At 39.2% G+C, this 57,671-nt stretch carries 40 protein-coding genes and 10 tRNA genes (2 of these 50 running past the window's edge); 41 read left to right on the top strand and 9 right to left on the bottom strand.

All coding sequences use genetic code 11. From position 1 onward, the window contains the following. The 8 genes from J8L73_RS09605 to ccoG form a co-directional block, all read left to right on the top strand. On the top strand, positions 1–851 hold the 3' portion of the coding sequence (locus J8L73_RS09605; protein WP_211016585.1) for an AGCS family amino acid carrier protein. Its footprint begins 778 nt before the window's first position; only the last 851 of its 1,629 coding nucleotides appear in the window; its start codon lies off the left edge, out of view; the stop codon is at positions 849–851. Positions 852–910: 59 nt separating this feature from the next. Then, on the top strand, positions 911–1,237 hold the full coding sequence (locus J8L73_RS09600) for a zinc-ribbon domain-containing protein (protein ID WP_211000433.1): 327 nt from the start codon (positions 911–913) through the stop codon (positions 1,235–1,237). A gap of 1 nt (position 1,238) precedes the next feature. After that, entirely contained in the window at positions 1,239–1,520 is a 282-nt protein-coding gene (locus tag J8L73_RS09595) for a DUF1315 family protein (protein ID WP_211016568.1), read from the top strand. Next, positions 1,510–4,191 carry a DUF349 domain-containing protein gene (locus tag J8L73_RS09590; RefSeq protein WP_211016566.1) on the top strand — a complete coding sequence of 894 codons (2,682 nt, stop codon included), beginning with the start codon at positions 1,510–1,512 and terminating at the stop codon, positions 4,189–4,191. The genes J8L73_RS09595 and J8L73_RS09590 overlap by 11 nt, the downstream gene beginning before the upstream one ends. Positions 4,192–4,287: 96 nt before the next feature. Beyond that, positions 4,288–4,845: a DUF1439 domain-containing protein gene (locus tag J8L73_RS09585; protein ID WP_211000436.1), complete on the top strand. Its 558-nt coding sequence runs from the start codon at positions 4,288–4,290 to the stop codon at positions 4,843–4,845. 60 nt (positions 4,846–4,905) lie between these two features. Then, on the top strand, positions 4,906–6,210 hold the full coding sequence (locus J8L73_RS09580) for an AarF/ABC1/UbiB kinase family protein (protein WP_211016564.1): 1,305 nt from the start codon (positions 4,906–4,908) through the stop codon (positions 6,208–6,210). Between the two features lie 72 nt (positions 6,211–6,282). Further along, entirely contained in the window at positions 6,283–7,710 is a 1,428-nt protein-coding gene (locus J8L73_RS09575) for a sigma 54-interacting transcriptional regulator (RefSeq protein WP_211016562.1), read from the top strand. Positions 7,711–8,009: 299 nt separating this feature from the next. Continuing rightward, a complete protein-coding gene (gene ccoG / locus J8L73_RS09570) occupies positions 8,010–9,392 on the top strand; it encodes a cytochrome c oxidase accessory protein CcoG (protein ID WP_211016560.1) in 1,383 nt (460 codons plus the stop codon). Positions 9,393–9,434: 42 nt separating this feature from the next. Here ccoG and J8L73_RS09565 read toward each other — a convergent pair whose 3' ends face one another. The 3 genes from J8L73_RS09565 to J8L73_RS09555 all read right to left on the bottom strand — a co-directional run bounded on the left by J8L73_RS09565 (position 9,435) and on the right by J8L73_RS09555 (position 11,683). Further along, positions 9,435–9,845, bottom strand: coding sequence for a hypothetical protein (locus J8L73_RS09565; protein WP_211000440.1), 411 nt, complete (start codon positions 9,843–9,845; stop codon positions 9,435–9,437). A gap of 73 nt (positions 9,846–9,918) precedes the next feature. Next, a complete protein-coding gene (locus J8L73_RS09560; RefSeq protein ID WP_211016558.1) occupies positions 9,919–10,833 on the bottom strand; it encodes a M14 family metallocarboxypeptidase in 915 nt (304 codons plus the stop codon). A gap of 112 nt (positions 10,834–10,945) precedes the next feature. Further along, positions 10,946–11,683: a hypothetical protein gene (locus J8L73_RS09555; RefSeq protein WP_211016557.1), complete on the bottom strand. Its 738-nt coding sequence runs from the start codon at positions 11,681–11,683 to the stop codon at positions 10,946–10,948. A gap of 260 nt (positions 11,684–11,943) precedes the next feature. Here J8L73_RS09555 and J8L73_RS09550 point away from each other — a divergent pair, with 260 nt between their 5' ends. Together J8L73_RS09550 and J8L73_RS09545 are read left to right on the top strand one after the other, a co-directional pair. Next, positions 11,944–14,499 carry a UvrD-helicase domain-containing protein gene (locus J8L73_RS09550; RefSeq protein WP_247659612.1) on the top strand — a complete coding sequence of 852 codons (2,556 nt, stop codon included), beginning with the start codon at positions 11,944–11,946 and terminating at the stop codon, positions 14,497–14,499. Between the two features lie 401 nt (positions 14,500–14,900). Next, positions 14,901–17,171, top strand: coding sequence for a GGDEF domain-containing phosphodiesterase (locus J8L73_RS09545; RefSeq protein ID WP_211016547.1), 2,271 nt, complete (start codon positions 14,901–14,903; stop codon positions 17,169–17,171). A gap of 240 nt (positions 17,172–17,411) precedes the next feature. On the opposite strand, the gene J8L73_RS09540 is transcribed toward J8L73_RS09545, so the two are convergent. Then, positions 17,412–17,813 (bottom strand): hypothetical protein, encoded by a 402-nt coding sequence (locus J8L73_RS09540; RefSeq protein WP_211016545.1) that lies wholly within the window; start codon positions 17,811–17,813, stop codon positions 17,412–17,414. A 4-nt stretch (positions 17,814–17,817) separates the two neighbouring features. Beyond that, positions 17,818–18,729, bottom strand: coding sequence for a zinc dependent phospholipase C family protein (locus J8L73_RS09535; protein WP_211016544.1), 912 nt, complete (start codon positions 18,727–18,729; stop codon positions 17,818–17,820). 331 nt (positions 18,730–19,060) lie between these two features. Here J8L73_RS09535 and J8L73_RS09530 point away from each other — a divergent pair, with 331 nt between their 5' ends. Together J8L73_RS09530 and J8L73_RS09525 are read left to right on the top strand one after the other, a co-directional pair. After that, positions 19,061–20,719 (top strand): cyanophycinase, encoded by a 1,659-nt coding sequence (locus J8L73_RS09530; protein WP_211016542.1) that lies wholly within the window; start codon positions 19,061–19,063, stop codon positions 20,717–20,719. Positions 20,720–20,838: 119 nt separating this feature from the next. Beyond that, positions 20,839–21,087 (top strand): hypothetical protein, encoded by a 249-nt coding sequence (locus J8L73_RS09525; protein WP_211000449.1) that lies wholly within the window; start codon positions 20,839–20,841, stop codon positions 21,085–21,087. Positions 21,088–21,263: 176 nt separating this feature from the next. Here the strand turns inward: J8L73_RS09525 and J8L73_RS09520 are convergent. Next, positions 21,264–21,340, bottom strand: a tRNA-Pro gene (locus J8L73_RS09520). Positions 21,341–21,451: 111 nt separating this feature from the next. Beyond that, positions 21,452–22,075 (bottom strand): arylesterase, encoded by a 624-nt coding sequence (locus J8L73_RS09515; RefSeq protein WP_211000456.1) that lies wholly within the window; start codon positions 22,073–22,075, stop codon positions 21,452–21,454. Between J8L73_RS09515 and J8L73_RS09510 the strand changes: the two genes are divergently transcribed. From J8L73_RS09510 to J8L73_RS09410, 21 genes are all read left to right on the top strand, one after another. Then, complete coding sequence (locus J8L73_RS09510) at positions 22,076–22,789, top strand: ABC transporter ATP-binding protein (protein WP_211016540.1); 714 nt, start codon at positions 22,076–22,078, stop codon at positions 22,787–22,789. Further along, a complete protein-coding gene (locus J8L73_RS09505; protein ID WP_211016538.1) occupies positions 22,779–25,280 on the top strand; it encodes an FtsX-like permease family protein in 2,502 nt (833 codons plus the stop codon). Before J8L73_RS09510 ends, J8L73_RS09505 begins: the two co-directional genes overlap by 11 nt. A 127-nt stretch (positions 25,281–25,407) precedes the next feature. Next, positions 25,408–25,932: a crossover junction endodeoxyribonuclease RuvC gene (ruvC, locus tag J8L73_RS09500; RefSeq protein WP_058549799.1), complete on the top strand. Its 525-nt coding sequence runs from the start codon at positions 25,408–25,410 to the stop codon at positions 25,930–25,932. 2 nt (positions 25,933–25,934) lie between these two features. Further along, complete coding sequence (gene ruvA / locus J8L73_RS09495) at positions 25,935–26,552, top strand: Holliday junction branch migration protein RuvA (protein ID WP_211000459.1); 618 nt, start codon at positions 25,935–25,937, stop codon at positions 26,550–26,552. Between the two features lie 7 nt (positions 26,553–26,559). After that, positions 26,560–27,567 (top strand): Holliday junction branch migration DNA helicase RuvB, encoded by a 1,008-nt coding sequence (gene ruvB / locus J8L73_RS09490; protein WP_104642877.1) that lies wholly within the window; start codon positions 26,560–26,562, stop codon positions 27,565–27,567. 955 nt (positions 27,568–28,522) lie between these two features. Beyond that, positions 28,523–29,227 (top strand): protein TolQ, encoded by a 705-nt coding sequence (tolQ, locus tag J8L73_RS09485; protein WP_058549653.1) that lies wholly within the window; start codon positions 28,523–28,525, stop codon positions 29,225–29,227. Beyond that, entirely contained in the window at positions 29,214–29,645 is a 432-nt protein-coding gene (gene tolR / locus J8L73_RS09480; protein WP_004587274.1) for a protein TolR, read from the top strand. Before tolQ ends, tolR begins: the two co-directional genes overlap by 14 nt. Before the next feature lie 4 nt (positions 29,646–29,649). Further along, entirely contained in the window at positions 29,650–30,576 is a 927-nt protein-coding gene (tolA, locus tag J8L73_RS09475; RefSeq protein WP_211016536.1) for a cell envelope integrity protein TolA, read from the top strand. Between the two features lie 9 nt (positions 30,577–30,585). Then, positions 30,586–31,944, top strand: a complete 1,359-nt coding sequence (tolB, locus tag J8L73_RS09470; RefSeq protein ID WP_211000461.1) for a Tol-Pal system beta propeller repeat protein TolB — start codon at positions 30,586–30,588, stop codon at positions 31,942–31,944. A 34-nt stretch (positions 31,945–31,978) separates the two neighbouring features. Continuing rightward, on the top strand, positions 31,979–32,521 hold the full coding sequence (gene pal / locus J8L73_RS09465; protein WP_211000462.1) for a peptidoglycan-associated lipoprotein Pal: 543 nt from the start codon (positions 31,979–31,981) through the stop codon (positions 32,519–32,521). 13 nt (positions 32,522–32,534) lie between these two features. Next, the gene (gene ybgF, locus J8L73_RS09460) at positions 32,535–33,284 is read left to right on the top strand and encodes a tol-pal system protein YbgF (protein WP_138681694.1); all 750 of its coding nucleotides are present in this window, start codon (positions 32,535–32,537) and stop codon (positions 33,282–33,284) included. A 226-nt stretch (positions 33,285–33,510) separates the two neighbouring features. After that, positions 33,511–33,586: transfer RNA gene (locus tag J8L73_RS09455), tRNA-Lys, on the top strand. A 69-nt stretch (positions 33,587–33,655) separates the two neighbouring features. After that, positions 33,656–33,731 (top strand) — tRNA-Lys (locus J8L73_RS09450). 82 nt (positions 33,732–33,813) lie between these two features. Further along, positions 33,814–33,889: transfer RNA gene (locus J8L73_RS09445), tRNA-Lys, on the top strand. A gap of 81 nt (positions 33,890–33,970) precedes the next feature. Continuing rightward, positions 33,971–34,046: transfer RNA gene (locus J8L73_RS09440), tRNA-Lys, on the top strand. A gap of 82 nt (positions 34,047–34,128) precedes the next feature. Next, positions 34,129–34,204, top strand: a tRNA-Lys gene (locus J8L73_RS09435). An 80-nt stretch (positions 34,205–34,284) separates the two neighbouring features. After that, positions 34,285–34,360: transfer RNA gene (locus tag J8L73_RS09430), tRNA-Lys, on the top strand. 81 nt (positions 34,361–34,441) lie between these two features. Then, positions 34,442–34,517: transfer RNA gene (locus J8L73_RS09425), tRNA-Lys, on the top strand. A 64-nt stretch (positions 34,518–34,581) separates the two neighbouring features. Further along, positions 34,582–34,657: transfer RNA gene (locus J8L73_RS09420), tRNA-Lys, on the top strand. A 141-nt stretch (positions 34,658–34,798) separates the two neighbouring features. Continuing rightward, entirely contained in the window at positions 34,799–35,839 is a 1,041-nt protein-coding gene (gene nadA, locus J8L73_RS09415) for a quinolinate synthase NadA (protein WP_104642874.1), read from the top strand. A 165-nt stretch (positions 35,840–36,004) separates the two neighbouring features. Continuing rightward, a tRNA-Ser gene (locus J8L73_RS09410) sits at positions 36,005–36,094 on the top strand. 65 nt (positions 36,095–36,159) lie between these two features. Here J8L73_RS09410 and J8L73_RS09405 read toward each other — a convergent pair. Beyond that, on the bottom strand, positions 36,160–38,829 hold the full coding sequence (locus tag J8L73_RS09405; RefSeq protein ID WP_211016534.1) for a CHASE domain-containing protein: 2,670 nt from the start codon (positions 38,827–38,829) through the stop codon (positions 36,160–36,162). Positions 38,830–39,235: 406 nt separating this feature from the next. On the opposite strand from J8L73_RS09405, the gene J8L73_RS09400 reads away from it, so the two are divergent. Then, the gene (locus J8L73_RS09400; protein WP_211016519.1) at positions 39,236–40,561 is read left to right on the top strand and encodes an OprD family outer membrane porin; all 1,326 of its coding nucleotides are present in this window, start codon (positions 39,236–39,238) and stop codon (positions 40,559–40,561) included. Positions 40,562–41,064: 503 nt separating this feature from the next. Here J8L73_RS09400 and J8L73_RS09395 read toward each other — a convergent pair. Further along, positions 41,065–41,454 carry a DUF2750 domain-containing protein gene (locus J8L73_RS09395; protein ID WP_058549662.1) on the bottom strand — a complete coding sequence of 130 codons (390 nt, stop codon included), beginning with the start codon at positions 41,452–41,454 and terminating at the stop codon, positions 41,065–41,067. A 227-nt stretch (positions 41,455–41,681) separates the two neighbouring features. Between J8L73_RS09395 and J8L73_RS09390 the strand changes: the two genes are divergently transcribed. The 7 genes from J8L73_RS09390 to J8L73_RS09360 form a co-directional block, all read left to right on the top strand. Then, entirely contained in the window at positions 41,682–42,725 is a 1,044-nt protein-coding gene (locus J8L73_RS09390; RefSeq protein ID WP_211016517.1) for an alkene reductase, read from the top strand. Between the two features lie 195 nt (positions 42,726–42,920). Further along, positions 42,921–45,194, top strand: a complete 2,274-nt coding sequence (locus J8L73_RS09385; protein WP_211016516.1) for a TonB-dependent receptor — start codon at positions 42,921–42,923, stop codon at positions 45,192–45,194. A 350-nt stretch (positions 45,195–45,544) separates the two neighbouring features. After that, positions 45,545–48,844: an exodeoxyribonuclease V subunit gamma gene (recC, locus tag J8L73_RS09380; protein WP_211016514.1), complete on the top strand. Its 3,300-nt coding sequence runs from the start codon at positions 45,545–45,547 to the stop codon at positions 48,842–48,844. Next, positions 48,831–52,403: an exodeoxyribonuclease V subunit beta gene (gene recB / locus J8L73_RS09375; RefSeq protein ID WP_211016512.1), complete on the top strand. Its 3,573-nt coding sequence runs from the start codon at positions 48,831–48,833 to the stop codon at positions 52,401–52,403. Before recC ends, recB begins: the two co-directional genes overlap by 14 nt. Then, positions 52,400–54,430 (top strand): exodeoxyribonuclease V subunit alpha, encoded by a 2,031-nt coding sequence (gene recD / locus J8L73_RS09370; protein WP_211016510.1) that lies wholly within the window; start codon positions 52,400–52,402, stop codon positions 54,428–54,430. The genes recB and recD overlap by 4 nt, the downstream gene beginning before the upstream one ends. A 374-nt stretch (positions 54,431–54,804) precedes the next feature. After that, positions 54,805–56,130, top strand: a complete 1,326-nt coding sequence (locus J8L73_RS09365) for a methyl-accepting chemotaxis protein (RefSeq protein ID WP_211016508.1) — start codon at positions 54,805–54,807, stop codon at positions 56,128–56,130. Between the two features lie 572 nt (positions 56,131–56,702). Then, on the top strand, positions 56,703–57,671 hold the 5' portion of the coding sequence (locus J8L73_RS09360; RefSeq protein WP_211016506.1) for a hypothetical protein. The gene runs 93 nt beyond the window's last position; 969 of the gene's 1,062 nt are visible here — the first part of the coding sequence; it begins with the start codon at positions 56,703–56,705; its stop codon lies beyond the right edge, outside the window.

Below are 57,671 nucleotides of genomic sequence, written 5' to 3'. Positions count from 1 at the left end.
GTTTGTTTTCAAATGAGGCAGGTCAGGGTTCTGCGCCAATTGCCCATGCATCAGCAAAAGCAGATGAACCGGTATCAGAAGGCATAGTATCTATACTAGAACCGTTTATTGATACCATTATTATTTGTACACTTACAGGCCTAGTTATTTTGTCTTCAGGTGTGTGGAATGAAAAATTTGAAACACACTTTGAACGCTCTTCGATGAGCATCATTAAAGGTGACTACTCTGAAACAAACGAAGCGCAGCGTGCTGAGTTATATAACTACCTAAACAATAACGATAGTAACATTGAGTTATTTACAGGTAATATTGAAGTGGTAAATGGAGTTTCAACCACAACAGGCTATACCGTTATTAACTCGCGTTCAATTGCTGAAGATGTTCGTTTTGGTTTAACAGAAAAGCATAAGTATACCGGTATAGTTGAAGTGACAAATGGTATGCCAACTGACGACAGTATTAGCTTAGTCGGTAAATCGTTAGTGCATTCAGCAGAACTTACCACTAAAGCATTTACTCGAGGCTACTTTGGCGAAAGCGGGCAATACATTGTATCTATTGGTTTGTTGTTATTTGCATTTTCGACCGCTATTGCGTGGTCGTACTACGGTGATCGTGCGATGATTTATTTACTCGGCCATCGCTCAGTAATGCCGTACCGTGTATTTTATGTTGCCGCGTTCTTTTGGGCTTCGTTTGCCGATACCACTTTAGTATGGAAATTAGCAGCTGTGGCCATTGTCGTTATGACACTCCCTAACTTATTCGGCATTATGTTGTTACGTAAAGAAATGAAACAGTCAGTAGATGACTACTGGGTAAAATTCAAAAAAGACAACGAGAAATAAAACACGTACAATAAAAGGCGCCGCAAGGCGCTTTTTTTATGCGTAGTATGGAGAGATGTATGGCGATTACTCGTTGCCCCAAATGTGCAAAATCAATTTCAGACAAACATAAGCAGTGTCCGCATTGCGGTAGTAGTATTTCAGAGCTTAACGACGAGCAAGTTTTGCAGCTGCAACGTGAGCAGCGAATTAAAAAACGCCAGATGTTTATGAATCACTCTTTTTTGGCGCTAATCTTATTTTTAGGTGGTTTTTTCTGCTTGTACTTTTTACAACCGCAAGAAGAAACTCTTGAGTGGTACGCCTACACAATTGCAATTGGAGTAGGGTGTATTTGGTATCTTATCAATCGAATTATTTTAGTATCTCTAAAAAAGAAAAAGTGACATGAATATCGACAATCTAGTACAAAACATTACTCCCGAATTATTTGAACGCTTACAGTACGGTGCTGCAACAGGAAGATGGCCTGATGGCACTGTTTTATCACAAGAGCAAAAGCAGCAAACTGTGCAGTTAGTTATGTTGTACCAAGCGAAAGTGGCTAAATCAAACGAGCAATTTACTATTGGCGCAAATGGCGAAATGATCCAAAAAACAAAAGCACAACTACAAAAAGAATTTAAATCAGACAACGAAATAGCTAGGTTTAGTGAACATGATCTTTAAGCACCTTTTTACACCGAAATGGAAACACCCAAAGCAGCAAGTTCGTCTTGATGCAATTGAAAACCTAGATGTGCAGCGCGATGCTACAATTTTAAATACATTAGCCCTTGAAGATAATTCGGCCGAAATTCGTCGTAAAGCGCTTCAAAAAATGAACGATTTAGCACTGTGGTGGAAAGCATATAAACAAGATCAAGCGTTAAAAGATGTTGCAGAACAACAAATATCAAATGCAGTACTAAGCGACGAAAGCGCACTTTCGTCACATATTAAAAGTGAATACATTGAGCGTTTTGCGCCGGTTAAAACACTTGAAAAACTAGCATTTGCTGAAAAAGAGCTTCAAGTACGGGTTAAACTTTTAAAGCGTTTGGCTAACCCTAAACTTATCGAAAAAGCATTCAAAGAAGGCAGTGAAGAGTTACAAGTTCATTTAGTCGAGCTTGTTATAACGCATCAGCTTACTAAGCCTTTATTAAAACACGCTAAAGGTAGTGCTAAGCAAAGCTTAGAAACACATATAGAAAATGAACGTTTGGCAATAGAAATGCCAGCGCAAGTAGAGGCTTCTACACGTGTAATTTTAGCGAAGTTAAATGCACTTCGTGATAAAACAGACTATGCAATAGTGAATCCTCAAGCGAGTGATTTAATGGCGCAGTGGCAAGCTTTAGAGCTTAAATGGTTAAGTGCAGATCACGTCAAAACACTTGATGCTAAGTACATCAGTATTACCGACAAGCTTGATGCACATATTGCAGTACTAAAAGAGCAACATGATAAAGAGCAAGAAAAACTAGCTTTACAACAACGTCAGTTACTCGCGCTTGCAACGCTTGAAGCAATAAGTGAAGAAATAGAAAATGCATTACAGTTAGGGCTAGAAACGCCAGAGCAAATTCAACAAGATTGGTTAGATGCAAAAGTAGCTCAAGCTAAGCAATCGCTAAGCGATTCACAACTTGCTAATGATGCGCAGTCTAAACAAGTAATTAATAAGCTAGAAAAATTATTTACTCAAGTTGCTAAGTTACCAGAGCTTACAAATGCAATTAAAGAGTATAAATTAGCCTATGCGGTACTGTGTGACATACAGCCGGCTGAGCAATTAAGTGATTACGATGACTCTTTAAATGCCTTTAATAATGCGTTTAAAGCTGCACGTAATCATTTAAATGCACTTGATGGTTCACTTGCACAAAGCTTTAAAACACAGCTAAATGCAAATAAAAAGCAATTTTTAGCTGCTATGAGTGAATTAACTAAGCCACTTGAAAAAAATCAAAGCCAAGCTAAACGTAAAGCACGTGATGTAAAACGCCTAATTGAAGAAGGCCGTTTTAATGTCGCTTTTGGTGTGTTTAAAGGCTTTGAAGAGCTATTTAATACACTCACTGCGCATTATCAACAGCCATTAGTAAATATTAAAGCAGAACTTGAAGCGCAACTTGCAGATGCTAAAGACTGGCAAAAATACGCAGCAGCGCCAAAGCGTGAAGCGCTACTTGAAGAAGTAACGGCTTTAGTTGGTGAAGAGTGTACCGATCCGCAGCAACGCGCAGATTTAGTAAAAACACTGCGTAAACGTTGGAATGAGTTAGGACGCCTTGATACTGAGCAAGAAAAGCAACAAGGCGAGCAGTTTGATGAAAAAATTGAGCAGCTATTTGCACCGTGTCGTAGCTACTTTGCAGAGCAAGAAGTAGCAAGAGAAGCCGCTAAAACTCAGCGTAAAACTATAATCGCTGATATGAGCGCTTTACTGGCTGCGCCTTCGGCTGACGATGGCTTTGACTGGAAGCAATATGAGAGCCAATACAATCGCTTAAACAAAGCATGGCGCAGTGTAGGTAAAGTTGACCCTAAAACATACCGCGTATTAAACGAACGTTACAAAAAAGAGCAACAGCAAGTACTTGCAACACTTAATGCATTTCATAAAGCAAATGCAGATCAAAAAAATGAACTCGTTGAAAAAGCGCAGCAACTATCACAAAGCGATGACCTTGCAAGTGCATGCCAAGAACTAAAACAGCTTCAACAGCAATGGCAAACAATAGGCTTTGCAGGTTTAAAAGCTGAAAACGCATTGTGGCAAAAGTTTCGCCAATTTAATGATGAAACCTTTACTAAACGTAGCAGCGAATTTGAAGAGCAAAAACTTGCTCAAAGCGAAAGCGATAAACAAGCTGCAGTTGAACTGACCGAACTTGAAGATGCACTTGATAATGTGAATCAAAAAGCGCAATTGCATGATCTAGAAACTAAAGTGAAAGGTTACGCTCAATACAAATCACTCACAGGTAAAGTAAACAGCCTACTTGAAGCGATAGAGCACAAGTTAGCATTGCTTCATAGCCAAGCAGAACAAGCTAATTTAGATGCACTATTTAGCGCCATTGAAAATAACGATGTATTGCCAAGCCAATACCAAACATCGTTAATAACATCACTGAGCCGTGAGCAATTACTTACTAGAATGGAAATTTTAGCCAACGTGAGCTCAGAAAATACATCGCTTAGAATGGCTGAACAAGTTGCAATGCTAGATGATAAACACCGTGGTGAACATGCTGATTTAAACTATTATTTAAAGCAGTTGTTAGCGCTCAGTAAGGGTTCAGTTGAGCCTGAGACACTAGCTAAAATTAAAACAATTTTTACAGCATAATAATGTAATACACCTGTACTAAATACAGGTAATGCATTGTAAAAGCCGCTGTTAAAGCGGCTTTTTTATAATTAAAATTTTATATAAGGGATCCTCATGAGAGTATTACTACTGATTGCAACAACACTATTTTTAACGGCATGTAACACAACCCAAGGTGTATCTGTTTACTCGTTTACTAACTCAGAAGTTGAAACCGTATTAGGTAAGCAATTACCAAAGCTAAGCGAAAAAGTGAGCTTGATGGGATTGCCTGTTCAGTTTGACGTAAACGATTTAAGTGTCAACATTGGCCCAGACAACCGCGATGTAGTTGTACTAGGTGCTGACTCAAGCGCTGAAATTAACGCTTTTGCGCTTAAATACCCGGTACGTTTACAGCTGCAAATAGAAGGTAGCCCGTTTTACGATAGTGAGAAAAAAGCGGTTTTTTTACGTAATGTAAAGCTACTTGATTCAAGCGTAGACGCCGGTGGCTTTAAAGGTAATTTAGCTGCGCTTGACAGCCAAGCTATGGAAGTAATTAACGCTTTTTTAGCGGTTAACCCTGTTTATACGTTAAATATGGACGACCCTAAAATAATGCTACTTAGTAAACTACCCCTTGATATGAAAGTGGCTGAGGGTGCAATTAAATTAGTACCTCGCCTTTAAGTAGATCTAGCGCGGCGGCATTTACGTATTTATAAAACTTATTTTATTAGGTTTTAAATTATGGCCGCACCGCGCAGCATTCCTACCTCACGACTCTCTCGATTTACAAAGCTAGGTTCTTTAGCCAGTGGCGTTGCTGCCAATATGCTAATAGAGGGTACTAAAAGTGCTTTAAGTGGCAATGGCTGGGATAATAAAAGCTTACTGCTACAGCCTAAAAATATTGAAAAACTAGCCACCCAGCTTGCACATCTTAGAGGGGCGGCAATGAAGCTTGGCCAATTACTCTCAATGGATGCTGGTGAGCTACTAAGCCCTGAACTTACAAAGCTATTAGCACTACTTCGATCAGATGCTAACCCTATGCCTCATAAACAGTTAATTGCAGTGTTAAAACAGCAGTGGGGAGATCATTGGCTTGAGAGATTTTCACATATTGAGTTAAGGCCTTTTGCTGCAGCCTCTATTGGGCAGGTGCATTTAGCTTATCAAGAAAATGGCGAAAAACTGGCAATCAAAATTCAGTACCCAGGTATCGGCAAAAGTGTAGAAAGTGACGTTGATAACGTTATATCGCTTTTAAATATAGCTCGCCTAATTCCTAAAGATTTGGATATAAAGCCGTTGGTAAGTGAGGCTAAAGCACAATTACTCGCTGAGGCTGATTATGCTTTAGAGGCACATTTTATTACAAAGTATCACTATCTTTTAGCTGAAGACAAACGCTTTATCGTTCCTAAAGCATACACCGAGCACAATACTAAACAAATTTTGGCAATGCAGTATGTAAAAGCCTCACCTATCGAAACACTCAATGACTTAGCACAAAATGAGCAAAATCAGGTGGCTGCGGCACTTATTGATTTATTTTTTAAAGAAATGTTTGAGTTTAAGCTTATTCAAACTGATCCAAACTTTGCCAATTTTCATTATCAACGCGAGAGTAAAAAAATAGTGCTATTTGATTTTGGCGCCACGCGAGAAATATCCATGCAATTGAGTCAAGCTTACCTATCTTTGTTTAAAGCAGGGAGTGAAAACAACAGAGCAGGGGTGTTAGCCGCTGCAACTCAAATAGGTTACTTTAAAGATGATATTGTAGATAGTTATAAAAATCATGTAATTGACTTATTTTTAATGGCGTGTGAGCCGTTAAGAGTCGATGGTGATTTTGCCTTTAAAAACAGCACGTTGGCTAACAGTATTAAAAATGCAGGGCTTGAGCTGAGCGCTCAATCGCAGCAATGGCACACCCCACCTGTCGATGCGCTTTTTATTCATCGTAAATTAGCTGGGCTTTATTTAATTGCAGCAAAGCTAAATGCAAAAATAAATATTAAAGCGTTATTTAAGCCTTATATTTAATTGCTTGTTATTCAACTGAACAATAGACTGGTTTATGGCATAATGCTCGCGATATTTCGCGAGGTGATTGCAATGATAAAACAATTTTTAAACGACCCTAAACTATTACTTAATGCGGTAGGTGAGGGGATTTATGGTTTTGACTTATCCGGCAATGCTGTATTTGTAAACCCTGCAGCTGAGCGCATGACCGGTTGGAAAGCCGATGAATTGCTTGGTAAAAAAATACACCAATACCATCACCATAGCCACGCAGACGGCACACCTTATCCTGCAGACGAGTGCCAAATATATTGCACTATGTTTGATGGCAAACGTCGCGAGATCAAAAATGAAGTATTTTGGCGAAAAGACGGCAGTTCATTTGCTGTAGAGTACACGTCAACGCCTGTTTATCGCAATGATGAGCTGATAGGTGCTGTAGCGGTATTTCGCGATATATCAGCGCAGCAGCGTACACAAAACGAGTTACATAATGCACTTGCACAAGTTAAACATTTAAGCGAGCAGCTTAAAGATGAAAACAGTTATTTAATAGCTGAGCTTAATGAAGACTGGCAAGACTCTGGTTTAGTTGGGCAAAGCCATATTTTTCAAACCATGCTTGAGCAAATAAAGCTAGTAAGCGAGACCGACAGTACCGTATTAATACTTGGCGAAAATGGCACAGGCAAAGAACTAGTCGCACGTAACTTGCACCGTTTAAGTAAGCGTAACAATCAAGCTTTTATAAAAGTAAATTGTGCTGCGTTTACGCCTAGCTTATTAGAGTCAGAGCTATTTGGGCACGAAAAGGGGGCTTTTACAGGCGCTAGTGAGCGGCGCAAAGGCCGCTTTGAACTAGCTGATAAAGGCACATTATTTTTAGACGAAATTGCAGAGCTGCCATTAGAAGCGCAGAGTAAATTGTTAAGAGTGTTACAAGAGCAAGAGTTTGAGCGCGTTGGCGGCAGCACAACACTTAAAGTAAACATTAGGGTAATAGCGGCAACTAACCGTGATTTATGGCAAATGGTGCAAAAGGGCAGTTTTAGAATCGATTTATATTACCGGCTCAATGTATTTCCTATTACAGTACCTGCGCTTAAAGACCGAAAAGAAGACATTCCATATTTGTGCACCAATTTAATTACTCAGCTGAATAAGCGTCTTGGAAAACAATTAAGTGGTTTGAGCAAAAAGGCAATTAGCCAATTACAAGCATATGACTGGCCAGGTAATATTCGCGAGTTACAAAATGTACTTGAACGCGAAGCTATTTTATCTAAACACCAGGTACTTAAGTTAACTCAGCCGTTAACGCTAAAAGATCAGCACCCAATCAATCCCGCCCTTACCCTCGATGAGGCACAAAAACAACATATTATAAGTGTACTTGATCTATCGCATTGGCAAATATCGGGCGATAAAGGCGCTGCTGCTAAGCTGGGCTTGCCAGAGAGCACCCTAAGATCAAAAATGCGTAAGCTAGGAATTATACCAATCCGCAATAATACTTAATCATTTTTAGGGGCTAAAAGTGTTGCTATCTGCGTTAAAAAATTCTCATTTAGAACAACTAAATAGCGAATTTTTTGCCTAGCTATCAACACGTTTATCTGTCCTCAAAATAGATCACTTAATTAAGTGGATTGGTATTAATAATAATTCGTGATATATCACGATTTACGTTTTATTTCGCGAAAGTGTGTTTTTATTAATCTTTAATAATTGTTTAATATCAATGGTTTAATTTAACATTCAGGGTGGTCTGAAAGTTGCAAAAGCTTACTTAATACCGTCACTATTAAGTAAGTACTATGAAGTTTGATATTAAAGAAGAAGACATGATCATCAAGCCCTATAAAACAGAAGGGCCTATTTATATTCGTCAGCAAAAAGGTTTTTTTCAGCGAATACGCCGTAACCTAGGTTGGTTGCTTATGCTCACATTTGTAGCTATTCCTTGGTTGCAATATAAAGGTCAGCAAGCTGTTTTGCTTGATGTAGCAACTCAAAAATTTACAATCTTTGGCTTAACCTTACTTCCGCAAGACTTTATGATTTTAGCCCTGCTATTTATGGTGGGCGCCTTTGCGTTGTTTTTTGTAACTAACTGGTTGGGGCGAGTTTGGTGTGGTTATACTTGTCCGCAAACTATTTGGATGCTGATATTTTCTTGGGTTGAGCAGCGTATAGAGGGCACTCGCAATCAACGTATCAAGCTAGATAAATCAAAATGGACATTGAGCACTTGGCGTAAAAAAATCACTAAGCACAGTGCATGGATTGTAATATCGGTGCTAACGGCCACTTCATTTATGGCTTATTTTATACCTGCGAAAAGTTTATACATGGAAATGTTCACTTTTGAGTGGTCAGGCATTACCAGCTTTTGGATATTTTTATTTGCATTGTGTACTTACGGAAATGCCGGATTTTTACGTGAAAAAATGTGCACCGTTGCTTGCCCGTATTCTCGTTTTCAATCGGTTATGTTCGATAAAGACACTTTAGTGGTTACTTACGATAGCGCACGAGGCGAAAACCGGGGGCCGCGTAAACGCAAAGCCGATCCTAAAGCGCTTAATTTAGGTGATTGTGTAGACTGTAATTTATGTGTAGAGGTGTGCCCTGCAGGTATAGATATACGCAATGGTTTACAGTATGAGTGCATAAACTGTGGTTTATGTATTGATGCCTGCGACGACACAATGGATAAGTTTGGCTATCAAAAAGGATTAATTAAATACGCTAGCGAAAAGCAAATGGAAGGCAAAAAAACCAATCCATTCAGATTAAAGCTACTTGGCTATGGTGCATTAACTGCTTTATTGGTTATCACCATGTTTGCATGGATGTTACAGCGTACGCCTATTGAGGCGTCAGTACTTCGCGACAGAAACGCGCTTTACAGAGTGAACTACGAAGGCTTGGTAGAAAACCCTTATACGCTAACTATTATTAATAAAACGCAGCAGCCTATGCATTACAGCATTGCTATTGAAGGATTGGCAGGCGCGACACTTACAAGCCCTAAGTCAACACTTGTACAACCAGGTGTAATGAAGAGCGTACCGGTTACCGTTACCGCCGATAGCTACGACATTGAGCGAAAAGTAACTAAACTTAAATTTATAGTAACAGCGCAAGAAGATGCCAGCATCACTATAACCAAAGATAGCCAATTTTATAAAAATTAGTACAGTATAAGAGCAGCATATAAACAGTGACTTGAGCCTTACTTAGCTCAAGTCATGGTTTAATTCATTTAAGATAAATTGCTTTGCCGACTCTAGATTATCAAAAAGACAATCTTTAAACGAAACATCTCTTTTGGCGTTTTGCATTATTCGTTGCATTTGGCTTATAGCAATAGGTGATGTAAGCACAAACGCGCTAATTAAACAGTTGTTTTGCTGCATGCTATGGCTGATTGCTACCATTTCTTGTTCGGCCTGTGGGGTTGCAGCAATAACGTTTGAGGAGTCACTTATATAACCCCATTGTTCGCCTTTAAATGATTGAATAGTTTCAAAAAGTGCAGCTTTAAAATTACTTAGAAGCTCAAGTTCTAGATTTCCGCTGAATTGCGCAATAACTATATTATCTTCAAGCGATAAATTAACGTGTCCATTTTTATTTTTATATTCCATTAATACTTCCTAAATTAGCTTTTTATTTAAATTTAGTTTAGCAGCCAAAACGGTACAAGCAGCTGCTAACTTATTAAAGTGTTTTAATAAAGTTAAGTGCGCTTTTAATAACCGCTACCTGCGCTAATATACATTCTTCATCTGTTGCAGTTGGGCTATCTGGGTATACCTCTGTTGTAGTTACATAGGGGGCGTCTGTAAAGCCCATACATAAACCTAAATCGCGAGCCGCATAGTTAATAACGCCAAATTGCTCTTGGGGTACGCCAATAAGCTGATTATTTTCATCGCTTGGCGCGATATGAGTAACCTTTGCTACCTCTTCGATAATTATTTTTTGAAATTCAGGCTCAGGTTTATTGGCGTCGGCCACTAAATAAAAACCATCAGGTATGTTCCAATTAGTGTTTGTAGTGCCTTCTCGTGCTGCAAGTGCAGGTCTAAATTCGCTGTTATCACTGTCAGTAGTTTCATGAAGGTCAATATGCGCTGTAAGCTCTAAATCAAGAGACTTAACATACGCCATAATCGCAGCCGATTCTGGCGCTGGGCTATTTTCATAAAACGAGCGGTTAGGATCAATGGCCGCAGGGTTCCAGCGGTTAATTGTTTCGTATCCCCAAGGGCTAATACATGGGGCAATAACAATGTTAAAGTGATCTGTATAATTTAAAGCAGTGGTTTTAGCAAACCTAAGTGCGCCATGTACGCCACTGGTTTCGTAGCCGTGCACACCACCAGTGATTAAAATAGTCGGTTTGTTTTTATCTAACTGAGGTGTTTTTAGCACATATAAAGGGTAGGTACCCGCAGCGTAATTAAGCTCGCCGTATTGCTCAACTGTTAATAAACTTTTTAGCTCGTTAATTAAAGACACAACGTCATTTTGGTAGCTGCGTTTAATGCTTTGGCTTTTTAACCACTGGTCTTTATCGTTGTTATTCCATTTAATGCCAGGTGTGCCAATAGGGTAAGTGCTATGAGTCATAATTAACCTTTATGTAGTACTAATGCATTTGCTTTTTATAAAAAAGGGCAGTGCAATGAGTAAAATTACTTAATAAAGGCATAGCTTAACGCTGAGTAAAATAGCGTGCAAATTAAAACGTTAAAGTCATGTTTTTAATAGCACGAGACTGCTGGGCTTTAATGTAGCTTTGATCTGTAAACTCATCAGCAATATTACCAAAGCGCTCTCGTATTACGCTAAGCGTTAAATTACATGACTTACTTTTATCTATCTGTATGTTTTTAAACATATCAAGATTTTCAAGGGGGATTTCAAGGTGTGACGAAGAAAGCTCTAAGGTGCCAGATTGAATAAGCGAGTCGTTGCTTAACGTTATACAGCGACTAGTTAGCTCTACATAGCTTGTACTATTAGGATCTGTTCCATCAAGCTGTAAAGTTAACGTACTATCAATCTTAAATAGTTGCTCATTACTTGGCGTTAAAATAATAAAGTTTAGTGGAAGTTCTACGTTTGAGCTTGCACTTATGCCATTACTACGCCCAAATATTATATTAAATAGTTGATTATCGTCAGTTGTGTTTATATAAGCTTGGTAGTCATCATCTAAAAATTCGGTATCTTTTTTAAGTGTTACAACGCTACTATTGAAAGCGGCTTGTAGCGTATCAGAGTCACTTAATGTAACGTTAGAGCCAGTAATATCATTAACGTTTAGCTCGGCATTAATACGCGTTTTACTGCCATCAGACACCAAGTTAAATCCAGCCCAAAGTTCTTTTGTTTCTACTAGGTGTGATTCAGTTTCTGAATTACAGGCACATAAAGCTAAAATGAGTGCTGCAGACATAACGCATTTTTTAAACATAATTAGCTCCTTTAATAGTATTAGCTTTAAACGTAACAATAGGTTAATTAGCTGTAATTTAATTGTGAGTTTGTATTGTTGCATATCTAACTATCTATAAATGTTTAAATTTGTTAACGGGTGTAATAAAAAATTTAAATAATAGATCTAAATAGAATCTTAGCGTTTTATTAACGTATTAAAGCCAAGTTTACAACGCTAAATGCAATCAAAAGAATATGTTACAATTAAACCAAAGCATGTTTTGATATTGAAGTATTATGGCGCAGTATATTGCTACTCCAAGTTGGCTAGGCCGTTTTTTTACCCGCATTAAACACGTAAGCATTGAGCAAACAGAGCTTGTAGTGCACTTTAAAAATGCGCAAACACAGCGTTTTTTAATTAAAGACTTCTATAATTTTGCCGCACTAAATAACCGCGTGTTTAGTGCTAAAATAACCCTAAGCGACGATCGCAACACATCCATTAGCTTTTTAAATAAAGCGCAAGCTCACGCCTTAAGTTGCGCAATTAACGACCAGTTTTCGCAGTTGCTAGAGCAAAAGGTTAACAACGCTAAAGCAGTATTAAAGCGTTATGCTTTAGATGAATTTTTACGTGATAGTTCCCTAAATACACTCACAAACAATGTATTTATGCTATGTGGTCATTACAATAAAAATAAAAATACATGGCTTGAGCATTTATCACCCGCCAGTATTAAATTTTTAAATATACTTAGTAGCACGCCTAATAATGCTCAAGCAGTGGCATTACTGCGCCAAAAATATGAGCAAAAACAACTGACTCTTAGAAATGATTTTTTTAATAAAATAGAATCTAATCCACTCACTACAGAGCAGCGTTTAGCGGTAATACGCGATAACGATAAAAACCTAGTGTTAGCCGCTGCGGGTACAGGTAAAACATCTGTCATGGTGGCAAAAGCATTAAATTTAATAACCAGTGACATTGCAAAACCTGAGCAAATTTTAGTGTTAGCGTACAACAAAAGCGCTGCTAACGAGCTTAAAGAGCGCTTTATTAAACGCGCGGTACAGGCAAAATTACCCTGTAAAACACCGACAATCTTAACGTTTCATGGTTTGGGTCTAAAGTTATTACAAAGTGCAAAAAAATCGGTTGAACTGTCAAAATTTGCAACCGATCCAATATTATTAAATGGTTGGCTTACCCAGTGGGTGAGCAAAAAACTACAAGCAGACCCTAAATTTTTAAAAACATTTGTAGATTTGCTTCACGAGCCTATAGATATATTTAGCTTTAATAATAATGCAGAGTATGAGCGATACGTGCGCGGCAATGAATATAGCAGCTTAGCGGGTCATAAAGTTAAAGGTTACCAAGAACTGTTAATTTCTAATTGGTTGCATTTACACTCTGTACCGCATAGGTATGAAGCGACTTACCAGCCTAATAATACTTTGCAGCTGCAAAGCAAGTACCAACCAAGTTTTTACATTTCGCAATACAATTTATATTTAGATCATTTTGAAATTGATAGACGTGGTAATACGCGTGCCGACATAGATAAAAAATACTATATTGAGCAAATAGCGTTTAAACGTAAACTACATAAGCAAAATGGTACTACGTTACTTGAAACCTTTCACTATAACTGGCTTGAGGGAAAGCTTGAACAAACCTTAGCTAAACAACTAAAGCACCATAATGTTGAGCTTGTGCCTTTGAGTAGTGACAAAATATTTCATACCTTAAATAACTCTGGGCAATTACAACAAGGGGTTGATAAATACATAAAATGTTTGCAAGCCATTAGAGTAGAGCAATTATCTCACCAGCAAATAGAGCAGCGAATAAAGCAAAGCGGTATTAAAAACTATAAGCAATATGCGGCCTTTTTAATGCAAATTCACGATGCGTATGTAAATGAACTAAGCACTCACAATAGTATTGATTTTGACGATATGATTATTCAAGCAACTAAGGCTGTAAAAAATGGGGATTTTAATGTTTCATGGAGCCATATTTTAGTTGATGAGTTTCAGGATATATCAAGCGCGCGGATGGCGTTTTTAAATGCAATTATTAAACACGGCAATGGGATACGCTTTACAGCTGTGGGTGATGACTGGCAGGCTATTTATAGGTTCTCGGGTGGTAATTTAGCGCTAACCACACAATTTAACGAGCTTGTAGGTAGCCATTCACTAACGATACTACAAAAAACATTTAGGTATAACAACAGCATAAGTGATGTGGCAGGGCGCTTTGTAATGCAAAACCCTGAGCAATATAAAAAACATATTATTACCCATACTCAGGTAACTGCACCGCAAGTAATTTTACTCGACGATTTATACCAAGGAACTAAATCAATCGAGATAAAGGTTCAGCAAACAATAAGTACCATTGAAAAAAATGACGCCTCAGCCAGTATTGCCATACTTAGCCGATATCGATACATGCTAAACGGTGTTCAACAGCATTTAAAAGGTAAAAAACACACTAACCCACTTTATTTTTGGACGCTGCACAGCGCAAAGGGACTCGAGGCCGACTACTGTATTATTATTGGTTTTGAGCAAGGTAAGTTAGGGTTTCCAAGTGATAACCAAGATAATTTGCTGGTGGAGTCGTTATTACCAAAGCAAGATAGCTTTACTCATTCACAAGAGCGCCGATTATTATATGTAGGTATTACGCGCGCAAAGCATAAAAGTTACTTAATTGCTGATCCTTACGCTTGCTCAGCGTTTATTAAAGAGCTTATTAACGACGACTACCCCATTCATATAGCATCTGATCTTTTCAAAAAATCGCAATTGCAGCAAAGACAATGTGTAACGTGAAGTGATGGATTAGTTACACCTAAATCGGGTAAATACGGCGACGACTTTAACTGCACTAATACTCAGCTGTGTAAGACCAACTTTAGAGTATGTAAAAGCTGTAAAAGTCCATCGGTTGATAAAGCTACACATTGGCAATGTACAAACCATGAGTGCCAAGCACGCCAACCTATTTGTGAACAATGTGGACGCGAAATGCGCTTACTTCAGTCAAAGCATGGTGAGTTTTTAGGATGCAGCGGATATGCTTTAAAAGAGCACAACTGTAAAAATACCCGAAAAGTAAAAAATAATGCATTTTCTAATTAATCGAACTTAAAGTTAGTAATGCATCGTATTTGTTTGATTTTAACGATTTTAAAATGTTTAATTAACTATTGAGCTTTTACTTTTTATTAATTATGCATTTTCTTAATAAGTACTTTTTGCTGTCTGATCACTATACCCATGACAATGAGGTTACTCATTGGCGGGTTAGCGCATTGCGTATTATTTCTACCTTAGTAATGTTGTTATGCTTTGGTGTTGCGTGGCATACATTCACAACGGCTGTAGAGCTTGACCTACTTCACATAGTAGTACTTACCTTTAGCTTTTTAACTATTTCTGCCGGTTTAGTCTTAGCCAGCAAGCGTTTTTATAAGCAAAGTGCGCATGCTTTGTTAGCTGCGATTGTAATTTCCAGTCTTTGTATGAACTTATTTTTAACCGATCTGGAGCTTGCTAAGGTGGGCTCTATGTTTATGTATTCCTGTCCCATAATTGCACTGATGCTAATTGGTAACCGAACGGCCATAGTTTACGCCGTACTAAATACAGTCCCGTTTTATATGATTATTAATAATATAGACCTATCAAGTGTTACGGGTATAGCTCAGCAGCTCCCAAGCGCAAATTTGTATATAACCGGGCTTATATTCTTATTTTTTAATATCTGTATTCCGTTAGCAGTGGCCAGGACAATCGTCGCTGCAAAGCGATTAAATAAGTCGATGAGTGTGGCCAACTCACTATTAATAGATAAAAACGAGTTATACAAAACATTTTTTACCGAGTCAGATAAAGCTAAAATTATTGTTGATGAACATTTTAATATTACCGATGCCAATAGGTGCGCCGACAATTTGTTTGCTGTCAATAAAAAGCAGATAAGTAAGGGCATTAATATAACGTCGTTAGTTCCTGAGCTAAACCTTAAAACAAATAATATGAGTCAGGTTCTACAGCATAAAAGACGATTTTTAAGGGCTAATTACTCACTAGCCATGAATAAAAATTATCGGGTGTATGAATTTTATGACTGTACTCAAGAGCAAATAATTAAGCAAAATTTAGCCAATATGGAGCAAGAAAACAAACGGCTAAAATACCGCAACCCACAAACAAAGCTCCCTAATAAACATTGGTTCGAAATGCAATGTGATCGCTTAATTACTAAATATCAACGCGGCTTTTATATTGTTGTTACGCAAACAGCTAATAGTGAATATTTAAAATTAAAACTTGCGCAGCAAGACTCTCAGGCACTTTTAATTAATGCATACAAACGTTTAAAAATAATGCCAGAGGGGCCTTTTTTGTGTGCACATATTGGCGCAGGTAAGCTTGCTCTTATTATTGGTACTCAATCACATGAAGAGTTAAAAGCTAAAATTTTACCAAGTATTAAGCATACGCTCGACGAAACATACAAAATTAACAATGAGCGCTGCCAACAAAATTTTATGTTTGGTTATGCATGTTACCCGCAGCATGGGCAAAACAGTGCTGAGGTACTTACTAATGCAAGTAGTGCACTTAAACACGCTAATAAAAGCGAGCCTTTAAGTGGCTATGATGAAAAGCTTTCACAGGCTTTTTTAGAAAAATATGAAATATCAATGCTCCTCGACGAAGCACTTTTACAAGGCGACTTGAATGTACATTATCAGCCTAAAGTAACTGCAAGTGGCGAGTGTATCGGCTTAGAGGCACTTGCTCGTTGGGATAGCCCTATACTTGGTGTTGTATCGCCAAGTGTGTTTATTCCTATCGCTGAAGAGTACGCAATGGTTAGCCGATTAACTGATCTAATTATTCAAAAAGTATGTTCGCAAATAGCCGATTGGAGTCAAAAAGGGTTACCCACTGTACCAGTGGCAATTAATATTTCACTGCTTGATTTTAGCCAAGCCGACTTCATGTCGAAGCTAGTGAAATACTTAGCTGATTTTAATATAAAGCCCCACCAAATAGAGTTAGAGCTGACCGAAACATCATTAGAGGCAAATCAGGCGCACTCATTAGAGCTAATGAATACACTGCAGTCGTGGGGTTTTATTATTTCGGTGGATGATTTTGGTGTTGGTTATTCTAATATAGCGCGTCTTGCGGAGTACCCAATAAATAAGTTAAAACTAGACCGTTCTTTAATTAGCCAAGTAACTACCTCTTCAAGGCAAAAGAGCTTAGTAAAAGCGGTGCACGTTATGTGTGAAGAGCTAGATATTAAATGTGTCGCTGAGGGCATAGAAACATCAGAGCAAGTCGCCATAATGGCACAAATGGGATGTAAAGAATTTCAGGGTTTTTACTTTGCCAAACCAATGCCGGCTAAAAAATTAGAGACGCATATTAATCGCGAAGGGTTAATGTTCAGCCATGCTAGGCCTAAAGAGTCAAACACCATTTAATATAAATTTTATTAAATGGTGTTTAGTATTTAACCTGAGCTCTGGATAATAAATCTATCTCTCGCAGCTATTTTAAGCGCTAACTGTGTTGAATTTACTGAAAATAAATAGACTAGCTATTGACCTGTAAATTCGCCTTGTTTTCACTGAAACTCTCTGCCTAGAGAAAATAAACTCAAATATCATCATGATAAAATACGTTAGTAAATCTCTTAACCAGAGTTCAGGTTATTTAAATGCTCAGTTACAAAGCTTTTGAGCATTTGCAGTAACCTCGCATCTTTGTGCTTTTTTAGCCTGCCAATGCTGTATGTCTGATTGCGCTGTACAGCCTACATCTTCAATTAAGGCTGAGTTTTTATCACACAAAAGTAATACCGCATTATTTTTTTGAACGTCAACAATAAGTGTATATGTGTCAAAAGGTGCAAGCTTGCTTAAATCGTTATTTATAGCGGCCATTAACAGGGCATCGGTTGACTCAAATTTTGTATCACTAAATTTTAATGTGCCATCCACCGCAGTAGCTATATCTTTTAATTGTGAGGCGAGGTCGCTCATTAGCTCAGGGCTTTTGTTTTGCGATGAAGTCGTGCATCCCATTGCCAAAATTAATAATGTGGCTAAAAGTGAGTGTTTCATATTATTAATTCCATGCGGTTAAGTTATTTTGATCGTCGTAACCTGTGTCTAGATTCCAATTTTTAATAGCGTTTAGGTCGGTATCTAAAAATACAGCGTTAGTAATAATGCTTATGTAATGCTGAATATTTTTTACCGCAAAATCAAAAATAGCATCGTAATGCATAAGATTTCTAGGCGTATTTAATTGCTCAATATAAGTTGGGTCTATTTCATCAGGGCGGGGGTAAAATAAGCCCTTATCGGCAGCAACATGCTTTGCAAATGCAAACAAGCGGTAGCTTTCTTCTACATTATTCACCACAGTCTGAAAACCTGTATGCCATGTATTAAAGTTTGGTGCATGTTTGTTATTATAATTGGGGTGAATGCTTGTTAGCGCATGCTGCCATATATTTATTATGTCAGGATCAAAATTTCCCAAGGAGTCAGTACACGACCCCATGTTATGTTTTATTCGATCGGCGTAGCCAATTTCACCTAAATTTAAGCGTTGCCATATATAGGCATCTTGATTCATTTCGCAGGTTCTGTGCGCGGTTTTATTTTGCTCATACGGGCCTACCTTTAACTCAACAACGGGGTGAATTGTAATATCGGCTGCAACATGTGCCATATAACCACACAGCCATGCAAAACACTTTTCAAATGCCTCGCCGTTTAATGTTTTACAATACTCAACCATTACTTTTATCAAATCGCCTGTGCGCTCGTAATGCATTAAATCGGCCCATGCATTTTGCGAGGCTTGCGCTATTGCTAAGTAAGGGTAGTCGGGGGCTACACAGCCAAGCTCAACATAGGCTTGGCGCTGAGTCAAAATTAGCTTAGCTTTGTTAGGAATATCGATGTTTGTGAGAGAATTCGTTTCGGTTGCAATATTAGCCGCCGTTATATGGGCAAAAGCACCTGGCATTGTCATATCCTTATGGTTTTAAGAGTACTTACCTTAACATAAGTAATACATATACATCAGAGGCGTAGTTTTTCAATTGGTTTAAATACCCTAGATAGAAAATCTAGCTCCTCATTAGAAAAGTCCATATTTCACTTTCGTCATAATAAAAAATCCACGCTATTTTAAATATTGCATTTGGTCAATAAACTAATTGTTTTAACTTGCTTAGTTTTTTATTACCTAAATGAAAATCAAAAATACTAGAACTCTTCTTTTAAATAGGTATTTAGCCAACGTTAGCATACTGATAAACTAAATAAATATTACTAGTAACACTATAGAGAATTTTATGCGTACTTTGTTTTTATCAAATATGCGAACACGCCTTTTATTTACTTTACTCCCTGCTTTTTTATCATTAAATACAGTTGCGCAAGAGCAAAGCCAAACACTCATTTTAGTAGGCAGTACATTGGATGTGTGTAACAGCAGTAACGCTAAAAACTGCATAAATAGTCAGCAAATTAAAGGCAAACAACACAGTTGGTTTAAAGTAACGAAGGCTAAAATAAAACAAATAAATTTAAATTGGCCAACTAATAATACAAACAATAAAAGCGCTGCAGTACAGTCATTAACTAAAATGCTTAATAAAAGCACTAAGCCACTCTCAAAAAGTGATTTATTATGGCAATGGCGCGATATAAACAACGAAGGGCTAAATAGTTTATCAAAACAAGAGTATAACTTTGTGATTGATATGCTAGAGGAATTTAAAGCTGACAAAGTACAGGTTAACACCGCATTAAATGCTCAAAACAGTACTAACAATATTTTGCAGTTTATATCGGGCAGCTTAAAAGTAAATAACCCCAATCCAAGCATGCTTGTAGTTACAGCATCTAGCAAAGACCCATACAGTACAGCTAATCGTTCTACAGCTCTTTTTGATTCAACAAATATCAACACTCAGTGGTTAGCGCTTACCCCTGCGTTAGTCAAAGCAATTACAACAAATAGCTGTAATAGTCTACCTGCACTTAGGCAAAGCGAAATGGGCGTTTATAACCGAGACGTTGTTTACCCTGAGCAAACAAAAATTGAAATGGCACTGTGTAAAGGTGGCGTACACGCATTAACTAGCCTTATAAAAAATAGTACAGGCGTTATGTTTAACGATGGCGATGTAAGCCTTACTCGTAAAGTATTATTCGATCAAAACAATAACCCATACCCTTGGACACAAGCACTGCAATCTCGCCCTGTAATTGTAGGTGAAGGGGCTGGCAGCTTAGTACAAAGTGCAGCCGCTAAAAGTAATTTAAATACTGCAATTGTTACAGGCGGCTCAAGCCTTGGGGCGCTGCGAGGTGACAAAGCCACTAAGCAGCAACAGCTTACTTATACCACAGCTGGTGGCTTAGGTAGTTTTAATTATGGCCTGCTCGATAGCCAATTTAGTGAGCAAAACAGAACGCTTAGGCTTGCAACACTGCTAAGTAAAACAAGCACAAAAGCCAAAAGTGATGAGCAATTACAGCAAGGCTTTGGTATTGATGAAAATACCGCTTTGGTGGCTATTAAATCACCTGGGAGTAATTTAATAACCGTATTAGGCAGTGGTGGAGTGGTGCACTTAACAACAAACACTCAAGGTAAAACGCAAGGTACTAAAACGATTTACAACTATTCTTACTGGCCAGCTGGTAGCGTAATAGATATTAAAAATAATAAATTTAGCTTAAGTGAGCGCACTGTGAATCAATCACTGCCAAGTATAAAAATTCCTCCGCTGCCAGTGCAACGTTTTGGCGGTATTTTGTATGACTCAAAATTACGCTCACTCACACAAGCAATGTGCTTAAGCCAAGAGCAAAGCACGGTAGCCCAACAAGATGAGTTTTTAATTGGCTTTAGTAGTACTGAAAATACAACCTATTATCGCGTAAATGCAAAAGAATTTGGCTGTGCAATAAGTAACTTAAATTTAGCACTTAGTATGTTTTAAAATATATAGGCGCTGCATTCAAAGCAAAGGGTTTAAGTTTGTTTAAGTGCCCTATAAAATATGACTATATTAAATTATATGCTTATCCCTTTAATAAGCACGACTAACAAAGAGCTTTTATGAATAACGAACACGACATGATAGATAACTTAGCAGACCTTGAAGTTTTTTTACTCGCTGTAGAAAACGGCGGCTTGGGTTTAACAGGTGTTGCAGGCGTAGGAATGGCTACAAACAATAAAGATGGTAGCCACTTTGTCGCTGTATTTGACGACCGTCAGCAACTTTTATTAGCTCGCAGTGTTACTAAAGATGTTTTTGATAATGGCAAAGACATGGTGCGTAACGGCGTAGGGCGAAAGCACTAAATTTATTAATCTGAATTCAGATAAGTTATAAATTTTTAAAGCGCTAAAGGCGCTTTTTCGTATTTAAATGCAAACTAAGGGAGATTTCAGTTTAAAATATCATTTTATTGGAGAGAAAATTAGTTATTACGGCATTAAATATGAGAAATTTGGAATAGTTACCCTAAGGATTTAATTGGTCGGTATGGAGAGATTCGAACTCTCGACCCCTGCCACCCCATGACAGTGCGCTACCAAGCTGCGCCACATACCGACGTTGTATGCAATAGTACGTGTATTTTTTTAAAAATCAATAAGCGATTGTTTGTTTGGATGTTTATTACACAAGAGGCCTAAAAAGGCGCTCTTGCAATGTAATAATTGGCTAGTCTTTATTTAACCACTTTTTGATCGAGCCATACATCTCATCTCGTATTAATGGCTGAGCTTTTTTGTTAGGGTGTAAACTATCGCTTTGCATTAGTTCAGGTTTACCTGCAACATTAAGCATGAAGAAGTTCATTAAATGCGCATCTGTCTTCTCACTTATTTGTGTAAAACTGTCGGTGAACATTTTACTGTAGCGTGGGCCGTAATTTGGGGGAATGTAAATTTCCATTAGGGCGGTCATTGCATTAGCAGCTTGGCTTTTTTCGATAAGCGAAGTTAAGTTAGCTTGCATTTTATTAACTGGAAAACCACGTAAGCCATCGTTAGCGCCAAGCTCTATAAGCACATGAGTAGGCTCGTATTGCTCAAGCAGTGCATCTAGGCGGCGCAGGGCACCACCGGAAGTTTCGCCACTAATACTGGCATTTATTAATTCGATATTACTTTGCTCTGCATCGTATTTATCTTGTAACAATTTGACCCAGCCTTGTTCTTGTTTGAGTCCGTAGGCTGCACTTAAACTGTCACCGAGTATTAAAATCGTGTTGTCGGCTGCTGCGCTCAGTGGCTTGATAACTAAAAATAAAATGAATACAAAACGAAGGATTGAATAAGTCATATGTCAGCGCTTTCTCAATTAAATATAATTCAGGTAAATGGTTTGTCTAAAGTGGTCTCTACCTTTGAAGGTGAGTTGCCCATCCTCAGCGACATCAGCTTTAATGTCAAGCATGGCGAGTCAGTTGCAGTAGTTGGTACGTCGGGTTCTGGTAAATCTACGTTGCTTAGTTTATTGGCAGGGCTTGATACAGCAAGCAATGGTGAAATATTTTTAGACGGTGCACCGCTTCATAATTTAGACGAAGAGCAGCGCGCAGCACTTAGAGCGGAAAAAGTGGGCTTTGTTTTTCAATCTTTTATGTTGGTACAGAGTTTAACCGCGCTTGAAAACGTTATGTTGCCGGCAGAGCTTGCAGCCGAAAGCGATGCAAAAGAGCAAGCGCTTGTGTTACTTGAAAAAGTAGGGCTTAGCCATCGGGTTGATCATTATCCGTCGCAGCTATCTGGTGGTGAGCAGCAACGTGTAGCAATTGCGCGAGCATTTATTGGCACACCAAAAATTCTTTTTGCTGATGAGCCTTCGGCTAACTTAGACAGTAAAAACGGCAAAATGATTGAATCACTTTTATTTGATTTAAACACTCTGCACGGCACTACGCTTATTTTAGTAACGCACGATGAAGCACTTGCGAAAAAGTGTGAACATATTATTCAAATAGAAGCCGGATTACTTGTTAAAAGTGAAGCTGAGGATACTGCAAATGTGGGCTAAGTTAGCGCTTAAATTATTTGCGCGAGAGCTTAGACGTGGCGAGCTTACTGTTATAAGCGCAGCAATTGCGCTTGCTGTATTAACGGTGCTTACTCTTTCTATGGTTACTGAGCGCATCGCACAAAGTATTGCACAAAAAAGTAGTGCGTTTATAGCCGCCGACCGTGTACTTGCAAGTGCTCATACACTCGATACTGCTTTTATTACCAAAGCAAAAGAGCAAAACCTGCAAACAGCACAAATGGTATATTTTGATACCATGCTTTTTGCAAACGACGAAATGCAGTTTAGCTCAGTAAAAGCAGCTTCAAACGAATACCCGTTAAAAGGGCAGTTAAAAATTAAAAACAGCTTGATGGGTGAAACCGTTATTGCCCAGGGCGGGCCTGCACCTGGCAATGTATGGTTAAGCGAGTCAGTTTTTTATAGCTTAAATATTGATATAGGCGCACAAGTAGAGCTAGGGGCAGCCCTTTTTAATGTTGAAAAAGTAATTGTAGAAGAGCCAGATGCACCATTTAATGTGTTTTCGAGTAGTCGTCGTGTACTAATAAATATTGCTGACGTGTCAAAAACAGAGGTTATTCAGCCTGGTAGTCGTGTTTATTATCGCCAGCTTTATGCAGGTGATGAGGCTGACATAAATAGCTTTTACGAATGGTTAAAGCCACAAATGGCTGAAAACCAGCAGTGGTACGGTGTTAAAGACCGCCAATCGCCAATCTCTAAGAGCTTAAACCGTGCAGAGAGTTTTTTACTACTAGCCGGTTTGTTGGGTATTATTTTAGCTGCAGTGGCGATTGCTGTATCGGCAAAACGGTATTGTGAGCGCCAGTACGACCCCGTAGCGATGATGAAAACGCTAGGAGGAAGCCGTTCAACTATACGTAAAATATACATGCTGCATTTGCTTTTAGTGTGTGTAATGGCGGTGTCTATTGGTTTATTAATTGGTTATGGCTTGCAAGAAATCGCAACGAGCTATTTATCAAAAAGTATGGGAATGGAGCTGCCTTTAGGTGGCTTTAAACCCTGGTTAATCGCTATAAGTACAGGCGTAATATGTGCGGTTATGTTTTCTATTAAGCCGTTATTTGATTTATTTGATATCCCGCCGCTTAGAGTACTGCGCCGTAATTTAGGTGATCAGTTAGCAGTAAGCCGAATGCATTTAGGTATGAGTGCGCTAACGGTGTTTTTATTAATGTGGCTTTTTAGTAACAATATAAAAATTACCCTTATTTTGTTTGTGTCTACTTTAGCGCTTATTGGAGTGTTGTTTTTACTCTCTAAACTTATATTTGGTGGTGGGCGTAAACTGGGATTAAAACCAGGTAACAGCTGGTCTTTGGCTATTGCGTCTATTCAAAAGCGTGCAAACGTAAATGCTGTGCAGCTTATTAGCTTTTCGTTAGCGATTAAATTGTTGTTGTTCTTAATTGTACTTAAAAATGACATGATTTCTGATTGGCAATCGCAGCTTCCAGCTGATGCGCCTAATGCCTTTTTAGTGAATATTACGCAAAATGAGCTTGAGCCAGTAAATGAATATTTAGCGCAAAATGATATTCAGGTATCAGACTTTTATCCAACCATTCGTGGGCGTGTAAATGCAGTAAATGGCGAGTTGGTTGCACGTAAAGTATCGCTGCAAGACAACGAGAAAAAAGACGAAGAAGCTCGCTCGGGCATTGGCCGTGAGCTAAACCTAACGTGGCTTAAAGATGTCCCAGCTCAAAACGAAATTATAAAAGGGCAGTGGTTTGGTGAAGGTGTAGTAGGTGAAGCATCGGTTGAGGAGTCAATGTTAGAACGTTTAGACGTTGAAATAGGCGACACTTTAACATTTTTAATTGGTGCACAGTCGTTTGACGCTAAAATTACTAGCGTTCGTAAAGTAAATTGGGCGACCCTGAAACCTAACTTTTTTATAATCTTAAGCCCCGACGTACTTAAAGATTTTCCGGCGACTTATATTTCATCGGTGCGTATAGAGCCAGAGCAAAAACGAGACTTTAGCCAGTTATTACGTACTTACCCAACAATAACCGCAATTGATGTTGATAATTTTGTTAAACAAATTCAAACAACTATTCAGCAAGTGTCGTTAGCTATTGGGTTTGTACTTGCCATAGTTGTATTGTGCGGTGCGCTGGTGCTTATATCGCAAGTACAGGCAAGTTTAGGCGAGCGTATGCAAGAAATTGTAATTTTGCGAACGCTGGGAGCTAAAGGGCGCTTAATTAAAAATGCGACGTTATATGAGTTTTTAATATTGGGTGCTTTAGCGGGTTTTGTTGCGGCACTATTTAGTGATGTCGCGCTTTTAATTGTGCAACAGCAGATGTTTGACCTAGCAGGCAAATTACACCCCGCTATTTGGCTTATAGGGCCTGTATCGGGTGGTGTATTTGTGGCCGCGCTTGGCTACTTTATGATTGCCAGTAAACTTAAACAAAATACTCAAGGGTTAGTTCGCGCATTGGCGTAAGCTATACTTTGAATCATTAAACGCCCACTTAATTTGTGGGCGTTTTTGTTTTTACTTGTTACTGGTAATTTATACAGTGCTCTGGCATTATTAGCATAATTAAAAAATAACAATAATGGAGCCCTGTTTGGCTATTATTTTAGGGATAGATCCTGGCTCACGATTAACCGGTTATGGTGTTGTGGCGCATCAGGGCGCTAAGTTCACATACTTAGGCAGTGGCTGCATAAAATTGGCCGATCATCCATTTCCTATCAGGCTTAAAATGATTTACCAAGGGATCACGCAATTAATCGAACAATTTTCGCCAGAAACTTTCGCCATCGAAAAAGTATTTATGGCGCACAATCCCGATTCGGCTTTAAAACTAGGCCAAGCGCGAGGAGCCGCTATTGTAGGCGCTTCTATGGCTGATTTACCGGTATTTGAATATTCAGCAAGGCAAATTAAACAAGCCGTGGTGGGTAACGGCGGCGCCGATAAATCGCAAGTACAACATATGGTAAAAAATATTTTAAAATTACCAGGTACGCCTCAGGCTGATGCAGCCGATGCACTTGCTATTGCTATTTGCCATGCACACTCAGAACAAAATTTAATTAAACTAGCGGGTAGCGCAAGCAAAACCGTTAGAGGACGTTTAAGGAAATAATTATGATTGGCCGCTTAAATGGCATTTTAGTCGAAAAACAACCACCCGAAATTTTATTAGAAGTAAGCGGTGTAGGTTACGAAGTTCAAATGCCAATGACCTGCTTTTATGACTTACCAAATATTGGCGAAAACGCCATAGTTTATACTCATTTTGTAGTACGCGAAGATGCACAGTTATTATTTGGATTTAATAATAAAACTGAACGCGCACTATTCAGAGAGCTATTAAAAGCTAACGGAGTTGGGCCTAAACTTGGGTTAGCTATATTATCGGGCATGTCGGCTAAGCAATTTGTGAGCTGTGTAAATAACGAAGACGCTACGTCTTTAGTTAAGCTACCTGGTGTAGGTAAAAAAACCGCTGAACGCCTAGTACTTGAAATGAAAGACCGATTAAAAGATTGGGGCAATGACTTATTTACACCGTTTAGCGACAATGCTGTTATTGAGCCTATGAGCGATGCCACAATTGCTAATAATGCCGCCGATGATGCGGTATCAGCATTGGTTGCACTTGGTTATAAATTGCCACAAGCGCAAAAAGCAGTAAAATCGGTTAGTAAACCAGATATGTCCACTGAGGTTCTTATTAAAGAATCTTTAAAATCAATGTTGTGAGTAACCCATGATTGAAGCGGATCGCTTAATTGACGCGACTGAAAAAACCAACGAAGACACCATCGATCGTGCAATAAGGCCAAAACTGTTAGCCGACTACCGAGGTCAGCCACATGTTAAGCAGCAAATGGAAATTTTTATAGAAGCTGCTCGTAGCCGAGGCGAGGCGCTCGATCATTTATTAATATTTGGCCCGCCAGGCTTAGGTAAAACAACGCTTGCGAACATTGTTGCTAATGAACTTAACGTAAGCATTAAAACAACCTCAGGCCCTGTACTTGAAAAAGCCGGCGACTTAGCTGCGCTACTTACCAACCTTGAAGAGGGCGATGTACTGTTTATTGATGAAATACACAGGCTAAGCCCACAAGTTGAAGAAATACTCTACCCAGCAATGGAAGATTACCAACTTGATATTATGATAGGCGAAGGCCCAGCTGCGCGTTCTATTAAATTAGATTTACCTGCATTTACGCTTATTGGTGCGACTACGCGAGCAGGATCGCTAACGTCACCGCTTAGAGACCGCTTTGGCATTGTGCAGCGCTTAGAGTTTTACTCTGTAGCCGACCTATCACATATTGTAGGGCGTTCAGCACATTACCTCGATTTAGAAATGTGCGACGATGGCGCAACTGAAATTGCAAAGCGTTCTCGTGGTACGCCACGTATTGCTAACCGTTTACTTCGCCGCGTACGCGACTACACACAAGTAAAGTCAGACGGAACAGTAAATGCAAATGTTGCTGAGCAAGCGCTTGATATGATTGATGTTGATAAAAGCGGCTTTGATTACATGGACCGTAAATACTTACTCGCCATTATAGAAAAGTTTATGGGCGGGCCCGTTGGGCTTGATAACTTAGCAGCTGCCATCGGTGAAGAAAAAGAAACCATTGAAGATGTAATAGAGCCTTTTTTAATTCAACAAGGCTTTATTCAGCGTACTCCGCGCGGGCGAATCGTGTCTGACAATGCTTATCATCATTTTGGTTTACTCCCAAAACAAGACTAAATTAGTGCAGCCTGCAGCAGTAAATGTAGTGGGCTGACTCCTGCCTAGTTGTAAATTTTTTATAAAATATAATCAACTGTCACCCGCTTTGTTGCAAATGTAATCAAAAAATTAAAATCAGTTTGTAATTCACTTAACGTTAAGACTGGCGTGGCTATGCTGCGTATCAATCAATTTGAGCTAATGATATTCATTTGTTCTTAGCTAGAGAAAAATTGCGTTCATTACAATTAACCCTTCTTGGGCTAGTAGTTAAAATTTAGGCAAAAAAAAGCCCGCATATAATGCGGGCAAACAACAAGTTGAAGGAAGTAATCCAGGGGAACTACGTTTTACTTAATGTTGGTTTTATCCAAAAAGAGTAAAACAATGTAATACGACAAAATATCCTATTACTAAGAACTCGACTTAACGAAAAATCTTTCATTTAGTGCGTCAGCTCGGTATAGGAGAATAATACGTAAGATTGCTTTTTTATTCAAACTAGAAAATTTGCATTTTCAGATTAAAAAAACTAATGCTATGAGTTTTATCGTTGTTTTAAATTTGTGCGTTAATTAATCGTTAATTTTATAAGTGGATGAAAATTATAACTTAAGTAATATTTTTCATTCTAGCTCAGTATTAGTTTTACTATTACGATTAGGTCGCTTGAAAGTAGTTTTGAGTGTTTATGCGCTAAAATTGAATAAACGGTGCATTTTATGACGTTTAAGGCATATATTTAAGCATTTTACCCGCATTAAAATAATAGACTGGGTTTTATAAAAACCTAATAAAGATACAAAAGCATAATAAAGATGATTTTTAACGTTTTTTGTTGCTTATTCATAGCAATATCGTTGTCAGCTTGAAATGGACTAGATACACTAGATGCAACTTTTGACCGCGTAGACGGTCGTATTTACACAAATGAACCAATTTGCCGTATTTTGAAATTATTTAGGAGTTTAACGTGGGATCAGGGCTTAATTTTTTAGATCTAATTCTAGAAGCCAGTTTGCTTGTTCAGTTAGTGATGTTAGGGCTAGTTGCCATGTCGGTTATGTCGTGGGCGATTATTTTTCAGCGCAAAAAAGCGATATCAGATGCGTTGGCTAATGCTAAAAAGTTTGAACAAAAATTTTGGTCAGGTATTGACCTAAGCAAACTGTACAACGAAATTTCGTCGCGTAGTGGTCAATCTCATGGTATTGAAGCGCTATTTACAGCAGGCTTTAAAGAGTTTGCACGCCATAAAAAGAATACATTTCAAAGCGCAGGCATTGTTATGGAAGGCACGCACCGCTCAATGCGCGTTGCACTTTCTCGCGAGATTGAAAAAATAGAATCAAGTTTATCGTTTTTAGCAACGGTTGGTTCTATTAGTCCATACATCGGCTTGTTTGGTACGGTGTGGGGTATTATGAATGCCTTTATTGCACTAGGCGAAGTTAAACAAGCAACATTACAAATGGTAGCCCCAGGTATTGCTGAAGCATTGATTGCAACTGCAATGGGCTTATTTGCGGCTATTCCAGCTGTTATTGCTTATAACCGCTTTTCTAATAAAGTTGAAAAACTAGAATCTCATTACATTAACTTTATGGAAGAGTTTGCAAATATTTTACACCGTCAAGCAGCTACCCAAATAGAGGCTCAAGCGAATGTATCAGCGTAAAAAGCGTCGTCCGGTCGCAGAAATTAATGTAGTACCTTACATTGATGTAATGTTGGTATTGCTAATAATATTTATGGCTACAGCACCGCTTATCACGCATGGTGTGAAAGTAGATTTACCAAAAATGGAAGAGTCGGATTTAGTCGATACTAAAGACACGCCACCAATTATTGCGTCAATTGATTCTGCGGGTAAGTACTATGTGAGTATAGGCACTGATCCTGAAGAGCCAATGGAAGCGTTAGATGTAGCTGCCGTTATTAAGTTACAACTAATGAAAAATCCTGATGTGCCGGTAATGATTAAAGGCTCAGGTAAGGTATCGTACCAAGAAGTATTGTTATTAATGGACTTTTTAAAGAATGCTGGCGTACCATCTGTGGGTTTAATGACGGAATCCTTTGAGGGGACACAGTAGTAACATGAATAGTTCTATAATCAAGTCAGTACTTTTACATTTGGGGTTAGGTGGTTTTTTGTGGGCAACTGCAAACATTCATCCACCTGCGCCAAAAGTAATGGAGGTTACACTTAATTCGGCTATTCCAACGCCTGAAAAAGCAGTATCGGCAGTAACGGTTGATCAAAAGCAAGTTGAGCAAAAAATTGCTGAACTACAAAAGAAAGAAGATGCTAAAAAACGTGCAGAAGATAAACGTATTCGCGATTTAGAACGTCGAGCGGCTAATGCACGAAAGCAACGTGAAACCGAAGCGCGTAATATTAAAAAGTTAGAGCAACAGCGTAAGGCGAAAGAGAAAGAAAAAGCCCAAGCTGAGGCTGAAGCTAAAAAAGCTCGTGCAATTGAGCAAAAAGAGCGTGCTAAAGCTAAACAAGCTGAAAAGCAAAAGCAAGAGGCTGAAACTGCCGCTAAAGCTGCAGCCGATAAACGCAAAGCTGAAGAAGAAGCACTAAAAAAAGCAGAAGCAGAGCGTAAAAAACGTGAAGCCGAAGCAAAAGAACGTGCTAAAGAAGCAGAGCGCAAGCGTCAGCAAGCATTGCAAGAGCAAATGTTACAAGAGCAACTTGCCAAAGAGCAGGCGGCCCGTAGTAAAATACGTCAGCAGCAAGTAGTGAGTGAAGTTGATAAATATCGTGCTTTAATCATGGCGCGTATACAGCAAAACTTACTTATTGATGAAAAAATGAAAAACCAACAGTGCCGAGTAAATATTCGTTTAGGCTTTAATGGTTTAGTAACGCAAGTTAAATCGTTAGGTGGTGATAAGTTAGTATGTGAAGCTGCGTTAAGAGCTGTGCGCATGGCCGACACGTTACCGGTATCTAAAGATAAAGACGTATTCGAACAACTTAAGAATATTAATTTAACAATCAAGCCAGAATTTTAAAGGAATGATATGTTCAACAAAATAAAAATAGCCTGCTTAGTTTTACTGTTTGGGTTTGTAGGTGTTGCTAATGCCGCGCTTGAAATTGTAATAACAGAAGGTGTGGATGGCGCAAGACCCATTGCGATTGTGCCTTTTAAATACCAAGGCATTGGCCAAATCCCTGAAAAATTAAGCAATGTTATTGCTGCCGATTTAATGCGCAGTGGTAAATTTAAGCCAATAGATGTAGCGCAAATGCCTCAACAACCTAATAAAGATGGCGAGATTGATTACGCTTCGTGGGTTAATAAAGGTGTAGAGGCTATATTAGTCGGTGAAGTAGAGCAGCAAACTGATGGGCGTTACTTAGTACGTTATGAATTAGTAGATGTAATACGCGGCCAAATTACTGGCGGTAATACACAAATGATGAGTAACGGTAAATTAATTAAAAGCCAAGATCACGTATTAGAAGCGCGTGAGAGTGTGATTGGTGAAAACGGTTTTCGTCGATATTCGCACCGTATAAGTGACGTGATTTACGAAAAGCTAACTGGCGAGAAAGGTGCGTTTTTAACTAAAATTGCTTATGTAATAGTACGTGATGAAGACCCTAAGCCTTATCAGCTAGTGGTTGCTGATTACGACGGATTTAACGAGCAAGTATTACTGCGTTCAAAAGAGCCATTGATGTCGCCAGCTTGGTCACCAGATGGTACTAAGTTAGCGTATGTAACGTTTGAAAACCGCCAGAGCCAAATTTATATTCAAGATATATACACAGGTAAGCGCGAAATTATTGCAAGTTACCGTGGTATTAATGGTGCGCCGCAGTTTTCGCCAGATGGTAAAAAATTATTATTAGTACTTTCTAAAGATAAAACAGGTGCAACCGAAGTTTATTTGCTTGACTTGGCTACGCGTAAAGAAACACGCCTTACACGTCATCGTAGTATAGATACTGAACCATCTTGGTACCCAAATGGCCAAGATATTGTGTTTACATCTGAAAGGGGTGGTAATGCCCAGATTTATAAGTTAAATTTAAAAACTGGTAGGTCAAATAGATTGACCTTTGACGGTGACATGAACCTTGCGGGTTCTATAACACCGGACGGTAAAGAATTAGTGATGGTTAACCGTACCAACGGGCAGTATCATCTTGCTAAGAAAGAGCTGGCTACAGGCGCGTTTCAAGTATTAACGCGAACTCGCCTAGATGAATCACCGAGCATAGCGCCAAACGGTTCGATGATTATTTACAGCACGCTTCATAATAATAAACAGGTACTTGCGCTGGTATCGATGGACGGTCGCTTTAAAGCACGTTTACCTGTGCTAGACGGACAAGTAAAGGCGCCAGCTTGGTCGCCATATTTACAGTAATATTACTGGTTTACTCAAAATAGGAATCTACTCAATGCAACTTAACAAAATACTTAAAGGCCTGCTAATTGCTGTGCCAGTAATGACACTAGCAGCTTGTAGCTCATCGTCAGATATTGACGAAGGCGCTGCAAATCAATCAAATCAAGGTGTTGTTGAGCAATCAACAAACAATGATACTGTTGAAGTAGCTACAATCTCTCCTGAGCAACAAGCAGAAGAGCAACTTCGTCAAAAATACGAAGCACTACGTCAAGAGCAAGTAATCTACTTCGATTTTGATAAAGCCACTGTTGAGAGCAAGTACGCAGAGTTACTTCGCGCACACGCTGAGTTTTTAGTTCAAAACCCTTCAGTTAAAGTATTAATCGAAGGTCACGCTGATGAGCGCGGTACACCTGAGTACAACATTGCACTAGGTGAGCACCGTGGCCAAGCAGTTGAAAAGTACCTACAAAGCTTAGGTGTTTCAGCTAGCCAAATGTCAGTAGTAAGCTACGGTGAAGAGAAGCCAATGGTTAAGTCTCGCACTGAATCAGCTTTCGCTAAAAACCGCCGTGCGGTACTAGTTTACTAAGATAAGAGATATTATGAAGCCGAAAATTATTTTGGCAGCCATGATATTGAGCGGGAGCACCCAGTTAATGGCTGCTCCCGCTCCTGTTTCAGAAGCTGCAAGTTCACAATCGAGTATTGAGAAACGCTTAGCGTCGCTTGAAAACATGATGCAGTCGCGCAACTTATTACAGTTAGAGTTACAACAACAGCTCAATTTATTACAAGACGAAGTAAGTCAAATTCGTGGTGTAACGGAAGAACAAAGCTATAAACTTGAAAAAGTACTGCAGCGTCAGCGTGAGTTGTATCAAGAAATTGAAAACCGTGTAAGCCAAGCTTATACACAGCCCACTGCGGCGCCTACAACCGACTACACGCAGCCAAGCGATGCACAGACCTACAGTAACGATTTATCTGAAAACGAAGCTTACGAGCGTGCTGTTGCGTTAATAATGAAAGATAAGCGCTATGATCAAGCGATCCCTGAATTTCAAACGTTTTTAACGACCTACCCAAATTCGGTTTATGCGTCTAACGCGCATTACTGGTTAGGCCAATTACTAACAATTAAAAATGAAGGTGTAAAAGCAAGCGAGCATTTTAAAGTGGTAGTAAATGAATTTCCAAATTCAAATAAACGCCCAGATGCAATGTTAAAATTAGGCTCACTTTTACAAGATCAAGGGTTAACGGCTGAGGCACAAAAAATACTGGGTGATCTTATCAATCAGTACCCAAGTACAACCGCTGCAAAGCTAGCAACTGACCGTTTAGGTAACTAAAGTTCACCAGCAATTAAATTGCTTATTTAGGCCAGCAAACTACATGGAAACTCTCGGTGAATCTTGTATTTGCATGTAGTTTGAGCACAAACGCTTTAATTTTGTGCATCTAGACATAAAAACTTAAAAAAAGAGACAATTTCGGTTGCACTCATTTTATAAATAAGTATTATAAGCGCCCGCAGCAAACGAATGGTTACCCCACTCGAAATGCGGCAAAAAGAGCGGGTTATTAGCTCAGTTGGTAGAGCAGTTGACTTTTAATCAATTGGTCGATGGTTCGAATCCATCATAACCCACCATTTTTAAAATGGTCTTTTATCGGCGGATTTACGTACAGTACCAAGTTGCTATAAATGCAGCGTCAGAGCGGGTCATTAGCTCAGTTGGTAGAGCAGTTGACTTTTAATCAATTGGTCGATGGTTCGAATCCATCATGACCCACCATTTTTTATTCTTTTTGAATAAAGCATGGTTTCAATCGGCGGATTTACGTAGCTTCATTCTTTATAGAATAAGTGCATAGAGCGGGTTATTAGCTCAGTTGGTAGAGCAGTTGACTTTTAATCAATTGGTCGATGGTTCGAATCCATCATAACCCACCATTCTTTATTCTGATGAATACAGTTTGGCTCAATCGGCGGATTTACGTAAGCTTCATTCTAAATTGAATAAGTGCATAGAGCGGGTTATTAGCTCAGTTGGTAGAGCAGTTGACTTTTAATCAATTGGTCGATGGTTCGAATCCATCATAACCCACCATTCCTTATTCTGATGGATACAGAGTGGCTCAATCGGCGGATTTACGCACGCTTTAACTTAGAAATAAGTAAGCAATTGGAGCGGGTTATTAGCTCAGTTGGTAGAGCAGTTGACTTTTAATCAATTGGTCGATGGTTCGAATCCATCATAACCCACCATCTTATTTCTTTAGAATTAAGTTGGTCCAATCGGTGGATTTACACAAAAAAGTAAGTTGCGGTTAACGCAGCAAAAGAGCGGGTTATTAGCTCAGTTGGTAGAGCAGTTGACTTTTAATCAATTGGTCGATGGTTCGAATCCATCATAACCCACCATTCTTTATTCTAATGAATACAGCGTGGCTCAATCGACGGATTTACGTAAGCTTCATTCTAAATTGAATAAGTGCATAGAGCGGGTTATTAGCTCAGTTGGTAGAGCAGTTGACTTTTAATCAATTGGTCGATGGTTCGAATCCATCATAACCCACCATTCTATGAGTAGTTTTCATCGACGGATTTACGTGGCTTTTTTCAAAGCAAATTTATATTAGAGCGGGTCATTAGCTCAGTTGGTAGAGCAGTTGACTTTTAATCAATTGGTCGATGGTTCGAATCCATCATGACCCACCACTCTCTAATACTTTTCTTTATATTCTTTTTTAAATTCCCATGTTATTTTTTATAAACAGCACCGCTAGTTTGCTGTTATTTATGTTTATATTCTCGTATAATTCGCCGTAATTAATGCACTGTAGATAAGTGGTCGAGAACATGAGTCTAGCTCAAACTATTATGCCTGAAGGTTATATTTTCCCTCCTAAGCCAGCACCGTTAACACAAGACGAACAAGGCGAATATAAAGCGCGTATTAAACAATTACTGAAAGATAAAAATGCAGTACTTGTAGCGCATTATTATACTGATCCAGAAATCCAAGCACTTGCTGAAGAGACCGGCGGTTGCGTTGCCGACTCGCTGGAAATGGCGCGTTTTGGTGCACGTCACGATGCCGATATGATCATCGTAGCGGGCGTAAAGTTTATGGGCGAAACAGCGAAGATTTTAACGCCAAATAAAACCGTTGTTATGCCAACGCTTGAAGCAACGTGTTCGTTAGATATTGGTTGCCCAATAGACGAGTTTTCAGCGTTTTGTGACGAGCACCCTGATCGTAAAGTCGTTGTGTATGCAAATACTTCAACGGCTGTTAAAGCGCGTGCAGATTGGATTGTAACCTCATCATGTGCACTTGAGATAGTAGAGCACCTTGACGAGCAAGGCGAAAAAATTATTTGGGGCCCAGATAAGCACCTTGGTAGCTATATTCAAAAAAATACCGGTGCCGATATGCTAATGTGGAACGGCGCATGTATCGTACATGACGAGTTTAAAACAAAAGCACTTAAAGACATGAAAGCACTACACCCAGACGCGGGTGTGTTGGTTCACCCAGAATCGCCGGCAGAAATTGTAGCGCTGGCTGATGCCGTAGGTTCTACAAGCCAATTAATTAAAGCTGCACAAACAATGGACAACAAAAAGTTTATTGTAGCCACTGATCGTGGCATATTTTATAAAATGCAGCAGTTATGCCCAGAGAAAGAGTTTTTTGCAGCTCCGACAGCCGGTGAGGGCGCTTCTTGTAAAAGTTGTGCTCATTGTCCTTGGATGGCAATGAATGGCTTAAAAGCGATTGAAGAAGCTTTAATCGACGCTAAAGGTAAGGAAATATTTGTAGATATGGACTTACGTGAAGGCGCGCTTAAGTCACTTAACCGCATGTTGGATTTTACAGCAAACATGGCTAAGTAATTAATCCAATTATAAAAACGGTTAAGCCGATTGGTTTAGCCGTTTTTTTATGTCTTTTATAGATTGCTGGTTGATAAATAGGCATTTAACGGTGCAAACTTAAAAATGCCTTGCACCTGTGTAACCTATTTCATACTATAACGCGCTGTTGCAGTGCAACACCGTGGAGGAATGGCTGAGTGGCTGAAGGCGCACGCCTGGAAAGTGTGTTTAGGTTAATCCCTAACGAGGGTTCGAATCCCTCTTCCTCCACCATCATTCTTAGAACCCGCATGCTTATATCGCTCGATATAAGCATGCGGGTTTTTTAATTCCTAATATTAAGATGTAAGGTTATACAGCATTTCAATAAGCTCATTTTTTTCTATTGGCTTAGATACATAGCCATCAAATAATTGTTTGTATATTTCTTTTTGCTCGGTAAATACATTCGCAGTTAATGCAATAACAACTTGCTCACTATCAAGTACTTTAATTTGTTTACACGCTTCAAGACCATCCATTTTTGGCATTTGAATATCCATAAATATAATATCGGGCTTATGCAGCTTGTAAAGGGCAATAGCTTCCAGGCCATTATTGGCTATTACAATTGTTGCTTTAGTAGGTTCAAGCATGGCTGAGGCTACTAATTGGTTTATTTTATTATCTTCGGCTAATAAAATAATTTTTTCTGATAAGTCAGGAAATTCTGCACTGCTTGTTTTTAATTCACTTTCTTCTACTTCAGCTTGCTCTAAAGGTAGGTAGACGTAAAACTGACTACCCGCACCTAATTGACTTAATACTTTTATTTCGCCATGCATTAAATTAATTAACGATTTTGTAATAGGTAAACCAAGGCCAGTACCACCAAATTCACGGGTGGTTGATGTTTCTGCCTGTTCAAAGCGCTTAAATAACCGCTCTATAGCTTGCTCTGATATACCAATGCCGGTATCTGACACTCTACAACAGATTTTTTTTTCATCTGTTAGGCTAAATCTTACCGTAACACCGCCGTCAGAAGTAAACTTAATAGCGTTAGATATTAAGTTTAAAAATATTTGCCTTAATCTAACAGGATCACCAATCCAGAACTTATGCTTAATATTAATTTCAAATTTAAGGTATATATTTTTATCATGGGTTTGCACTGCTAAATCAGACTCTAAATGATGAATAAGCTCAAATAAGTCAAAGGGTTTATGTTCAAGTGATAGTTTGCCGGCCTCAATTTTAGAAAAATCAAGAATATCGTTAATAATGGTTGTGAGCGCTCGGGTTGAATACAATGACTTTTTTAAATATTCTTTCGATTTTTCATTAAGTGGCTGTTCTTGTAATAACTGCAAAGTACCAAGTATGCCGTTCATTGGGGTACGTATTTCGTGGCTCATATTTGCTAAAAATTCAGATTTAGCTTGCGACGCTTGTTCAGCAAGTTCTTTAGCGTGACCAAGCGCTTGCTCGTGGTTTATTTGCTCAGTTAAATCATACGCAATGCCTAAGTAGCCAACCGTATCTCCTTCGTTATTTAATAAAGAGGTTACGCTTAAATTGACTTGAATATGTTGCCCATTTTGAGTGACGTAAGTCCATTGATTAATATCTGGTGTAGTGGCTGTTGCTTTAATGGTTAGTACGTCCATATCTGCAGTAACAGGCATATTTAATTCTTTAGTAAGTGATGAGGCTTTGTTAATTAACTCTTCTTTTAAATGAAAAGTAATTGGGCTTTGGTTTCCTATAATATCATCGGCTTTATAACCTAATAATTTCTCAGCAGCAGGGTTAAATAAAGTCACAACCCCTTGTAAGTCAGTTGCAATAATTGAGTAACTAGCACTGTTTACAATACTGCGCTGTAACATGCTCATATCGGCTATTTCTTGCGTGCGCTGTTTAACTTCGCTTTCTAGTTTTAGGTTTGCTTGTTGTAACGCTAGTTTATTTTGTTTGGCTTGAAGCGCTTTTCTTTTAATTCTTTGGCTTCTTCTAAAAACAAATAGTTGTACTAAAAAAGCTAAAAACATAAAAATGACTGTAGCAAAAATGCCATTCACAGCCGCTTGATACTGCCCCTGCAAATGCAGATTTTTAATAAAAGCATCAGAGGCATTTATGGTAATTTTCCACGTTCTTCCCATTAAATGTATTATTTTAGTTAATTGGTAATCGTTAGTGTTGCTCTTAACGCCATAGCTAAAAAAATCGGTGTCTGAATTTTTAGTTATATCACTTATTTTTAACTGGTTTTCATCAATATTAGAAAGTGAATTTAGGATCTTATCAATTAATAAAGGTGAATAGGCCCAGCCTAAAAGCTCATTAAAACGCTGGCTTTTATCATCAGCAATAATAAGGTTTTTGTATATGGGTACTAATATTAGAAAGCCCTGATGCGAGAGTTTATTTGCTTGCACCAAAGTAAGTGGGGCCGTTAATTGTGTTTTATTGTTAATGGCGGCATTGAGAGCCGCTTGCCTTCGCATAGTCTCTGAGCCGATATCTAACCCAATAGCTTTTAAGTTTTTTGGTTCAGGAAAAATATATTGAATTATAAAGTGTTCGTCTGTGGGGGCTGCGAGTGTATTTAAATTAAAAGTTTGATCGGGCCTATCGTTTTTTGCACTATTCAAAAATTTATCTAACTGCCCAGCGTTTACTTTTTTTATAAAGCCAATGCCATTAGCACCCGGAAATTCTTTAGCGTAATTTTGACTGGCAGAATAGTTATAAATGGCTTGATAGCTTAAGTTGTTAATGCCTATGCCGTGAACAAATCCTTTTAGTCCATATAGCCCATACTGATATAAATCGAGCCTGCCTACTATACCTTTAGAGAGCGAGGTAAGGCGGTTGTTGAGCGCATTATTAATTTTATTATCAATGAATTCTTGATGTTTAATATGAGCAAAATAAGTCAGTACACTTCCTGCAGCTAATATAATTATATGCGTAAGCAGTGAGATTAATAACCCCTTATTAACCAGGCGTGCTTGCGTCATTAATCAATCCTTTTGTATGGGTAGTAGTAGGCGTGTTTCTATTTTAATACTGTAATAAATATAGCACTTTATAGAGAGGATACAACTTTGTTCTTAATTAAAAATTTATATATTTAAGAGTAGCTTGGCGGCTTATTAGCTAAAAATTAATCTTTTTTCAATGTTAAGGGGTTTACCGAGACCTTTGCTATAAGTAGGCAGTTACAGCGACATACAGATTACCTAACAGGATCAGGCGCTAACAATTTAGGTTGAAGTTACGGTTATATGCGTAATTTATAAAAGTTTAGACTAACAGTCCCTAACTTCCTTAAAAAGTAAACTATAGTTTTAGCTTAATAGGTAAAGATTTACACGCCTAAGTGCACTAAAAAATCGTAGTTTAAATAAATAAGCGGGATAAGTTATGGCTAAACAGAACGTTAAATTATCAGCAGCAATGAGTGCATGGCTAACATGTATTGCTATTCCCGCGTATGCAGATATTGATGTTCTTACAAAGCAGGATGAACTTAATATCAAGCTTAGAGCAATTTATTTTGATCGTGATTACGAGAATAACACCAGTGACGATTCAACCTTTGCACAAGGAATAGAGATCAATTACAAATCAGGCTATGTTAAAGGTTTGATTAGTGTAGGCGCATCTACTTACACAGTACTAAATTATAACTCTACTGGCAGTGCACAAAATAATATTTTACCCGCAGGCAGCGAAAAAGTTGGCATTGACGATAGCTTTTCTAAATTTGGGCAATACTTTATTAACTTTAAATTAGGTAATGCAGGACATATAAAAGTAGGCGGACAAAAAACCAAAAGTATGCTGCTAAAAAGTTCTGGAAGCCGCGCTATTCCAAATTCGTTTAGAGGTGTATTTGGTGATTACAAAACAGGTAATACCAAAGTATTTGGTTATGCATACGATAAATGGAGCCGCCGCCATGATGATAAGTGGGAGGACTTTTCTACTGATCAATCAAATAAAGGTGCTATAAGCGTAATTTGGGGGCTAGGGGCAATTTATGAAAAAGATAGGTTAAAAATTAACGCTGAATATTTAAACTCTCACGACTATTTAAGTAAATTAGGCTTTAAAGTTAGTTACGAACTTGAGCTTGAACAAAGTAAACTAACATTTTCAAGTGGTGTGTTTACTTCAAAAGACAACGGTGAATTGTTTGTAACTGGTGCAGAGGGCGGGGATTTAGATGATGAAGACGCACCTGGCGCTATTACAGGGCTAACTAAAAGTGAAAATGATGGTTTAGCTTACTACCTTGATGCTAATTGGGAAAAAGATATTTGGGATGTTGGCGCAGCGTTTACTAAAGTGCGTGATGCATGGATAGAGGATAGCTTTAACGGTGATCACGGCACTAACCCATTTCCAACACGGTCATTAATTGGAGCGGATTTAACAAATCAAAATGAGGCAACTTGGCAAGCCCGCTTAGGTATTAACTTACAAGCTGTTGCGCCAGGTTTAACAACTAAACTTTACTATACAAGTGGTAGCAATGCTGAAAACTCGTCTTTAGGTAAAGTAGGCGGTACCGCTGATGAAAAATACTGGGCTATAGATACCCGTTACAAAGTGGCCACAGTAAAAGGTTTAAGTCTACGCTGGATGTTTGTTGATTATAGTACCGACGAAACCGGAAATGTTGATGGTGTTAAAGGAGATAGAGCTGATCATCGAGCTTACGTAGATTACACATTTAAATTTTAAAATAACCTTAAAAGTAAGACTACCCGCAAGTACAAAATGGCAAAGCTGTGACTATGGCTTATTTAAATTTTAAAAAGCAGATATAACAAACGCGGCTATTTTAAAGCCGCGTTTATAAACTAATTAAAGTTATGCTAAGGCGTGTTGATCTTTGATGGTTGAATTTGCAGCAGTGTGTTTGGTTTTTAGGCAAGGCAGAGCCTATGAAGTGTGGTTATTCCACACTAATAGGCGATAACGCAGCATAAATACCAAACATGCGCTGCCCAAAGGGTTCTTTCTAGGGACGATTAACTCTTTGTTGCCTACATGGATGTAGGTAAGGGGCGTGAGCAGGATGCGGAAGCTTTGCTCGGTTTTTACTTATTCTTACATGGATGTAAGCCAGTAGGGTAACGCAGGAGCAGTTACCGAGCCCACTAGGTTACAAACCTAGCGCCGCGATTTAATCGCCCCTAGATTGAACAAATTTCAATCCGCAAACATCAACACGCCCTAGTTACTTAGTACTTTTTCTTTGGTGCTTTTAGCTGTTTTTCAAATTCGTCAGGAAATAAAATAGTGCCATCGTCTTCCTCGGTTGGGAATACAGCGATAAGTAAGTCGTCTTCTTCAAGGCCTGGTGTCCAGCGGCTAAACCAATCTACGGTTGGTATTGCTTTTGGCGTACAGCCTTCCCATTCACCCGTGGCCCATGCCTGGGCAAATTCGCGCGTTGGCCACACAGGTACGCAATCGTCGTCTTCGTTGGTAAGCATAACGCAGCCATCGTCATCATTTAAAATCCATACTTGCTTGTATTGCTGCACGGTTTCGAACATAAACGCGAGTCGTTTTTTTGCCCCAAGGCCTAAAATTACTGCTTGTTGTTCGGTTGCATTTTCGCTCGTCATGATTGGCTCACTCTAGTTGCTATCGATTATTAATGTATAGCGTACAAGTATATCGAGTTATATGACAGAGTGTTGAAAAGTTACTATTTAATTTCATCCTCGCAGATCTAATTTTAGTATTGAGCAGTATAAGTTCTCATAAATTTGAGCGATCATTCAAAATTATCCTTGAATGTATTTTAAAAGACCTCATCTCATACACATACTTTAAATAAGGATTGAAAAGAATGACCACAGATTTACTTTCACCGTTTAAACTAAACGACACACTTGAGCTTCAAAACCGTGTGCTTATGGCGCCTTTAACACGTTGTATGGCCGATGATAATTTAGTGCCTACTCAAGATATGGTTGAATATTATGCTCGCCGCGCACAAACAGGTTTAATTATTAGCGAAGCCACTATTATTCGCCCAGATGCGCAAGGTTACCCAAACACACCGGGGTTATTTACTAGTGAGCAAATTCAAGGTTGGAAGAAAGTAACTGACGCTGTGCACGCCAATGGCGGAAAAATGTTTGCACAGCTTTGGCATGTTGGCCGTGTTGCGCATCCTCACTTTTTTGATGGAGATGTATTGGCACCATCGGCAATTGGCGTGGAAGGCTCAGTACCACGTATGCGTGAGCTTACTTACATTACACCAAAAGCTGCAACAACTGACGATATTAAATCGCTGGTTGCAGATTTTGCCAAAGCGGCCGAAAACGCAATGGAAGCAGGTTTTGATGGCGTAGAAATTCACGGCGCAAATGGTTACTTAATTGACCAATTTTTACATTATGCAGCCAATGTACGTGAAGATGAATATGGGAAAACACCTGAGAATATGTCGCGTTTTGCACTAGAAGTAACGGATGCTGTTATAGCGGCGGTGGGTAATGAGCGCACTGCATTAAGACTCACTCCAGGCGCTTATTTTAATATGAGCGAAGATAGCCGCGATAAAGCCGTATTTGATTACCTATTACCAGAGCTTGAAAAAAGAGACCTAGCGTATTTACACGGCGGTATATTTGACGACAGCACGCGTTTTGATTCTTTAGAGGGCAAAACAACGTCTGAATTTTTAAGAGCAGGGTACCAAGGTACATTAGTTGGCGTAGGTAGTTATAGCTTTGAAACTGCAAAAGAGGCAATTAACAATGCTAAGTTTGATTTAATCGCCATTGGTCGCCCGCTTATTGCTAACCCAGATTACATTAGCAAAGTTGCAAACAACGAAGAGCTTGTTGCTTATAACGACGAAATGCTCGCTAAACTGATTTAAAATAGATTAGTTTTGAATAATACAGCCTAGGATTTAAGTCCTAGGCTGACATCTCCACGACATAATTAAGCCATAAAATTTCCACAATTTTTTAACATCTCTGTCAATAAACTTCATTTTTGTTGTCATATTTCAAAACCATACTGTGCCCGCTTTCATAATTACTTTTGATAATTAAAACCAAACGGGACAACAATGTACGCTTTAACAAATAAATCAGTTTTGAGTATGGCAATTGCTATGGCTGTATCATCAGCCGCTTATGCTAACGACAACGAAATAGAAGAAATAATCGTTACTGCCAAACCAACGAGTTACGCAAATAATGTGATTGAGCCTGCAATGCTTGAACAGCAAAGTACGGTGTCGAGTGTGTTATCAGTAATCGATAATTTACCAGGCATTAGCATAAATGAAGGTGATGCATTTGGTGGCGATGATTGGTCAACTACCATTACTATGCGCGGTTTTAGTATTGATTCAAACCAGCAGCAATTAGGGATGACCGTTGATGGTATTCCTAATGGTGGCTCAAACTACGGCGGGGGTGCTAAAGCTAACCGTTACCTTGAAACCGAAAACCTCGCTACCGTAGAAGTAGGTCAAGGTACATCTGATATTAAATCGGCCTCGCTTGAAGCGCTAGGCGGTACATTTAACTTTGTAAGTAAAGCGCCAAGCCTTGATAAAAGCACCACTTTTGCTTATACCTCAGGTAGCCACGATGCAACTCGTTACTATTTTAATCACGAAACCGGTACTATTTTTGACAATACTCAAGCGTATGTAAGTTACTCGCAAACTGATACCAGCCGCTGGATTGGCTCAGGTAGTAATGGGGGTAAAGACAACCAACATGCGGAGCTTAAATTTGTAACAACGCTTACAGATTTAACCATTACAGGGCGTTTATCTTACGATGATGTAAGCGAGACTAACTACAACAGTGTTAGCCTTGAGCAATTTGAACAAACACCTGAGTGGGATCAGCTAACATGGAACTGGACAGGCGTACCACATTACGACCAAATGTTTGCCGAAGGCTGGGGTACACTTCGTGAAAATACCTTAGCGTATTTAAAGTTTGAATATGCGCTTTCGCCCACATCGCTTATTACAGTGAGCCCTTATTATCATAATAACTCGGGCCGAGGCGATTGGATCCCACCTTATTTAACAACGCCCGTAGATGAAAACGGCAACCCAATGACCGAGGGCGGCACTAACGCGCTCTCGTATGGTTTTGTAGATAGCGATGGCAATGCACTTGCGCCAAATGAGGGCTGTACGGCAAGTTTAAGTTGGCCGTGGGAGTCGGGCCCTGGTTTAAACCCTGCGTGTTACGATCATACAGCAACTCCTGTTATGTCGTACCGTCATACACATTATAAAAAAGACCGCTTAGGTGTAACAGCTAACTACCAAGCTACCTTTGGCATGCACGATATAGAAGCCGGTTTTTGGTATGAGCAAAGCAACCGTGATGAATCACGCGATTGGCACAAAGTGATTAATGCCAGCATTTACCACCATTTTGATAGCACACCGTACTGGACGCAATATAAAAATACGTTTGAGACCAACACGCTAAAATGGTACGCGCAAGATTCAATGGCGCTTGGCGATTTTACGCTTAACTTAGGTGTTAAAAAGTACCTTGTTGATATTGAAAAGTACGACCATTACCAAAATGCCACAACAGCTAAAGTTAATAGCGACTCTGACGTGTTATTTAGTGGCGGTATTTTGTATCAATTAAATAATTCAACCGAGTTATTTGCCAGTTACAGTGAAAACTTTGCAGCCATAAAAGACGGTGTACTTGAGCGCGACAGCTCTGATCTATCAGCCATTGAGCCAGAAACCGCTGAAAACATTGACCTAGGTTTACGCTATCAAAACGACGCGCTAAAACTCACGGCAACAGCGTACTCAATAGAATTTGATAACCGCATAACCTTTATAGCACCGGGTAGCGATACCGGCGGTATTGATTACACGATAGGTACAAATGGCTCTTACTTAAATGTAGGCGGTATTGAATCAAAAGGTTTAGAACTAGCGGCAAGTTATATGCTTAACGCGCAGTGGAGCGTATACAGCTCGTACACGAATAATGACTCAGAGTACAAAGGCGATGCACCAGGGTTTGAAGCAGGTGAAAAAGTAATAGACTCAGTTGATGACTTGTTTGTGCTCTCTACAGACTACTACAGCGGCGATTTTCGTTTTGGGCTATCGGCTAAATACACTGGTGAGCGAGGAGATGTTGATGGCTACACTGTGGTTGATTTAAATGCCGGTTACTCAGCTGATGTAAATGCAGGGCCATTTAAAGCGCTAGATATTGCCTTTGTGGTATATAACATTACTGATGAAAGCTATTTAGCGGGCGGTACTGGCAACGGGAGTACTTATTATATTGGTGCGCCTCGTACGGCAGCGGTTACGCTTACTGCTACTTTTTAAGTAAACAAAACTGTTTTAAGCCCATCACTGATGGGCTTTTTATATTTATAGTCGAGTTCGAACTAGGGTGTTTGCACGAGTAAAGTTTAAAGTTAAACAACCCAGTAAAATGTGCTGGTTTATTATTTTATTTTGATTAATAGCCACGCTAAATGCACCATGTTTGAGTTTAGCGCCAATCATATAAGCGAGATTAAATTTAAAAAATAAACAGGCTTTAATACATACGTATGATGCATATGCAATTACATGCTAACTCGCTGATTTATTAGTGCCAATTTACTGATTGTGCTACCCCTATAATTGAAAATATCTTACACTGGTTTTATCTCAAGTAAGGTAGTTCGCGTATGCTCAATATTATCCAATCAAACCGTATGGAAGCGCTACAAGCGCAGTTTCATAAGCTGTTAAAAGTAAGCCCATTACAAAGCCCTTTCGATAAAGAAGTGGTGCTGGTGCAATCGCCGGGTATGTCGCAGTGGTTAAAAATTGGTTTAAGTGAACATTTGGGGATAGCAGCGCAGATTGATTTTCCGCTGCCATCGAGTTTTATTTGGCAGTTGTATCAACAATTACTGCCAAATGTACCTAAAGAGTCTGCGTTTAATAAGCCTAACCTTGCTTGGAAATTATTTGCAATACTCCCTAACTGTATTGATGAGCCACTTTATTTGCCGCTAAAAACCTATTTAGAGGGCGATATAGACGGGCAAAAAACGTTTGCGCTGTGCGAAAAAATAGCCGACGTGTACGACCAATATTTAATGTACCGCCCGCATTGGATTGCTAGCTGGGATAGCGGCAAAGATGAACTTGAGGACGTAGATGTAAACATTGCGCCATGGCAACCCGACTTATGGCGACGCATTGTAAAACTAAGCAAAGAGCTTGGGCAAAGCCAATTTCATCGCGCTAATATGCAAGGGCAGTTACTTGCAGCACTTGAGACTATGGATAATAGCTTATTACCTAAGCGCATTAGCTTATTTGGCATATCGGCGATTGCCAGTTCTCAGCTTGAAGTATTTGAAGCGCTGAGTAAAAAAACAGACGTGTTTTTATTCTTTTTTAACCCTAGTGAGCATTATTGGGGCGATATAATAGATGAAAAAACCGCTGCAAAAATAGCAGCAAAATACGCCAAAATGCCGCTTATAGAAGCTCAGCAAAAAAAACAAACTAATCCTGACGAAGAATACTACTTTATAGGTAACCCGCTTTTATCGTCGTGGGGTAAGTTAGGGCGTGATTACTTTGAGCAACTAGTACAACTTGATGCCCGATGGATAGATGGCTTTATAGACGTATTTGACGACACGTTACTTGGCCAAGTACAAAGTGAAATTTACCAGCTTGCGTTTAAGGGGGAGTCTCTTACCGACAACAAAGAGTGGTTTATAAATGATGAAGGCAAACTGCCGGTAAGCGCGACCGACACCAGTATTACCCTTAGCGATTGCCACACCCCTCTTAGAGAAGTTGAGCGTCTGCACGACTACTTACTTAATTTGTTTAATCAAAACCCGGCGCTTACACCAAAAGACATTATTGTAATGATGCCCGATGTTGGCACATACAGCCCCTATATTGAGGCCGTTTTTGGTGGGGCGCAAGGCAGCCGTTTTATTCCGTATGCCTTGGCCGATTTAGCCATAGAGCAAGAAAAACCCGTGCTTAGCTCGTTTGCCAGCCTAGCTAACTTACCGTTTTCGCGCTTTGGCGTGTCAGATATTCTTGATTTACTGCAAGTAACGCAAATTGCCGAAAAATTTGGCCTTGAAGCGCACGAGTACGAGCAAATTCAATACTGGCTTGAGCGAGTGGGCGTAAAATGGGGGATAAATGCTGAGCATAAAAGCAGCTTTGATTTACCCGCTATAGACTTAAATACTTGGCAACACGGGCTTAACCGCTTATTGCTTGGCATAGCGCAGCGCGACGAACAATGCCCGTTTAACGGTATATACAGTGCTGATGAAGTAGAAGGCATGGCACTTGATACGCTTAATAAGCTGGTGGATTTTATTAATGTGCTGCAACACTTTAAAGAGCAACTAACACCTGACGATACACTGACTAATAAAGCGCTTATTTTAAGCGAGTTATTAAACGCTATATACGAAAGTGAAAGTGACGATAGTTGGGATTTATTAGTACTACAAAAAGTGCTTGAAGAGTTACAAAAACATCACGATAACGGCGATTACAGCCAAGCTGTGTCGCAGCGCATTGTAAGTTACTTAATTAAACAAGGCATTCAAGAAAAAGGCGTAGGGCAGCGGTTTTTAGTCGGCCAGGTAAACTTTTGTACCCTAATGCCAATGCGCGCAGTACCGTTTAAAGTGATGTGTATGCTAGGTTTAAACGACGCTGATTATCCGCGTAACGTACAACCTATTGGTTTTGACTTAGTGCCGTATTCTAAAAAACAAAAAGGTGACCGTTCACGTAAATTAGACGACCGTTACTTATTTTTAGAGGCACTACTCAGTGCTCGTGACAGTTTATATATGAGCTATATAGGCCGCTCATGTTTTGATAATCAACCCCGTATGCCATCAACCCTTGTGAGTGAGCTTTTAGAATACATTGGCCGCAGCTTTGCGCTAACGAATGAAAGCGATAAGCAATTGCCCGCGTGTTTAATTAACCAGCAACACTTACAGCCCTTTAATAGTGCGTATTATTTAAAAAGTAATGAGCTAAGTAGTGCGCTAAATAATCACAGTTATAACCCTATTTGGCTGCCAAGCGAGTCTATTACGGTACAACCTGTTAGTGCACTTGACGTTACCCCTCCTGACACACTCGATTTAGACAGCTTTATTAGAAGCGTGTGCAATGCACAAGAGAGCTTTTATCAGCAAACGTTAGGTTTACGCCTGCCACAATTTAACGAAGTCGCAAAAGACGAGGAACCCTTTAGCCTAGATGCACTTCGTCGTTACTTTTATCTTGATGAAATACTCGACGCTAATATTAACGAGCAACCACTGAGTACTGAGCAAATATTACAGCGCGGTGAGCTGCCGCAGGCTAATGTAGGTAGTTTAATTTTTGAAGGGATGGAGCATCGAGTAGATGCACTTGCAGGGCAAGTTAAAGAGCAGATTAAAGGCGGGAAAAGTGAGCCCATTGAAGTCGCTCTACAAATAGAAAATACCAAAATAGAAGGCTGGCTAAATCATATTTATCTGCAAAAACAAGTGTTTTATCGAAGCGCCAGCATTAAAGCGAAAGATTTAATTAAAGGCTTTATATACCACTTAGCTGCACAAAGTATGGAGCAAGATGTAGAAACTCTTCTGCTTGGGCTTGATAAGCAAATTAGTTATGCGCCAATTAGCAAAGCCGATGCAGATGCCTTGTTAAGTGATTGGTTTGAGCTATATAAAGCGCTTCGCAAAGAGCCAATACCGTTTTTTCCGGTTAGTGGCTACGAGTACGTAAAAAGCGGCGGTGACATTGGCAAAGCCACTAGCAAGTTTAGCCCACAATATATTGGGCGCGGCGAGGGCGAAAACCCTTATATTCGCTTAACAGTGCAATCGCTCAATGACTGCCAAGAAGAATTTATAAAGTGGAGCGATAAGTTACTTGCACCATTGTTTGAACACGCAAAGGAGAGTGACCATGCAAGCGCTTAACCCACTAACTATGCCGCTAATAGGGCAAAGCTTAATAGAAGCCAGCGCTGGCACCGGTAAAACCTATACTATAACAGGCCTTTATTTGCGCTATTTATTAGGGATGCAAATAGAAGGTGAGCTAAATACGCCACTCAGTGTTGAGCAAATATTAGTGGTGACATTTACCGATGCCGCTACACAAGAAATTAAAGACCGTGTACGCAGCCGTATTATTGCTGCGCGCGACGCACTACTTGGACAAGACCCAAAAGATGAGTTAATAGAAGGTGTAATAGCCGCAATTGATGACAAACACCGCGCATTTGATTTACTTGATGCAGCGGCTAAATCAATGGACGAAGCAGCCATATTTACCATTCATGGTTTTTGTCAGCGAATGTTAAAACAGCATGCGTTTGAATCGGGTGTGGCGTTTAACCTTGAGTTTATTTTAGACGAGCGCGACATACTGCTCGAAACCATTAAAGATTTTTGGCGCGCGTTTGTATACCCGCTCAATAAAGAACGCACCGATGCTATTTTAGATGTATTTGCAGCCCCTGAGTCGTTATTTAGCCAAGTAAGTAGCGTGCTTAATAAAGCTAATGCGCACATTACACCGCAAATAAATTTAGACGATGTATGGCAAGCCCGTGATGAATACATAAATAAAGTACCCGCATTTAAAAGGGCGGTAATAGAGCAAGAATTTATTGCTGCGATTAAAGGCTCAGGCTTAAGTGGTTCTAAAACACCAGGACGCAAGGGGAGCTTGGCTGCGCTTGAAGCCTTTTGTGCAAGTGATGATTTGTTTTTTGAGTTTGGCACTAGCAAATATTCGTTTGAGGTATGGAGCAGCGAAAATTTAAGTGATGCGGCAAATTATAAAAAAAATCAGCCATTATTTACGCATCCATTACTGAGTCAGTTTGACGAACTCGCTGCGCTTAATAACACGATAAATCAAGGTTTAAAAATAGCGATAGTGCAGTACGCTTCACGCTGGGTTAAAGCCGCCATAGTAAAACGCAAGCAAGAGCAAAGCGTGATCACCCCAGATGATTTACTCACCAACTTACACAGCGCACTTAATGGTGAGCAAGGCGATGCACTCGCGCAAAAAATAGCGCAGCTATTCCCTGTAGCCATGATAGATGAATTTCAAGATACCGATCCGATTCAGTACGGTATTTTTAGTAAAATATACGGCCAAGAAAACACTTCGCTTGCCATGATAGGTGACCCAAAGCAGGCTATTTATGGCTTTAGGGGCGCTGATATTTTTACCTATATTGGTGCAAAAGAAGCGGTGCAAACAGATCAACAATTTACCCTCGGTACAAATTTTCGCTCAAGCACTGATATAGTAAATAGCGTTAATAGTTTATTTTGTAAACACGCTAATAGCTTTATTTATAACGACGCTATACCGTTTAACGCGGTGGCTGCTAAAGGTAAAAAAGCTGACGAAACATTTATAGTAGATGGTAAACCAGCCACTGCTTTTGAATTTAACGTATTTGTTGATGAAGCCGCAGATGAAAAAAACAAACCAACTAACAAAGGTGTAGGGCAAGCACATTTAGCCACTCATTTTGCTAATAAAATTGTTACCTTGCTTGAAAAAGCAAAACAAGGCACAGCATGCATAGGCAATAAGCCTGTAAGCGCTGCCGACATTTGTATATTAGTACGCGACCGTGTAGAAGCACAAATAATGAAAAAAGCGCTGGGTGATGCCAAAATTTCTAGCGTTTACTTATCACGAGAAAGTGTTTTTAGCCAAGAGCTTAGCCATCATTTACTTAACTTTTTAACGGCTTTACATGGTCAGTACGACGAGTCATTACTGCGTGGTGTGCTTGCCGGCCCATTATTTTGTTTAAGTTATAGCGATATATTTGCTCTCGCCGATGATGAAAATAAATGGCAAGAGCACTTAAACTTTTTTGCACAGCTTAGTCATGTTTGGAACAAACAAGGCGCTATGGCCATGCTTGAGCGCTTAATGAGCCACAATCAGCTAAGCGCTAAATGGCAAGGTTTAGGGTATAACGTAGAACGATGGCTAACCGATTTTAGGCACTTAGGTGAAATACTCCAGCAAAAACAAATTGAGCTTGAGGGCACCTTACGTTTGCTGCGATGGTTTGCACAAAAGGTAAGTCAACAAGATGGTGAAACCGTACAAGTACGCCTAGAAAGCGATGCTAACTTAGTTAAAATTGTAACAATGCATGCATCAAAAGGGCTTGAATACCCACTGGTATTTATGCCTTTTGCTAGTGGTTATCGCGAAACCAAGGAAGCGCTTTATCATGATAAAGGTAAATTGGTTTACGATTTAAGTAAAAATGAAGATGCACTACAAAAAGCAGAGCAAGAGCGCCTTGCAGAAGACCTACGGCTATTATACGTAGCGCTTACCCGTGCTGTACATTTTTGCTCGCTGGGCGTTTATAACTTAGGGCAAGGGCAGAGCAGCCGCTTAGCGATTCAAAGTAGTGCACTTGGGCATGTTTTATTTTCAGGACTTGAGCTTTCAAGCAGCCAAGTATGGCGTACACATTTAAGTGAATTTTGTGATGCTAATAAAGCGATGAGTTATCAGCAATTTACCTCACAAGCGTTGTTAGAGCAGGGCACATTACGTTTTGCACAAAGCGAAAACCCACCCCAAGCGCTAAGTATTAATAGTGTAACGGCAACTATTGAGCGTGACTGGCGAGCAACTAGCTTTAGTGCGCTGAGCTTTAAAAAGCACACTGACCATATAGAGCCTGGGCGTAGTGATGAAGATCATGAAAAGGATGAGTTTGCAGCACAAGAAGACGAGCTACCTTCTCCTTACAGTTTTCCTAAAGGTGCAAAACCGGGCAGTTGTTTACACGAAATATTTGAGCAAATTGATTTTACAAGCCCACTTGAGCACCCTACAAATAAAGAGCAAAACCTAGACGAGGTTGTAAAGCGTGCGCTTGAAAAGTACCACATTAGCGAAAGCTGGCAAAGTGTAACTGAGCAGTGGATACTCGATTCGTTGCAATGCCCATTAAATGCTAACAGCAGTAATGATTTAAGCTTGAGTAAATTAGCGCCAAGTGATTGCCTGGTAGAAATGGAGTTTAATTTACCGCTGAGCAGTTTAAGTGCCCCTAAAGTAAACGAAATCCTTATTAAACATTTTGGCTTTACTCAAAGCAAACTAGAATTTGCTCATGTAAAAGGGCTTTTAAAAGGCTTTATAGATTTAATATTTTGCTATCAAGATAAGTATTACATTTTAGATTATAAGTCTAATTACTTAGGTAATACTCCTGCAGATTATAAGAGTGACTTACTAGAGCAAGCGATGAGTAGTCATCAGTATCATTTACAGTATTTAATATATACCGTTGCTTTGCACCGGTTGTTAAAACAACGCATTAGTGATTACTCAATAGAGACCCATTTAGGTGGTGTTTATTACACCTTTTTACGTGGGATGCCTGCAAGGCAAGGCGTGTATTTTAAAAAATTAACGCAAGAGCAAGTAACTATTTTAGATGGCTTGTTTAGCCAAGGAGCTATGCTATGAGCGATTTAAACCAGCAGCCGGGTTTGTTTGATGATATTGACGAGGCACACATCGACGAGCCGTTTACACATGATCCAGCAGAGCTAATACCACAGCCACAGTTAGCCAATAATGTGAGTACTGTTTCGTTACTTGAATATTTAACAGCGCAAAACTGTGTTCGTATGGTTGATATAAAGCTTGCACAATTGCTATGCGGTAATGAGTTTGAACAATCGGATAATGAATTATTTTATATTATTTTGTTACTGTGTTTATCACAGCAAAGTCAGCATAGCTGCTTAACATTAAACGATGTTGATTGGAGTAACCCGTTTAATTTGCGCCAAAGTGATTTTAATAAACTCGAAGGAAATATACCCGACACATTAACGCCCTTTGCAGAGGACTTTAATGCTCAAACCGCGTATAACTACTTACAAAATCACCAAAGCGTAGGCGAAAGTAAACCACTGCAATTGTTTAATGAGCGCCTTTATTTTGCGCGCCTAGCAGGTTATGAGCAAACATTAGCCACAAGGCTATTAAGTATGAGCGAGCGAAAACTCAATATAAATAACGAGGTGTTAGCTGCGCTTTTAAATACTTATTTTCCCACAAACCCAGCAATTGAAACTGATTGGCAAAAAGTAGCATGTGCTATTGCTGCAACCAAAGGGTTTAGTGTGATCACCGGAGGGCCTGGCACCGGTAAAACCACTACGGTGACTAAGTTACTCGCTATTTTACAGTCACTTTATAAAACAGCACCGCTAAGCATTAAGCTGGTGGCACCAACAGGTAAGGCGGCAGCACGTTTAAGTGAGTCTATTTTAGGGGCTAAAAATAAGCTTACAACGATTCCCGATGATATTAAAACGCTGATACCTCAAAGTGCTCAAACTATTCATCGTTTATTAGGCGTAAAACCGTTTACTAATAAATTTAGGCATAATATAGCTAATCCACTGCATTTAGATGTATTAATTATTGACGAAGCGAGCATGGTCGATTTATCGCTAATGGCCAAGTTAATAGAAGCACTGCCTGCGCATGCACGCTTAATATTACTAGGCGATAAGGATCAACTAGCCTCGGTTGATACCGGCAGTGTAATGAGTGATTTATGCCAAGGGTTAGCGCTTGGACAAACGCCTAATTATTCAAAAGCGCGGTGCGATGAGCTAAATCAGTTATGTTTTAATGGAAATAATAAATTAGCGACTCAAACACATAGCGAATTTAAACTTGCTGACTGTATTGCATTTTTACAGCACAGTTATCGATTTGATGCACAAAGTGGCATTGGTCAACTAGCTCTTGCAGTAAACACCAATAACACCGGTATTTTAAATTACGTTGAGCAAGAAAGTACTGAGGGGCGCTTTAACGATGTGATTTTAGATTACGACTTTGTGGCAAAACCCATCGAAAAGCTCGTAAAGAGTGCTGCGGGGCATTATAAAAATTACTTAGAGCTTATTGCTCAAGGTGCAAGCGTTGCACGAATACATGGCGCATTTGCTAATTATCAATTACTTGCTGCCGTGCGCGAAGGTGATTACGGTGTAAATAGTTTAAATCTACGTATTGAAAGAGCCCTACAGCAGCAGGGTTTAATTACCGTTAGCCCTAATCAGCGTCATTATAGTGGTATGCCTATTATGGTGAGTCAAAACGATTACCAGCTTAAGCTTTTTAATGGTGATATTGGTATTTTAATGCCCGATGAAAGTAATCAACTAAAAGCAATATTTATAGATGAGCAAGGTAATGAACGTGCATTTTCACCCGCGCGCTTACCCGCTCACGATAAAGTGTATGTAATGACTATACATAAATCTCAAGGCTCTGAATTTAACTATACAGCAATGGTGCTGCCTGCACTTAAGCAAGCTCGTATGGGTATAAACAGGCAATTAGTGTATACCGGTATAACACGTGCTAAAAATAAGTTTGAGCTGGTGGCAGATAAAAAAGTGTTGCAACTAGCAATGAATAAAAGTGTATCCCGAGCATCTGGCTTATATGAAAGGCTAAATAGTTAATTTAGTTTTAACTGCTTATTATTTATCGCGTTATTGTAATTACCTTCTATACTGAGATTAACTTATATTAATTGTATCAGGGCATGTTGTTTTTAGTGGTTGAACTACAAGCTACCTATGTGGTTTTTAGGCAAGGCTGAGCTGATGTAGTGTGGTTATTTCCTACTCATAGGTGATAACACAATATAAATACCAAACATGCGCTGTTCAAAGGGTTCTTTCTAGGATTATTATTTTTTGTGCCTTAAGCCAGTAGTGTAACGCAGGATCAGTTACCTAGCCCACTAGGTTACAAATGTTGTACCGCGATTAAATCGCTTTAGATTGAACAAATTTCAATTAACAAAGATCAACTCGCCTTAGTAAGGATATTAATGTTTTTTTCTAAAAATAAACAAAATGAAATCGCCTCTTTAAAAGCTGAGCTTTATCCTCTGCAACAAGTATGGGAAGGCCTTTATCGTGAGATGTTAGTTGTTAATATTCTTTATGATGGGCGTATTTCTCATGCCAATGATTTATTTTTGCAGAAGCTCGGTTATGACGAAGATACGTTAACGAATAATCCCTTTAATGATTTTATTACTGAGCAGTCGCGTCAATCTAAAGATTTTGCAAGCTTACAACAAGCAATTAAAACAGAAGGCCACTGGGGTGGCACATTACAAATTACCCGTTTTGATGGTAAAGCACAATGGTTACGCTTAATAGTACACCCAGTAAAAGGTGAGCAAGATCAGCTTCTTTATTTTTCTATATTTGGCAGCGACTTAACCAAAACTATTACGGCATCTCGTGAGCAAAGCGACACAATCAAAGCTATTTATCGTTCAATGGCAGTGATTGAATTTGATTTAGAAGGTCATGTATTAAAAGCAAATGATCAGTTTTTAGCTGCAATGGGTTATCAAGAAAAAGAATTAATAGGCAAACACCATCGTACATTTTGTGAACCAGCAGAAGCAAATTCGCAAGGATATCAAGAGTTTTGGAAAAAGCTACGTGAAGGGCAATTTATAGCGGAGCGTTTTAAACGTGTTGATAAATATGGGAACATTGTGTGGCTTGAGGCTTCTTACAATCCTATTTCAAATGATGCTAATGAACTTTACAAGGTTATGAAGTTTGCAACGGTTATTACAGATCAAGTTAATCAAGAAATAGCTATATCGCAAGCAGCAGAAATTGCTTACAACACATCAACACAAACAGATAAAAAGGCAGAGCAAGGCGCTGGTGTAATTAAAGACACTGTTGCAGTCATGACTGAACTGGCAATAAATATGGAGCAAGCAGCTAGCGAAATATCGGCGCTTGATCAGCAGTCGCAGCAAATAGCAAGTATTGTACAAAGCATTAGCAGCATAGCTGAGCAAACAAATTTACTTGCTTTAAATGCTGCAATAGAAGCCGCACGCGCTGGAGAGCAAGGGCGAGGCTTTGCTGTGGTAGCTGATGAAGTTAGACTTTTAGCGTCGCGTACATCAAAAGCAACTGAAGAAATTGTCGAAGTAGTGCAACGAAACCGCTCGCAAACTCAAAATACGGTTTCGGTTATAGAGCAAGGGCAGGAAAAAGCAGAACGTGGCTTAGCATTATCTAAAGAGTCTGGTGATGTTATGAGCGAAATACAAAACGGCGCGCAGGAAGTAGTCAATGCGATAGGCCAGTTTACAAGCGAGCTAAAAGCGAGCAGTTAATCTACTTGTAAAATACTTGGCTTTAATAGAGCCAAGTATTTAAATTAATGTATAACTTTTATAAATAAATTCATTATATCAACCCCTCACCTGAAATTAAGAAATCCTACATCGCACTCAGTTTAATAATTTTTGTCCTCAAAAATTAGCCCCATATAAATAATTTCACTTTATACAATTATTGTTTATTGACTAACCTGAGTTCTGAATAAGAAAACTTATCTTTAGCTGCTATTTTGCCCTAACTACGTTGAATTTACTTGCTATAAGCCCATAAATGCGCCTTTTCTCACTGAATATATTTGACTAGAGAAAGAAACTAAAATATCACTAAAATATCACTAAAATATCACTAAAATTCAATATGTTAGTTAATTTCTTAATTAGAGTTCATGTTAACTAATTGATTTGAAATAGTAGTAGTCTTAATTTAAGTAAATGATAATAAGCTGTTGCAATTTAGAGCGCTGCTCCTAATACTGATGCTTGTGCTGTCTTAGTGCAGAACAACACACGACATGAATACCTTAAATGATTAAAAACACATTGAACACACACGATTAGGATATTATATGAACAACAAAAAGCGCACACAAAAACTAAGTTACTTACTTGGTGCAGGCCTTGCTATGTTAATGAGCTTTTCTGCGGTAAGTAAAGACTACAAGATTATTTTAATTCACGGTTTACAGACTTCTCAAATAACAAATAAGTCTGGAAGCGATGTTGTTAATGATGGCGAAACCTATTGGCAGTCGTACTGGAATAACAAAGCGGACGAACGTATAGATTGGCCTGCATACGAGCGAGTAGAAGGTAAAATTGCAACCGATTGGGTATGGCCTAAGTTAAAGCAAATTTCACGTTCAAATCTATGTGATCAGGGCTGTGTGTTAGTAACGCATTCAACGGGTGATTTGATTGCGCGCCATATCATTGATAATCAAGAAAATTGGCTAGAAAATGCGGGCTTAGAACCGCTGAAAATTGTGGCGACCTTCGATTTAGCGGGTGCAGGGGGCGGTAGCGAGCTTGCAGATATTGCAGTAAGTGCATTAACTGGTGCAGCATGGAACTTTGCAGTCGATGCTGCACTCAAATGGTGGTTAGGAAGTGATGTAACAAAAGCCGTGGGCGTTTTGCACGACTTAAAAGTAAATAATGCGCGTAAAATTTCTCCGCTTCCTGATGCTCGTACCCCTCGTTTACGTTTTGTAGCCGATGGAAATGCATATTTAGGTTTAACCGGTGTTTTTTTAAGAGGCAATGATGATTCGGTCGTTGCATCGCATTCGTCATGTGGCGCAAGCTCTGCACAATCGTTTGGCAGTTGCAGTCAAACGATTGATACAGATGGACGTTTAAAGTCGCAAGGTGATGCTGTAAATAGCTTTATGCCCAACCATTACCCAATGATGATGAGTGACAGTTATAGCCATAATGAAATTCATAACGCGCAGCGCAAAGGCAATGTGACTACTGCAATGAATAATATAGGCGTTGATGGTCAAAATGTTGGTTTTACTACTTTTGATGAAACA

It is taken from the genome of Pseudoalteromonas sp. MMG006 (genome assembly GCF_018101025.1).
Lineage (GTDB): Bacteria > Pseudomonadota > Gammaproteobacteria > Enterobacterales > Alteromonadaceae > Pseudoalteromonas.
This window is presented reverse-complemented; position numbering and strand designations above follow the sequence as displayed.

Coding starts and splice junctions, on each gene's coding strand:
- J8L73_RS09515 (WP_211000456.1), bottom strand. CDS start 22,075: ATGACTTATTCAATCCTTCGTTTTGTATTCATTTTATTTTTAGTTATC.
- J8L73_RS09525 (WP_211000449.1), top strand. CDS start 20,839: ATGAATAACGAACACGACATGATAGATAACTTAGCAGACCTTGAAGTT.
- J8L73_RS09390 (WP_211016517.1), top strand. CDS start 41,682: ATGACCACAGATTTACTTTCACCGTTTAAACTAAACGACACACTTGAG.
- J8L73_RS09385 (WP_211016516.1), top strand. CDS start 42,921: ATGTACGCTTTAACAAATAAATCAGTTTTGAGTATGGCAATTGCTATG.
- J8L73_RS09575 (WP_211016562.1), top strand. CDS start 6,283: ATGATAAAACAATTTTTAAACGACCCTAAACTATTACTTAATGCGGTA.
- J8L73_RS09590 (WP_211016566.1), top strand. CDS start 1,510: ATGATCTTTAAGCACCTTTTTACACCGAAATGGAAACACCCAAAGCAG.
- nadA (WP_104642874.1), top strand. CDS start 34,799: ATGAGTCTAGCTCAAACTATTATGCCTGAAGGTTATATTTTCCCTCCT.
- J8L73_RS09580 (WP_211016564.1), top strand. CDS start 4,906: ATGGCCGCACCGCGCAGCATTCCTACCTCACGACTCTCTCGATTTACA.
- J8L73_RS09555 (WP_211016557.1), bottom strand. CDS start 11,683: ATGTTTAAAAAATGCGTTATGTCTGCAGCACTCATTTTAGCTTTATGT.
- tolR (WP_004587274.1), top strand. CDS start 29,214: ATGTATCAGCGTAAAAAGCGTCGTCCGGTCGCAGAAATTAATGTAGTA.
- recC (WP_211016514.1), top strand. CDS start 45,545: ATGCTCAATATTATCCAATCAAACCGTATGGAAGCGCTACAAGCGCAG.
- J8L73_RS09395 (WP_058549662.1), bottom strand. CDS start 41,454: ATGACGAGCGAAAATGCAACCGAACAACAAGCAGTAATTTTAGGCCTT.
- J8L73_RS09535 (WP_211016544.1), bottom strand. CDS start 18,729: ATGCCAGGTGCTTTTGCCCATATAACGGCGGCTAATATTGCAACCGAA.
- J8L73_RS09540 (WP_211016545.1), bottom strand. CDS start 17,813: ATGAAACACTCACTTTTAGCCACATTATTAATTTTGGCAATGGGATGC.
- J8L73_RS09530 (WP_211016542.1), top strand. CDS start 19,061: ATGCGTACTTTGTTTTTATCAAATATGCGAACACGCCTTTTATTTACT.
- J8L73_RS09595 (WP_211016568.1), top strand. CDS start 1,239: ATGAATATCGACAATCTAGTACAAAACATTACTCCCGAATTATTTGAA.
- J8L73_RS09600 (WP_211000433.1), top strand. CDS start 911: ATGGCGATTACTCGTTGCCCCAAATGTGCAAAATCAATTTCAGACAAA.
- recD (WP_211016510.1), top strand. CDS start 52,400: ATGAGCGATTTAAACCAGCAGCCGGGTTTGTTTGATGATATTGACGAG.
- J8L73_RS09545 (WP_211016547.1), top strand. CDS start 14,901: ATGCATTTTCTTAATAAGTACTTTTTGCTGTCTGATCACTATACCCAT.
- recB (WP_211016512.1), top strand. CDS start 48,831: ATGCAAGCGCTTAACCCACTAACTATGCCGCTAATAGGGCAAAGCTTA.
- J8L73_RS09400 (WP_211016519.1), top strand. CDS start 39,236: ATGGCTAAACAGAACGTTAAATTATCAGCAGCAATGAGTGCATGGCTA.
- J8L73_RS09585 (WP_211000436.1), top strand. CDS start 4,288: ATGAGAGTATTACTACTGATTGCAACAACACTATTTTTAACGGCATGT.
- ruvA (WP_211000459.1), top strand. CDS start 25,935: ATGATTGGCCGCTTAAATGGCATTTTAGTCGAAAAACAACCACCCGAA.
- J8L73_RS09560 (WP_211016558.1), bottom strand. CDS start 10,833: ATGACTCATAGCACTTACCCTATTGGCACACCTGGCATTAAATGGAAT.
- J8L73_RS09550 (WP_247659612.1), top strand. CDS start 11,944: ATGGCGCAGTATATTGCTACTCCAAGTTGGCTAGGCCGTTTTTTTACC.
- J8L73_RS09510 (WP_211016540.1), top strand. CDS start 22,076: ATGTCAGCGCTTTCTCAATTAAATATAATTCAGGTAAATGGTTTGTCT.
- ybgF (WP_138681694.1), top strand. CDS start 32,535: ATGAAGCCGAAAATTATTTTGGCAGCCATGATATTGAGCGGGAGCACC.
- J8L73_RS09405 (WP_211016534.1), bottom strand. CDS start 38,829: ATGACGCAAGCACGCCTGGTTAATAAGGGGTTATTAATCTCACTGCTT.
- J8L73_RS09505 (WP_211016538.1), top strand. CDS start 22,779: ATGTGGGCTAAGTTAGCGCTTAAATTATTTGCGCGAGAGCTTAGACGT.
- pal (WP_211000462.1), top strand. CDS start 31,979: ATGCAACTTAACAAAATACTTAAAGGCCTGCTAATTGCTGTGCCAGTA.
- ccoG (WP_211016560.1), top strand. CDS start 8,010: ATGAAGTTTGATATTAAAGAAGAAGACATGATCATCAAGCCCTATAAA.
- J8L73_RS09565 (WP_211000440.1), bottom strand. CDS start 9,845: ATGGAATATAAAAATAAAAATGGACACGTTAATTTATCGCTTGAAGAT.
- tolA (WP_211016536.1), top strand. CDS start 29,650: ATGAATAGTTCTATAATCAAGTCAGTACTTTTACATTTGGGGTTAGGT.
- ruvB (WP_104642877.1), top strand. CDS start 26,560: ATGATTGAAGCGGATCGCTTAATTGACGCGACTGAAAAAACCAACGAA.
- J8L73_RS09365 (WP_211016508.1), top strand. CDS start 54,805: ATGTTTTTTTCTAAAAATAAACAAAATGAAATCGCCTCTTTAAAAGCT.
- tolB (WP_211000461.1), top strand. CDS start 30,586: ATGTTCAACAAAATAAAAATAGCCTGCTTAGTTTTACTGTTTGGGTTT.